At 63.1% G+C, this 57,671-nt stretch carries 53 protein-coding genes and 1 pseudogene (1 of these 54 running past the window's edge); 31 read left to right on the forward strand and 23 right to left on the reverse strand.

From position 1 onward, the window contains the following. From IEY31_RS14760 to IEY31_RS14775, 4 genes are all read right to left on the reverse strand, one after another. On the reverse strand, positions 1-235 hold a 235-nt coding region (locus IEY31_RS14760; RefSeq protein ID WP_308424335.1), incomplete at its 3' end, for a response regulator transcription factor. After that, positions 189-746, reverse strand: coding sequence for a DUF305 domain-containing protein (locus IEY31_RS14765; RefSeq protein WP_188973328.1), 558 nt, complete (start codon positions 744-746; stop codon positions 189-191). The genes IEY31_RS14765 and IEY31_RS14760, both read right to left, overlap by 47 nt. 98 nt (positions 747-844) lie before the next feature. Further along, the gene (locus IEY31_RS14770) at positions 845-2,245 is read right to left on the reverse strand and encodes a replication initiator protein A (protein WP_188973330.1); all 1,401 of its coding nucleotides are present in this window, start codon (positions 2,243-2,245) and stop codon (positions 845-847) included. Between the two features lie 622 nt (positions 2,246-2,867). After that, entirely contained in the window at positions 2,868-3,830 is a 963-nt protein-coding gene (locus IEY31_RS14775; protein WP_188973444.1) for an IS4 family transposase, read from the reverse strand. A gap of 344 nt (positions 3,831-4,174) precedes the next feature. Between IEY31_RS14775 and IEY31_RS14780 the strand changes: the two genes are divergently transcribed. Further along, positions 4,175-5,764, forward strand: a complete 1,590-nt coding sequence (locus IEY31_RS14780; protein ID WP_188973332.1) for an HD domain-containing phosphohydrolase — start codon at positions 4,175-4,177, stop codon at positions 5,762-5,764. After that, positions 5,754-7,397: a GGDEF domain-containing protein gene (locus IEY31_RS14785; protein WP_188973334.1), complete on the forward strand. Its 1,644-nt coding sequence runs from the start codon at positions 5,754-5,756 to the stop codon at positions 7,395-7,397. The genes IEY31_RS14780 and IEY31_RS14785 overlap by 11 nt, the downstream gene beginning before the upstream one ends. 48 nt (positions 7,398-7,445) lie before the next feature. Here the strand turns inward: IEY31_RS14785 and IEY31_RS14790 are convergent, their stop codons facing one another. Beyond that, a complete protein-coding gene (locus IEY31_RS14790; RefSeq protein ID WP_188973336.1) occupies positions 7,446-8,567 on the reverse strand; it encodes a hypothetical protein in 1,122 nt (373 codons plus the stop codon). Between the two features lie 34 nt (positions 8,568-8,601). Beyond that, positions 8,602-8,811: a zinc ribbon domain-containing protein gene (locus IEY31_RS14795; protein WP_188973338.1), complete on the reverse strand. Its 210-nt coding sequence runs from the start codon at positions 8,809-8,811 to the stop codon at positions 8,602-8,604. A gap of 747 nt (positions 8,812-9,558) precedes the next feature. Between IEY31_RS14795 and IEY31_RS14800 the strand changes: the two genes are divergently transcribed. The 4 genes from IEY31_RS14800 to IEY31_RS14815 are packed head-to-tail and all read left to right on the forward strand — an operon-like array spanning position 9,559 to position 13,943. Next, positions 9,559-10,449, forward strand: a complete 891-nt coding sequence (locus tag IEY31_RS14800; RefSeq protein ID WP_188973340.1) for an ABC transporter permease — start codon at positions 9,559-9,561, stop codon at positions 10,447-10,449. Then, a complete protein-coding gene (locus tag IEY31_RS14805) occupies positions 10,449-11,369 on the forward strand; it encodes an ABC transporter permease (protein WP_188973342.1) in 921 nt (306 codons plus the stop codon). Before IEY31_RS14800 ends, IEY31_RS14805 begins: the two co-directional genes overlap by 1 nt. 23 nt (positions 11,370-11,392) lie before the next feature. Further along, positions 11,393-13,000 carry an ABC transporter substrate-binding protein gene (locus IEY31_RS14810; RefSeq protein WP_188973344.1) on the forward strand — a complete coding sequence of 536 codons (1,608 nt, stop codon included), beginning with the start codon at positions 11,393-11,395 and terminating at the stop codon, positions 12,998-13,000. Positions 13,001-13,013: 13 nt separating this feature from the next. Next, positions 13,014-13,943 carry an acetamidase/formamidase family protein gene (locus tag IEY31_RS14815; protein ID WP_188973346.1) on the forward strand — a complete coding sequence of 310 codons (930 nt, stop codon included), beginning with the start codon at positions 13,014-13,016 and terminating at the stop codon, positions 13,941-13,943. Positions 13,944-13,960: 17 nt separating this feature from the next. On the opposite strand, the gene IEY31_RS14820 is transcribed toward IEY31_RS14815, so the two are convergent. From IEY31_RS14820 to IEY31_RS14845, 6 genes are all read right to left on the reverse strand, one after another. Further along, positions 13,961-14,485: a transposase gene (locus IEY31_RS14820; RefSeq protein WP_229723657.1), complete on the reverse strand. Its 525-nt coding sequence runs from the start codon at positions 14,483-14,485 to the stop codon at positions 13,961-13,963. Positions 14,486-14,538: 53 nt separating this feature from the next. Then, entirely contained in the window at positions 14,539-14,886 is a 348-nt protein-coding gene (locus tag IEY31_RS14825; protein ID WP_188973350.1) for a winged helix-turn-helix domain-containing protein, read from the reverse strand. A gap of 270 nt (positions 14,887-15,156) precedes the next feature. Further along, positions 15,157-17,322, reverse strand: a complete 2,166-nt coding sequence (locus tag IEY31_RS14830) for a PAS domain-containing sensor histidine kinase (RefSeq protein ID WP_188973352.1) — start codon at positions 17,320-17,322, stop codon at positions 15,157-15,159. 46 nt (positions 17,323-17,368) lie between these two features. Then, positions 17,369-18,589, reverse strand: a complete 1,221-nt coding sequence (locus IEY31_RS14835; RefSeq protein WP_229723658.1) for an alpha/beta hydrolase — start codon at positions 18,587-18,589, stop codon at positions 17,369-17,371. Positions 18,590-18,979: 390 nt separating this feature from the next. Beyond that, the gene (locus IEY31_RS14840) at positions 18,980-19,129 is read right to left on the reverse strand and encodes a hypothetical protein (RefSeq protein WP_188973354.1); all 150 of its coding nucleotides are present in this window, start codon (positions 19,127-19,129) and stop codon (positions 18,980-18,982) included. A 143-nt stretch (positions 19,130-19,272) separates the two neighbouring features. Beyond that, positions 19,273-20,262, reverse strand: a complete 990-nt coding sequence (locus tag IEY31_RS14845; protein WP_229723660.1) for an excalibur calcium-binding domain-containing protein — start codon at positions 20,260-20,262, stop codon at positions 19,273-19,275. 141 nt (positions 20,263-20,403) lie between these two features. On the opposite strand from IEY31_RS14845, the gene IEY31_RS14850 reads away from it, so the two are divergent. The 5 genes from IEY31_RS14850 (at position 20,404) to IEY31_RS14870 (ending at position 23,771) form a co-directional block, all read left to right on the forward strand. Further along, on the forward strand, positions 20,404-20,904 hold the full coding sequence (locus tag IEY31_RS14850) for a protease inhibitor I42 family protein (protein WP_188973356.1): 501 nt from the start codon (positions 20,404-20,406) through the stop codon (positions 20,902-20,904). A 616-nt stretch (positions 20,905-21,520) separates the two neighbouring features. Beyond that, the gene (locus IEY31_RS14855) at positions 21,521-21,727 is read left to right on the forward strand and encodes a transposase (protein WP_229723661.1); all 207 of its coding nucleotides are present in this window, start codon (positions 21,521-21,523) and stop codon (positions 21,725-21,727) included. Between the two features lie 138 nt (positions 21,728-21,865). Further along, positions 21,866-22,729, forward strand: coding sequence for a coiled-coil domain-containing protein (locus IEY31_RS14860; RefSeq protein ID WP_188973358.1), 864 nt, complete (start codon positions 21,866-21,868; stop codon positions 22,727-22,729). A gap of 546 nt (positions 22,730-23,275) precedes the next feature. Next, on the forward strand, positions 23,276-23,521 hold the full coding sequence (locus IEY31_RS14865; protein ID WP_188973360.1) for a site-specific integrase: 246 nt from the start codon (positions 23,276-23,278) through the stop codon (positions 23,519-23,521). Next, positions 23,514-23,771: a hypothetical protein gene (locus IEY31_RS14870; RefSeq protein WP_188973363.1), complete on the forward strand. Its 258-nt coding sequence runs from the start codon at positions 23,514-23,516 to the stop codon at positions 23,769-23,771. Before IEY31_RS14865 ends, IEY31_RS14870 begins: the two co-directional genes overlap by 8 nt. A gap of 404 nt (positions 23,772-24,175) precedes the next feature. Here the strand turns inward: IEY31_RS14870 and IEY31_RS14875 are convergent, their stop codons facing one another. After that, the gene (locus tag IEY31_RS14875; protein WP_229723662.1) at positions 24,176-24,568 is read right to left on the reverse strand and encodes a hypothetical protein; all 393 of its coding nucleotides are present in this window, start codon (positions 24,566-24,568) and stop codon (positions 24,176-24,178) included. 208 nt (positions 24,569-24,776) lie between these two features. On the opposite strand from IEY31_RS14875, the gene IEY31_RS14880 reads away from it, so the two are divergent. Next, positions 24,777-25,619, forward strand: a complete 843-nt coding sequence (locus tag IEY31_RS14880; RefSeq protein ID WP_188973367.1) for a hypothetical protein — start codon at positions 24,777-24,779, stop codon at positions 25,617-25,619. A 22-nt stretch (positions 25,620-25,641) separates the two neighbouring features. On the opposite strand, the gene IEY31_RS14885 is transcribed toward IEY31_RS14880, so the two are convergent. Beyond that, positions 25,642-26,385, reverse strand: a complete 744-nt coding sequence (locus IEY31_RS14885) for a hypothetical protein (protein ID WP_188973369.1) — start codon at positions 26,383-26,385, stop codon at positions 25,642-25,644. A 104-nt stretch (positions 26,386-26,489) separates the two neighbouring features. On the opposite strand from IEY31_RS14885, the gene IEY31_RS14890 reads away from it, so the two are divergent. Beyond that, positions 26,490-27,860: an RNA-guided endonuclease InsQ/TnpB family protein gene (locus IEY31_RS14890; protein ID WP_188973371.1), complete on the forward strand. Its 1,371-nt coding sequence runs from the start codon at positions 26,490-26,492 to the stop codon at positions 27,858-27,860. 341 nt (positions 27,861-28,201) lie between these two features. On the opposite strand, the pseudogene IEY31_RS18775 reads toward IEY31_RS14890, so the two are convergent. Then, positions 28,202-28,906, reverse strand: a pseudogene (locus IEY31_RS18775) (IS3 family transposase); the annotation flags it as partial. Positions 28,907-29,678: 772 nt separating this feature from the next. On the opposite strand from IEY31_RS18775, the gene IEY31_RS14905 reads away from it, so the two are divergent. From IEY31_RS14905 to IEY31_RS14915, 3 genes are all read left to right on the forward strand, one after another. Then, positions 29,679-31,097 carry a hypothetical protein gene (locus IEY31_RS14905; RefSeq protein ID WP_188973374.1) on the forward strand — a complete coding sequence of 473 codons (1,419 nt, stop codon included), beginning with the start codon at positions 29,679-29,681 and terminating at the stop codon, positions 31,095-31,097. 211 nt (positions 31,098-31,308) lie between these two features. After that, complete coding sequence (locus IEY31_RS14910; RefSeq protein WP_188973376.1) at positions 31,309-31,536, forward strand: hypothetical protein; 228 nt, start codon at positions 31,309-31,311, stop codon at positions 31,534-31,536. Next, complete coding sequence (locus IEY31_RS14915) at positions 31,530-31,946, forward strand: hypothetical protein (protein ID WP_229723663.1); 417 nt, start codon at positions 31,530-31,532, stop codon at positions 31,944-31,946. The genes IEY31_RS14910 and IEY31_RS14915 overlap by 7 nt, the downstream gene beginning before the upstream one ends. Here IEY31_RS14915 and IEY31_RS19095 read toward each other — a convergent pair. Both IEY31_RS19095 and IEY31_RS14925 read right to left on the reverse strand, forming a co-directional pair. Then, positions 31,936-32,103, reverse strand: coding sequence for a recombinase family protein (locus IEY31_RS19095; RefSeq protein ID WP_188973380.1), 168 nt, complete (start codon positions 32,101-32,103; stop codon positions 31,936-31,938). The two genes, IEY31_RS14915 and IEY31_RS19095, sit on opposite strands and share 11 nt — an antisense overlap. A gap of 199 nt (positions 32,104-32,302) precedes the next feature. After that, positions 32,303-32,557, reverse strand: a complete 255-nt coding sequence (locus IEY31_RS14925; protein ID WP_229723665.1) for a hypothetical protein — start codon at positions 32,555-32,557, stop codon at positions 32,303-32,305. A 153-nt stretch (positions 32,558-32,710) separates the two neighbouring features. Between IEY31_RS14925 and IEY31_RS14930 the strand changes: the two genes are divergently transcribed. From IEY31_RS14930 to IEY31_RS14940, 3 genes are all read left to right on the forward strand, one after another. Continuing rightward, positions 32,711-35,281 (forward strand): PD-(D/E)XK nuclease family protein, encoded by a 2,571-nt coding sequence (locus tag IEY31_RS14930; protein WP_188973384.1) that lies wholly within the window; start codon positions 32,711-32,713, stop codon positions 35,279-35,281. Continuing rightward, positions 35,278-38,160, forward strand: a complete 2,883-nt coding sequence (locus IEY31_RS14935) for a UvrD-helicase domain-containing protein (protein WP_188973386.1) — start codon at positions 35,278-35,280, stop codon at positions 38,158-38,160. Before IEY31_RS14930 ends, IEY31_RS14935 begins: the two co-directional genes overlap by 4 nt. Before the next feature lie 704 nt (positions 38,161-38,864). Further along, positions 38,865-39,068 carry a zinc ribbon domain-containing protein gene (locus tag IEY31_RS14940; protein WP_188973388.1) on the forward strand — a complete coding sequence of 68 codons (204 nt, stop codon included), beginning with the start codon at positions 38,865-38,867 and terminating at the stop codon, positions 39,066-39,068. Between the two features lie 69 nt (positions 39,069-39,137). Here IEY31_RS14940 and IEY31_RS14945 read toward each other — a convergent pair whose 3' ends face one another. The 6 genes from IEY31_RS14945 to IEY31_RS14970 form a co-directional block, all read right to left on the reverse strand. Continuing rightward, positions 39,138-40,442 (reverse strand): replication initiator protein A, encoded by a 1,305-nt coding sequence (locus tag IEY31_RS14945; RefSeq protein WP_188973390.1) that lies wholly within the window; start codon positions 40,440-40,442, stop codon positions 39,138-39,140. Positions 40,443-40,918: 476 nt separating this feature from the next. Beyond that, entirely contained in the window at positions 40,919-41,668 is a 750-nt protein-coding gene (locus IEY31_RS14950) for an SDR family oxidoreductase (RefSeq protein ID WP_188973392.1), read from the reverse strand. Beyond that, positions 41,665-42,231, reverse strand: a complete 567-nt coding sequence (locus IEY31_RS14955) for a dTDP-4-dehydrorhamnose 3,5-epimerase family protein (protein ID WP_188973394.1) — start codon at positions 42,229-42,231, stop codon at positions 41,665-41,667. Before IEY31_RS14955 ends, IEY31_RS14950 begins: the two co-directional genes overlap by 4 nt. Further along, positions 42,228-43,130: a glucose-1-phosphate thymidylyltransferase RfbA gene (gene rfbA / locus IEY31_RS14960; protein WP_188973396.1), complete on the reverse strand. Its 903-nt coding sequence runs from the start codon at positions 43,128-43,130 to the stop codon at positions 42,228-42,230. Before rfbA ends, IEY31_RS14955 begins: the two co-directional genes overlap by 4 nt. Further along, positions 43,127-44,164, reverse strand: coding sequence for a dTDP-glucose 4,6-dehydratase (rfbB, locus tag IEY31_RS14965; protein WP_188973398.1), 1,038 nt, complete (start codon positions 44,162-44,164; stop codon positions 43,127-43,129). Before rfbB ends, rfbA begins: the two co-directional genes overlap by 4 nt. Positions 44,165-44,553: 389 nt before the next feature. Beyond that, entirely contained in the window at positions 44,554-45,003 is a 450-nt protein-coding gene (locus IEY31_RS14970; protein ID WP_188973400.1) for a hypothetical protein, read from the reverse strand. Positions 45,004-45,250: 247 nt separating this feature from the next. On the opposite strand from IEY31_RS14970, the gene IEY31_RS19100 reads away from it, so the two are divergent. The 12 genes from IEY31_RS19100 to IEY31_RS15030 form a co-directional block, all read left to right on the forward strand. Continuing rightward, complete coding sequence (locus IEY31_RS19100; RefSeq protein WP_188973402.1) at positions 45,251-45,643, forward strand: IS3 family transposase; 393 nt, start codon at positions 45,251-45,253, stop codon at positions 45,641-45,643. A gap of 111 nt (positions 45,644-45,754) precedes the next feature. Next, entirely contained in the window at positions 45,755-46,030 is a 276-nt protein-coding gene (locus tag IEY31_RS19105; protein ID WP_188973404.1) for an integrase core domain-containing protein, read from the forward strand. Positions 46,031-46,125: 95 nt separating this feature from the next. Continuing rightward, positions 46,126-47,243 (forward strand): IS3 family transposase gene (locus IEY31_RS14985; protein ID WP_188973406.1). Its coding sequence is split into 2 segments (ribosomal slippage): positions 46,126-46,378 and positions 46,378-47,243, totalling 1,119 coding nucleotides; the frame shifts between segments, so codons are not numbered across the junction. A 372-nt stretch (positions 47,244-47,615) separates the two neighbouring features. Then, positions 47,616-48,893 carry a sugar transferase gene (locus IEY31_RS14990; RefSeq protein WP_188973407.1) on the forward strand — a complete coding sequence of 426 codons (1,278 nt, stop codon included), beginning with the start codon at positions 47,616-47,618 and terminating at the stop codon, positions 48,891-48,893. 21 nt (positions 48,894-48,914) lie between these two features. Beyond that, entirely contained in the window at positions 48,915-50,240 is a 1,326-nt protein-coding gene (locus IEY31_RS14995; RefSeq protein ID WP_188973409.1) for a nucleotide sugar dehydrogenase, read from the forward strand. Next, entirely contained in the window at positions 50,237-51,199 is a 963-nt protein-coding gene (locus IEY31_RS15000) for a Gfo/Idh/MocA family protein (RefSeq protein ID WP_188973411.1), read from the forward strand. The genes IEY31_RS14995 and IEY31_RS15000 overlap by 4 nt, the downstream gene beginning before the upstream one ends. A 1-nt stretch (position 51,200) precedes the next feature. Then, entirely contained in the window at positions 51,201-51,779 is a 579-nt protein-coding gene (locus IEY31_RS15005; protein WP_188973413.1) for an acyltransferase, read from the forward strand. After that, positions 51,776-52,936 (forward strand): DegT/DnrJ/EryC1/StrS family aminotransferase, encoded by a 1,161-nt coding sequence (locus IEY31_RS15010; protein WP_188973415.1) that lies wholly within the window; start codon positions 51,776-51,778, stop codon positions 52,934-52,936. The genes IEY31_RS15005 and IEY31_RS15010 overlap by 4 nt, the downstream gene beginning before the upstream one ends. 176 nt (positions 52,937-53,112) lie before the next feature. Next, positions 53,113-54,222 (forward strand): glycosyltransferase, encoded by a 1,110-nt coding sequence (locus IEY31_RS15015; protein WP_268238962.1) that lies wholly within the window; start codon positions 53,113-53,115, stop codon positions 54,220-54,222. A gap of 34 nt (positions 54,223-54,256) precedes the next feature. Beyond that, entirely contained in the window at positions 54,257-55,471 is a 1,215-nt protein-coding gene (locus IEY31_RS15020; protein WP_188973419.1) for an O-antigen ligase family protein, read from the forward strand. After that, the gene (locus IEY31_RS15025) at positions 55,468-56,742 is read left to right on the forward strand and encodes a lipopolysaccharide biosynthesis protein (RefSeq protein ID WP_188973421.1); all 1,275 of its coding nucleotides are present in this window, start codon (positions 55,468-55,470) and stop codon (positions 56,740-56,742) included. The genes IEY31_RS15020 and IEY31_RS15025 overlap by 4 nt, the downstream gene beginning before the upstream one ends. Next, positions 56,705-57,671, forward strand: the 5' portion of a protein-coding gene (locus IEY31_RS15030) for a glycosyltransferase family 4 protein (protein ID WP_188973423.1). The gene runs 167 nt beyond the window's last position; the window shows 967 of its 1,134 coding nt (coding positions 1-967); it begins with the start codon at positions 56,705-56,707; its stop codon lies beyond the right edge, outside the window. The genes IEY31_RS15025 and IEY31_RS15030 overlap by 38 nt, the downstream gene beginning before the upstream one ends.

The raw sequence follows: 57,671 nt of genomic DNA on the forward strand, positions 1-57,671 counted from the left end.
CGGGCAACATCCAGTCCAGAATGGCCAGATCGGCGCGTGACATCAGCTCACGGGCGTGATGGCCGTCGGATGCCTGCCAGACCTCGTACCCCTCGCCGCTCAGGTACGCGTCCAGGATCTCGAGGATGGCCGGGTCGTCGTCCACGATCAGAATGCGGGCCATGGCTCCTCCCCGTCCCGCCCGGGCTTTACAATCCGCGTTTGAGCAACCACTGGCGGTAGGCGTACATCTCATCGGCCTGGGTACGGATGATGTCGCGGGCCAGACCCAGCACCCGCGTGTCGGTGCTTCTTTGCAACGCCACGTTCGCCATCCCGATGGCGCTGGCGTGGTGTGGCAACATTCCCTCCACCAGGCCACGGTCACTGTTCTTGCTGCTCTTCAGTGCCGTCAGCATGGCCTTCATCTCTGTGTTCAAACTCGTTTGTGCGCCCTTGTCCACGCTGCCGAGAGTCTTCAGCCAGGTGTTCATCTGGCCGATTTCCTTTTGCTGCGTGCCGATGACGTCTGCCGTCCACTTTTTGACCTGGGCGTCTTTAACGTTGTTGAGCACCGTCTTGCTCATGTCCACCGCCCCCTGGTGGTCGACGATCATCATGGACAGGAAGGCACGGTCAAAGGCCTCGCCCTTCAGGGTCTCCAGGCCACCGGACGAGGCGGCGCCGGGATTCATGCCCGGCATGTTCATATGGGCGTACGCGGGGGTCATCAGGCTGAGCGCGAGCAGCAGTGCGGAGCGTGTCATGGCTCCAGCCTGGAACAGCGGTGTTAAGGGGCTGTAAAGCGCCCGGACCCTGCGCCTCTCTACGTGTCCAGCCCCAGACGCGTGCTGCCGGGCGCAGGTCACGGCTGAAGCTTTGCCGGCAGGGCGGCGGTGACCGGGTCCGCCTCCTCGACGCGCAGTCGGTCCTTGAGATCGTCGACGAACCCCTGGGCGTCCAGGGCCGCCAGCCGGCGGTGGGCCTCCTCGATCAGCTGGGCCGGATCCACCCGCCCGCGCAGCACCAGATCCCGCAGCGTGTCCAGTTCGGACAGGGCGAATTTCCGAGCGTACAGCAGGGAGACGCGTTTGGCCGTAAACGCCGCCGCCTCGTCCGGCGACATGCGCGCGAGCTCCTCGGACCAGCCGGGCTGGGCGGGTTCCTCGCCAGCCGCCGGTTTGGGGCGGGATGGGGTCAGGGTGATGACCTTGCTGGCCGACTGGTCGGGATACTGATCGGTATTCTTGATCAGATGCACCAGCGCATGGGCCGGGGTCTTGCGCACGGTCAGCTGTCCGGACTTTACCAGCCGCTCGAACAGCTCGATGCGGCCGGAGAGGACCGAGGTGGTGTACTGGCGGGCGAGCTGGCGCGACACGCCGTCGGTTACGCCGTGCATGCGCAGGCGGTGCAGCACCGCTGGATTGACCGGCGTGAACTCCGGGGAAAATTCGTAGTGAATACGCTGATCGCGCCCCCGGCCCTCAATGACCACCTGCCGCAGGTAGCCCCGGCGCAGCAGCTCCTCGTGGGGCCCCTGCAGGGCGCGGCGCACTGCGTCCGGCCGGGTGTTGGGCAGCTTGCACTGCTCGGCCAGCTCAATCAGGCCCACGTCGTACTCGTCGATCAGCTCGTCAGGGGTCTCCGGGTGGTAGCGCATGGCATCAAGCAGCCGAAAAATGATCCGGGTGCGCGGCCTGGACAGCGACTGCATGAACTCGATGTTCAGCGGCTTGGTGTAGCCGCTGCGCAAAGAGGCCACCAGCGGCTCGGCCAGCCGGATACGCAACATGCTGCGTTCGTCGAATTTGCCGGATTCGCCCTGGTGGGTGTATTCGAGCAGTTCGATAAAGTGGAACTTGGCGGTGGTCCAGCGCCGGTTCGGATGGTCCCGCCAGCCTCCGGCAATCTCGTACGACGTGGTGTGCAGGCGGTCCAGGCTGACCGAGAGCATCTCCCGGTATTTTCCGTTCCGGTGAAATCCCGCCAACTGCATCAGCTCTGAAATCGCCAGCGTCATCATGCCGTCGTCGGGCAAGCCGATACTCATGTAGTTGTCGATCAGGGCGCTGCTGACGTCGTTGTCGATGCCATGGGGGACGCCCAGTTCAGGCAGGGCGCGGCAGGAAATCCGGACCACACGTTCACCGTGCTGGTAGGTCACCTTCCAGGAGTTCTGCTCGACCGACTGATCCTGCGCGGAAACCAGATTCAACCGGCCCCAGTTCAGATCGTCGAAGCTGGTTCGCTGTGGGTCTGCCACTTTCCCTCCTGATGTTGACAAGATACCCTTTTAATGGAAAAGATTTTGATACTAATATGGTGAAAAACACCACCAAGCAAACGGGGCAAAAGCCGTCCTGTACGCGTCAAAAGAGGCAAACCCCACAGGTATGTCTCAGTAAACCCCACAGGTATGTCTCAGTAAACCCCACAGGTATGTCTCAGGGCGGCTCCAGAACGCCACAGGTATGTCTCAGCAGATGCCACAGGTATGTCTCAGAACGGTCCTGGGACATACCTGTGGCAAAAATGCTCAACGCCACAGGTATGTCTCAGGGCGGAGGCGAAAAACGCCTCAAGTGTATCTCAGTGAAAACTGGACAATGCCTCAGGTGTGTCTCAGTAGATGCCTCAGGTGTGTCCCAGTGGTTTGCAGGAGCTGGCAGGCGGCTGGAGCCTCTGCGCCGGCCCGTCTCGCAACGACCGAGGTGGCGCCGCCTACAATCTGCGGGACCAGTCTGCCCCTGACGATACCCTGGAGTCTATTCACTGCGAGGGTCCATCGGCTCGCCAGTTTCAAGGTCCGTTCCCCGCTTTCGTTCCCATGTAGGTGATCGTGAAGTTCCATATGCTTTAGGCACTCTGTACCGGACAACTTGCTCTCAGGCTGCGCCTGGCGCGTGAAACGGTGTGCCCAATAGCCTGACCAACCCTGGCAACTCAGGCAGATCCCACCGCAGCGCATTGCACAGCTGTTCTGCGCCGTATCGCACGAGGCTCATGGCCGAACGGCCATGGGCCTTCACCTTGATCGGCACCTGTGCGTGGAGCCATACGCCCACCCTCAGGCAACTGATCCACGCCAGGATGACCAGCCCGAACAGGCGTTCCAGCCGAGTGGCTTGAGTGATGCCGGTGCGCTCCAGATCAAAGCCACGGACTTTAAGACTGGCGAAGGTACACTCCACGGTCCAGCGCGCCCGGTACAGAACCCATGTGTCCCACACACTGAAATCCGTAGCAATCGCCACCAGATCCCCCGCGGGGGATCTGGTGGCCACGACCTGCATCACCTCGCCATACACGTAGGCCTTCTCGGCGAGGCACCGCACCTCCCCAACCTGCAGATCGCCGAACCACGTATCAATCCGCAGTTCGTCCACCACAGCATTTTTCCGGATACGGATGGCCCGTTTAATGCCTTTACGCCTCAGGAACCGGAACCACTCGCCGCCGATGAACTCCCGGTCGGCGACCAGGCCCTTACTGCGGCGCGCTGGAAGGGCCTTGAGGAGCCTGGAGATCAGCTGTATCCGCCCCACCGTGCCGCTGTTCCCATCGTGATCGAGGGCGGTCCAGACGAGCGGCACGGTGAAACCGTGGAGGGCGACGCCGAGGACCAAGAGGTTCAGGGGGGATTCCCCACGTTCCCAGGTGGTGCGGTCCAGGCTTAACAGCAGCTTCCCTGGGGGCAGCAGAGCCAGGAGAAACGCCAGGAAGACGGGCTCGGTGAGCTGAGGATCCCGGCAACCTCGTTCCACTCGGCGCTTTTTCGCTTCGATGGAACTCGCCCCGGGCAGGTGGGCGCACAGGTCACTCTGGTTCACACTCCTGGCCGTGATCATGGCGAAGACGATGTCCACGACACGCTGCAGCGTGTCGTGGCGCAGGAATGGCACGCAGGCTTTGAAGTGGCGGGTCAGTTCGGTAGGCTGGAGGTCGGCGGGTTTTGGTGTCGTCACACACCCAAAACACCGCCGTTTATCCTGCCGATTCGCAACCTGTCACACGTTCAGAGATTTCCCGTCCAGCACAGCCTCAACTCGAAGATGTCCGGTACAGAGCTTTAGGCATCAAGTCGCTCGCCTGAATTTCCTGTTTTTGTTTGATTTCGGAGAGAATCAGGGTGGTATGGTCGCAGGTATGATTGCTCGCGTACCAGGCGCGGGACATGGGTGCATTGAAACGGATGATTGAAGTTCACCTCGCCCCGCCCACTGGCCACAAGCCCGAACTCGACCTGCAGACTGTGGTGCTGCTGGCCCAGTCGGCGGACGACGCCTTTGAACGCTGCGTGACGCTGGCCCTGCAAAAGACCCGGGCCAGCACTGTGATGATCATGCTGCGCCGGGCCGAATCCGATGAGCTTGAGGTGGTGGCAGCCGCCGGGCGACGCTCTGAGGTGGCAGTGGGCCGCCGCCTATCACGCGGGCAGGGCCTGGGATGGCACGTGATCTCCACGGCGAAGCCTTATCTGGTCAAGGATGTTCACATCCGCCAGGACGCGCATTTCCTGGCGGGCCAACCCAAACCGGGGATGTACCTGGGGGTTCCGTTGCTGGCTCCAGATGGCGCTCTGCTGGGCGTCCTGTCGGCCGACACCACAGACAGCCCCGAGATTTTGGGAGAGGCCGACGCTCAGCTGCTGTTGCTGCTGGGACAGGCGGCGGGTGTGGCCTACAGCCGCTGGAAGGCGCTGGACGACGCCCGGCGCAGTGCGTGGCAATATCAGCAACTCGCGCATCTGTCGGCCCAGCTTGAAACGCTGTCGGATCCGGACGATATTGCGCGTGAGGCGCTCGAGATGCTGCTGGCCTTGAGTGGATTTACCGCAGGTACCGTCATGACGCTGCGTGCGGACGGCCTGACCCACCTGGCCATGGTGAGGGGCACGCCGGAAGCATCGGACATCGTCAAAGCTGTGCTCTCCGAACCGCACAAACCAAGCGGTCTGGTGGCTGACGTGATGGCGTCTGACTGTAGCGTCGCGGTGCCCGACTACATGGCCTACCCGGGCGCGCGCCCGGGCGTCACGCGGTTGTATTCGGCACTGGCGGCCCCGCTCCGCTGTGACGGGAAGGTGGTGGGCACCATCGGCCTGTTGCAGCTGGACTCGCCGCGCGAGATTCCGGCAGAACTCGTCGCGCTGCTGGACATGGTGGCGGCGCGCGTCGACCGGGCCCAGGAGCGGGTGGGCAATTTCAGGCAGATGCGCCGGATGCGGGAGGCCGCGCTGCGTGCGGTGGGCCGCATGATCGAGGGCCGTGACGGCGAGACGTTTGGACACACCGACCGGGTCACCACCCTGTCGCTGCGGCTCGGCGAGGCCCTGGGACTGGAGGGCGAGGCCCTGCAGCACCTGCGCTGGGGCGCGTACCTGCACGACATCGGCAAGGTGACCCTGGGAGACGACATCCTGCGCAAGCCCGGACCGCTGACCCCAGACGAGCGCCAGAACATGCAAAAGCACGTGATCGTCGGAGATCACCTGCTGCGCGATGAAATCTTTGTCCCGCGCGAGGTGCGGGAGGTGGTGCGCTTCCACCATGAACGCTGGGACGGCGCGGGCTACCCCGATGGCCTGTGTGAGCGCCGCATTCCCCTACTAGCCCGGATCTTCAGTGTGGTTGACGTCTATGACGCCCTGGTCAGTGAGCGTCCCTACAAGCCGGCGTGGTCCCACGAGCGCGCCATGGCCGAGCTGCGCCGCGGCGCCGGAAGCCAGTTCGACCCTCAGGCCCTCGCCGCTTTTGAGGAGCTGTTTGACCATGACGTCTGAGTCGGCCATTTCCCTGCACCGCACCATCGATCTCACCGAGCTGCTGCCCATCACCGTGAGCCCGCAGCGGGGAGCCGGGACAGCGGACCTGCGGGCGGACCTGCGGGCCGTGCAGGCCCAGGCCGCCGATCTGACCCTCGGCGCAGGGGAACGGTTCCGGTACCACCGCGAAGCAGCGTACCACGCGCTCGACCTGCACGACATCACGGTGGCCATGGAACACGCGCTGAAATGCTTGCAGCTCGCGCGGGCCAGCGGCGACGGCCCGTCGCAGGTCAAGGCGCACGTCACGCTGGCCCTGGCGATGATGGAGGCCTACGACGATGTGGGCGCGCAGCGGGAATTCCTGGCGGCCCGCACGCTGGCCGCGCGGATTGACGACCACCGTGGGATGGCGCTGGTGGCCGTGAACGCCTCACATCTGGAGCTGGAACGCCGCAAGTATCCCCAGGCGGCCCGGCACCTCCTTGATCTGCTGGTGTCCCCACACATGCGCGGCCTGATGGAAGCCGACGCGCGGCAACTATGGAGGACCTTCCACGTCAACTTTGTCACGGGGGTCTCGGAGACCCTGATGGCGGGCGGCGACCTGCATCTGCAGGAGACCAGTGAGCAGCAGCTGGCCCGTTCGTTTGAAATTCTGGTTTCCCTTCCGGGCCGCAACGGCGACATGCCCCTGCTCGAAGTTGCGGGCGTGCTGGACGCCCTGATCCGTTACGCGCTGTGGCAGGGGGAACTCGCGGCGGCGCGGGCCCTGGCCGACGAGTACATTCGCATCGCGCGTGACGCGGATTTCCCGCTGCTGTACGGCCGCGCGCTGCTCGACCGCAGCCGCGTGCATTCCCGCATCGGGGACCGGGACCGCGCCATCGCCGACGCCGAGGAGGCCGTCGCGTACTTTGGTGCGGGCGCTTCGGAACTGTGGGAGGTCCGGTCCCGTGAGCTGCTGGCCGCAGCCTACGCGGCCGCGGGCCGTCACCGCGAGGCTTTTGAGATTCAGCTGGCGGTGACCCGTGGAGTGGAGAACCTGTTTCGCGATTACCACCAGCAGCGCGCCCTGGTCGGTCAGGTCGAGCAGCAGGCCCGCGAGTCGGAGGTGCGGGCCAAGGCGTTTGCGGAAGCGGCGCTGCGCGATCCCCTGACCGGCGCTCCCAACCGCACGCGGGCCATGCAGGTGCTGGACGAACTGCACGCGCATGCCCAGGCCGGCACGCCCAGCGCGATCGCCCTGCTTGACCTCGATTTTTTTAAACGCGTGAACGACACCTTTGGTCATCTGGTCGGGGACGCCGTGCTGATGAAAGTGACCCAGGTGCTGGGCGGCGAACTGCGCAAGCAGGATCTGCTGGCCCGGCTGGGTGGGGAGGAATTCATCGTGATTCTTCCCAGCGTGACGCTGGAACAGGCAACCGCCATCTGCGCCCGGCTGCGTGACGCCCTGCAGGGGGCCGAGTGGGACATGCTGACGCCGGGGATGAACATCTCGGGCAGCTTCGGAGTGGCGGTGCTGGACGGCGAAAAGGACGTGACAGGCGCGCTCAAAGCTGCGGACCGCGCCCTGTACGCGGCCAAGACGGCGGGCCGGAACACCGTGATCACGGCAGTGGGCGTGGGTCCGGACTGGCGCACCTAGCCGCGGCGTGCGGAGTGGCCTTTGAGTGCGTAACCCAGGCCCCGCGCCTCAGAGGTTCATGCCGCACGACCAGTCGTTGGCATACGCCCAGTGAATGTCGATTTGCGCCGTCTTCTGATGCCTGATCCAGCTGGTGCGCTCCGGCGTGGGATTGGTGAAATACCCAGCGGTGAAGGTGACCACGCCGCTGGCTGCGTTGTAGCGGAAGGTGCCGGACTTTCCCATGTAGGTGTACGTGCCGTTCGTCCTGAGCGTGAGCGTGCCCCTGGGCACGTCGCTGCGTGTTCCATTCGGGCCAGGGCGTTCCAGCCAGCAGGAATAGTCGCCGGGCACCAGGGTCCCTCCTGGCCCCGCGGCGGGCGTGGGAACGGCGGGTGGGGCCGCCTTCGGGAGCTGATACGCCTGCAGAAACTGACTGACAGGTCTGAGCGGCACGGCATACGCGCCCTGGCTGATGCCTTCCAGAAGCTTCGTCAGCTCCGGGCGCTGGCCGAGTTGGGCCGCCGCGACGGCGTCGAGAAGATTCAGAAAGGCAAGGTCCACGGCACGTGTCCCTGACTGGGACAGGGCGGTCCGTGCCGCGTTGGTCTGGATTCTGACTCCCGCCGGACTGCCGCTGCGCAGGGTATAGATGATGTTCTCAACGTGCCAGTTGGCGCTGAACATGCCCGTTGGTGGCTGGGTGCTGTCCCACAGGCGCTGAATATGGTCAAGCGCCGAGTTCATGGTGGTGGGCCGGCTGGTGCTGGTCGGCGTGGCAGCAGGGGCGGCGGTCTGGGCCACTTTCAGCAGGCACCAGCCCAGCAGGGTGGTGCCGTCGCTGTCGGCCCAGAGGCCCACCAGGGTGCTGCCCGGTTTACTCGCCTTGAAGGACTCGAAGTAACCACCTTCCCGGTCGGTGACCAGCGGTGTGTAGGTGTATCCCAGGGTCTTGAGGCCGCGCTGAAACTGGGCGTCCATGCCGGTCTGCGAGTCCCAGATGAGGTACTCGCTTTTGGCGCAGTTGCCGTTTTCAGCGGCGGCCACCTCACGCAGGGCAGCAGCAAAATCGGCCAGTTCCGGCGCGCCGCTCACGACCTCGGCCCCGTCGATGAAGGCCGCGTCGACCAGGGTGGACTGCGGGCCAGCGGCCAGCGCAGAAGACAGCAGCAGGGTCAGAAGTGTGGGCATCCGGCGCATAACGTCCTCCAGGGGTGGATGAGGGTCAAACCAGAGGGGAGACAGGAGAGGGTTCGCCATGGAGCCGCCCACAGGACGCACAAAAGCGCGTGTACGGCGAATTGATGGGCTGCCCGCAGCCCGCGCAGGCCAGCAGCAGCGGCGCGCCGTCGTTGACGCAGTAACGCTCGCCCAGGTGCAGGGGAACGGCTCGCCCGCAACGGGGGCACAGGGCGTACACAGGTCTGTGCTTCATGGGATCCTCCAGCCGCAGTGTACGTCCATGACGCTTACGTCAGACTCACGTTTCGCGGTGGGTCCAGGGGCAGGGTGGCGAGACTGCCCTTCAGCCGGTAAAGCCTCACCCACCTTGGCATGGTGCCGTTTGACGGCTCGCAGCAGGGCCTGCGGCGGCCGTGCAGATTTTAGGCACGGTGACGTACCGCGATGGGTAACCTGTCCGCCAGAGTTCTGACCAGCCGCTTCAGCAGCAGTACCTCGCGAAGATGGGGCTAAGTGACAGGTGCTGGTGGACTGAGGGCGCAGCTCTGCATGGCACACCCAGGCGGCGGTGCGCCGACGAGGTGCCGGATGCGGTACGTGGCACTCGAGACGGTTTTTGCCCTGTCAGCCGCACTTCCGTCGATTGGCCGACTGAGACGCACCAGAACAACAGCCGGCAGCGCGGCAAGATGTGTCAAAACGGCTGGCCGGCTCCCTGAGACACACCTGAGTGATTCGCCTGTTGCTGCCGGTGCAGAGAAGAGTATTCTGCCGGGGTGTACCCCAGCACAATTCCTAATCTGGACCCAACCCCACACCTCGTCGGTTGGTCTGGTGTGTGGGTTTGCCTCCGTAGGTCAGTCAGGGCGATCCGGTCATGCCCTGCGCGGGTGGCCGCCTGCACCGCATCTAGCACCTTTTCACGGAACCCTGGCCGCAAGCACCATCAGTCGGCCGGTGCAGGGGACAGCTCCAGGTTTGTGAGTCCCGCAGGACGAGTTTGACCGCGCTGCCTACGCCACCACGGGTGCTGACGCCGAAGCCGCGCTCTGTGGCGTGGCGGCGCTTCTCGCGTGACAGGGCGGCCCTGCTGGGGCTCCTGCTGTGCGCCGCGATCGTCCTGGCCGCGTTGCTGGCCCCGTGGACCGCGCCGCACGATCCCAACTTTCAGTTTCCGGAGGGCCTCTCGCTGGAAGGTGCGCCCCAGCCGCCGGGATCCGAATTCCTGCTCGGCACCGATCTGCTGGGCCGTGACCTGCTCTCAAGGCTGCTGTGGGGCGCACGGGCCTCGCTCCTGGTGGGTGTCGTCGCCAACGGCATCGCCGTTGTGATCGGTGTGGTACTGGGCGCGCTGGGCGGCATGGGCCGTGGCCTGACCGGCACGCTGATCATGCGCTTCACCGACGTGATGATGGCCTTTCCGGTGCTGCTGCTGGCCATCGCCCTGACCGCCGTCCTGAGGCCCAGCCTGTGGATCGTGACGCTGGTGATCGCGCTGCTCAACTGGGTGGCGGTGGCGCGGGTGACCTACGCCCAGGTCACGTCGCTGCGCGAGCGTGAGTTTGTGGAGGCGGCCCAGGCCGTCGGGGCCTCGGGCACCCACATCCTGCGCCGGCACATTGCGCCTCACCTGCTGCCCACCGCGCTGGTCTGGGGTTCGCTGGGCATCGGGACCACTGTGCTGCTGGAAGCCACGCTGTCTTTTCTGGGTGTGGGCGTGCAGCCGCCGACCCCCAGCTGGGGCGGCATCATCAACGAGTCTCAAAGCTACCTGACCACCGCGCCGTGGCTGGTGCTGTTTCCGGGCGCGGCCATCCTGCTCACCTCGCTGGGCTTCAACCTGCTGGGTGAAGGCCTGCGTGACGCGCTTGATCCGCACGGGGCCAGCTGATGCTGAGCTTCGCGGTGTCACGGGCGCTGCAGAGTCTCGGCGTCCTGCTGATCGCCTCGGTCTTCACGTTCAGCCTGATTTTCATGCTGCCCGCCGATCCGGCGAGGCTGGTGGCCGGGCCCAGCGCCAGCGTCCAGACGGTCAACAGCATCCGGCGGGAACTGGGCCTGGACCGCCCCTTCGCCGCGCAGTACGCCCTGTACCTGACCAATCTGCTGCGGGGCGACCTGGGCCGCTCCTACAAGCAGCAGACGGCGGTGCGTTCCCTGATCGCCTCACGGATCTGGCCCACCTTTCAGTTGATGCTGGGGGCTGTAGCCCTGGAACTGCTGCTGGGGTTGCCGCTGGGCATCTGGGCCGCCCTGAGGCGCGGGCGCTGGCCGGACCGACTGGTGATGGGGTTCGCCTTTCTGGGGGCCGCCGCGCCGCAGTTCTGGCTGGGCCTGAGTCTGGTCTACCTGCTGGCCTACGGCCTGAATCTGTTTCCGCTGGGCGGCTACGGCGGCCTCTCGCACTTGTTCCTGCCGGCGCTGACGCTGGGTCTGGGCGGGGCAGGCTGGTACGCCCGGGTGATCCGCTCCAGCCTGCTGGAGGTGCTGTCCCGCGACTACGTGCGCACCGCCCGCGCCAAGGGGCTGTCACCACGCCGCGTGGTCGTGCGCCACGCGCTGCGCAACGCGGCCCCGCCCATCATCAGCATGATCGGCCTGGACATCGGCGTCTTCATGGGCGGTGTGGTTGTGGTGGAGAGCGTCTTCGGCTGGCCGGGGCTGGGCCGGCTGGTCTGGGACGCCATCCGCGTGGTGGATATTCCCGTCATCGTCGGCGTGGTGATCTTCAGCGCTGTGGTGATCACGCTCGCCAATCTGCTGGCTGACCTGGTGCAACTCGTCCTTGATCCCCGCATCCGCTACGCGTAATTCCCCATCTGGAAAGGAGAGCCATGAATAGATTGACCGGACAGACACTGCTTGGCCTGACGCTGCTTCTCGGAACCGCCCACGCCGCGCCGCAACAGGGCGGCAGCATCACCGTGTCGTACAAGGACGACGTGACCACCCTGGATCCGGCCATCGGCTACGACTACCAGAACTGGCCGATGGAGAAGATGGTCTTTGACGCCCTGCTCGACTACATCCCGGGCGGCACCACCCTGTCGCCGCGCTTGGCCGCCAAGATGCCCGACGTGTCCAGGGACGGCCAGACCTATACCTTTACCCTGCGCAAGGGCGTGAAATTCCATAACGGCCGGACCATGACAGCGGACGACGTGAAATACAGCCTGGAACGCGTGCTCGATCCGAAGACCAAGAGTCCGGGCCAGAGCTTCTACACCGATATTGCCGGGGCGCAGGCCTTCGTGGACGGCAAGGCAAAGTCTGTCTCGGGCATTGCGGTGCTGGCCCCCGACAAGGTCAAAATTACGCTGAATGCGCCCAACGCGGCCTTCCTCAACATCATGGCGATGAATTTCGCCTTTATCGTGCCCAAGGAGGCCGTCGCCAAAGCCGGCGCCGATTTCGGACACCAGCCGGTGGGCACTGGGCCGTTCAGACTCAAATCCTGGGTCAGCGGCCAGCAGCTCCAGTTCGAGCGCAACCCGAACTACTTCATGGCGGGCCTGCCCTACCTCGATGGGGTCACCGTCAAGGTGGGTCTGGATCCCAGCGTCGCGTACCTGAGCCTCCAGCGCGGTGAGGTCGACCTGCTTGGCGACGGTATTCCGCCCGCCCAGTTCCTGCAGGTGACCCGTGACCCCAAGCTCAAAGCCAACGTGTTTTCCAGGACGTCGGTCAACACGACGTTTCTGAGTTTGAACACCGGCGTGGGGCCCCTCAAGGACGTGCGGGTGCGTCAGGCTATCAATATGGCCATCGACAAGACCAAGATCTTGCGCATCATTAACGGCCGGGGTGTGGTTGCCCGGGGCGTTCTGCCGCCGCTGATGCCGGGGTACGATAAGGCCGAGGCGGGTTACGCCTATGATCCGGCCAAGGCCAGGGCGCTGCTCGCGGCAGCCGGACTGAAGGGCGGCTTCGAAACCACCCTCTATACCACCTCTACCGATCCCAACCCGCGCATCGCCCAGAGCATTCAGCAGGACCTGGCCCAGATCGGCGTGAAGGTGCAGCTCAAGAGCCTGGCCCAGAGCAGTGTCATTGACGCGGCCAGCACGCCGAAAACTGCGGCGATGGTGTGGTCTGGGGGGCTGGCCTGGACGCAGGACTATCCCGACCCGAGCGACTTTTACTGGCCGATCCTGTCGTGCCGCAGCGCGGTGCAGGGCGGCTGGAACTGGCCGTTCGTGTGTGACAAGGCGCTCGACGCCCGCGCCGAGAAGGCCGACCGGATGGTGGCCCCTGCCCAGCAGGCCGCGCGGCTCAAGGAGTACGCCAGCCTCTTTGCGGCCCTGAACAAGCAGGCCGTGTGGGTGCCGGTGTTCCATGAGGTGCGGTACACCATGAAGTCCGACCGGCTGGTGGGCGACGTGGACAACCTGCTGGACCCGACGCATTTCATCAACTACGAACGGCTCTCGGTAAAAAAATAATGGGAGGACAGCCATGACCGCCAGACCCAAATGCACCATCCACGACCACCATTACGGGTGGGACAACAGCCTGCCGCCCGCGCTGGAAGTCGAGAGCGGCGAGACCATCGAATTTGAGGTGATCGATTCCGGCGGCGGCCAGTTCACGCCGGCCTCCACCCACGCCGACGTGGCGACCCTGGATTTCTCGAAGATCAACGCGGTGACCGGGCCGGTGTACGTGCACGGCGCGGAGCCGGGCGACGCGCTGACCGTCGACATTCTGGAGTTCAGGCCCTCGGGCTTCGGCTGGACCGCCATTATTCCCGGCTTCGGCCTGCTGGCCGATGAATTCTCCGATCCGTACCTCAAGCTGTGGCAGTACAGCGACATCACGGCGGAATTCCTGCCGGGCATTCAGCTGCCGGTGCGGCCCTTTCCCGGCACCATCGGCAATGCGCCGGCCGAAGCGGGCCACCACTCGGTGGTGCCGCCAAGGGCCGTGGGCGGCAACATGGACATCCGTGACCTGACGGCGGGCTCGACGCTGCATCTGCCGGTGGCTGTGCCCGGTGCCCTGTTCTCGGTAGGCGACACCCACGCGGCCCAGGGGGACGGGGAGGTGTGCGGCACCGCCATCGAATCGGCCATGCACGTGACGCTGCGCTTTACCCTGAACAAGGGCGCGCACCTGAAGACTCCCCGCTTCTCGACGCCTGGTCCCGTCACGGGTCACATCGATCAGGCGGGGTATCACGTCACCACGGGCATCGGGCCGGACCTCTACGCCGCCGCGCAGGACGCCACACGCGCCATGATCGATTTCATGTCCGGGGAGTACGGCCTGTCGCCGCAGGAGGCCTACCTGCTGTGTAGCGTGGCGGCGGACCTGCGCATCAGCGAGATCGTAGACGTGCCCAACTGGCTGGTCGGCCTGTACCTGCCCAGGAGCATTTTCAGGTAGCTGCGGGCGAGTGGGGTTCATACGGACTCCGATAAATTCGTACAGAGGGGCCACCAATGGAACAGGGTGTGCTGCGTGATGAGATCGGGTTGAGTTTCCAGCCAGGCGCAGCGTTCTCCAAGCGCGTCTTGAAGTTCAGCGAGTGATTCGAAGCAGCGGTTGGCCAGCGGCTCATCCGTCAGGTTCCAGGCGCGTTCCACCGGCTGCAATTCTGGCGAATAGGGGGGCAGCGTCATCGTCTCCAAGCCACGGGGATGTCCCTCCACCGGAGGGACATGGAATCCCGCGCCATTTTCAACGAGCAAAATATGATGGTCTGGCCCCGCTCCGAGACTGGCCGCGAACGCGGCCACGACGAGTTGATAGGCGCGTTTGGTGACCTCGGGGACCAGCCAGAACTGGCTGGCTCCGCTTTCAGGACATACGAAGGCATACAGGTACAGCCAGTCGTAACGTGGCTGGACAGGGCGGGTTGCCGGGTGACCCGTGGGCGTCCAGACGGGCCGCGTGATGGGTTGGAGGCCAAGGCGATGTTCATCCATGGCCCACAACGAGACGTGAGGGTGGAGCCGCTCCGCTGCGCGAAGCCGATCCACTAAAATTTTGATTTGAACTCGTCCTGAGCAGTTATGTCGCCCCCGACATGTCGGGGGCGTGGCCGCTGGGGTGAAAACCCGGCCAGGCGCATGAACTCATAGGTGCGGCTCAGGTACACCGTTTTGCCAAAGTGCGCCTGAACCCAGTCCTGAACCATTTTGCCGCTCCAGAAGATGCCCTGGTCAAAATCCTCGCGCAGACGGGCGGCGAACTGTTGCTGCTCCGCCTGGGTCAAGACCGTGGGTGCGCCCCGGTTGTCGGCCCGTCCATCTCCCAGACCGTCCAGTCCCAGGGTGTGATACCGACGCAAGACCTTGCGCGCACCCGAGATCGAATATTGAGTCAACGCCAACAGCTCGTGTTCACTTTTGCCTTCGGCAAGAAGCGCGAAAAACTGTGCTCTGCGCCGTTAGGCGGCGCAGGTGCTGGCCCGGAAGATGCTCCAAAACGCCGCAGCAGAATGCTGCAGTTTGACGGAAGAGGAGAAGTATTTGATGCTTAGATTCTGCACTTTTTAATCGGAGTCCGTATGACGTAATCCCTGGGGGAACTCTTGGAACCAGCGCCACGTTCCGCTGTGGTCTGGAGCGACGGACCGCAGGATAGGGCTTCTGTCTTACGCGGCGGGCTTCGGCAGGGTCAGGCCGAAGGTGGCCCCCGCGCCCACGCTGCCCTCCGCAAATACCCGGCCTCCGTGCTTGAGCACGATGCGCCGCACCGTCGCCAGGCCCACCCCAATCCCCGGAAAGGCGTCTTGCGTGTGCAGCCGCTGGAAGATCCCGAACAGTTTCCCGCCGTACCTGGGATCAAAGCCCACTCCATTGTCCTGCACGGTGATCGTCCACTCGGTCCCCGTCTCACTGACCTGCACCACGACGTCCGAAACGTCCCGTGTGGTGGAGTACTTCACCGCGTTGCTGATCAGGTTCGTCAGCACCTGCTGCAGCAGCCGCGCGTCCCCCCAGACGCTGACGGCGGCCCGCAACTTCACGTCGATCACCTGTTCCGGAAACTCAAGCTGAGCGTCATGCTGCGCCTGCAAGATCAGTGGTTCCAGGGAGACCATCTGGGCCTGCAGGTCATGCCGGCCGGCCCGGGACAGCAGCAGCATCCCGTCAATCAGCCCATTCATGCGGGTGGCCCCCTGCTGAATGATGTCCAGGTTGCGGCTGACCTTGTCGGGTTGGTTGTTGACGAGCGCGGTGCGGGCCAGACCGGCAAAGCTCATCACGTGCCGGACTGGCGTGCGCAGGTCATGCGAGGCCGAGTACGTGAACGCATCCAGTTCTTCGTTGGCCAGCAGGAGTTCCCGGGTGCGGGCCGTCAGAGCGTCCCGCTGCAGGGTCAGCTCCCGGGTCTGCGCCGTGCGTTCCAGCGCCAGGGTCAGGCTGCGGCCCACCGCGCTGAAGACCGCTTCCTCACGGGGCGTCCAGTCCCCCGCACGCGGCGTGCCCATGGACAGCAGACCGTGCGGCGACTCGCCCACGAAGCACGGGTAGAACGCCCCGGCCCCGAATGCCTCGGTCCTGGCCACGCCCTGGCTGTCGGCACACCAGCCCGGCACGAACACCGACGCCCTGGTCTGGACCGCCTCGGCGTAACTGGGGGCGTTCACAGAAATGCCTGCCGTCAGGACAGCCACGACCTCCGGGGTAAGATTCTCGGACCACACCCGCGCTTTCCACAGGTCCCCGTCCAGCTCGTAGTACGCGACGCTGACCACCCGCAGGGTGGTTTCCAGCACCTCCACGGCCTGACGGGCCAGCGCGAGAATGTCCGTCGTCGCGCTGGACGACTCACTGAACGCAACGAAGGCGTCCAGTCCAGCAGTACGCTCTTGAAGCTGCTGGGTCTGCACCTCCCGGTCCAGCGCCAGCCCCAGGCCACGCCCGACCGACTCGATGACCTCCTGCTCCTGCGCCGTCCACTCGGGGCGCGGGGTCCCGGCCGCGAACAGGGCGTAGGGCTGCTCCCCCTGGTGGTAGGCCGTGACACTCAGCGCACTGGCGTAGCCCACCGACTGCCGTCGCCCATCCTCACTGCCCACAAACGATGTGCCGCGCCGTGCCAGGGCGCTGGCCACCAGCGGCGCGCTCAGCGCGATTCCGGCACGTCGGGCAGCCATGACCTCTGGGGGCGTGTTGCTGGAGAACATCACCGGATAGGCCATTTTGCCCTTGACCAGAAAAAAGCCGCTGATGGCGCCGCCGACCGCGTCGCGGAGGGTATCGCTGGCCGCGGTGGCGATGTCGTGCAGCTCGGTGCTGCTGGCCACCTGGGTGGTGAAGCGGACCAAGGCAGCGAGGGCCCGCTCACGCTGTTCCACGCGGACCTCGAGAACCTGGGCGTGGTTCCTGAGCTGATGCTGAGCCGCCTCGAGCTGCTGCTCCGTCTGCTTGCGCGCGGTGATGTCCCGGCTGCTGGCCAGCAGCCGGGTGACGGTGCCGTCTGCGGCGCGCAGCGGCGACACCCGCACCTCCCACCACTTTGGAGTGCCGGCAAACGTTCTGGCGGGGCCTTCAAAGGTGGTGGTGTGTCCGGCGCGCGCGGCGTCCAGCGCCTGCTGGACCTGGGCGCGAGCCTCGCCTTCCCAGAATGTGGGCCACAGGAGGCCCTGGCAGACGCTGAAGTCCGTGATCTCCATGGTCTGCCTGCCGCCGATATTCATGGACAGCACGCGGGCGTCCAGATCCAGCACCTTGATGCAGTCGGCGCTGCTGTCGATGATGGCCTGCAGATCAACGGCATCCAGGGAGGGGTCCGGGGTGGGAGGGGAAGTCATGACGTGCTGCACAGTCTGACAGCCTTTTGCCGAATTCGCTCACCCCTCAGCATTCATTTGCCAGCACCCGGCGTAGAAACCGGTTCAGCGTCGCCTCGTACCATTCCGGGTTCATGTTCCAACTCCGAATGTGTTCAGCCCCCTCCACCCGGTGATACTCCACGATGTCCGGTCTGGCGTGCGCAAAACGTTCCACCTGCGCCACCGGCACCGTCCGGTCCGCGCTGCCGTGAAACAGCAGCGTCGGTGTCTGAAACTGATGCATCACGCTCAGGTGATCGACGGCGTCAAAGTCCTGCCCGCTCTTCATGACCGTCAGGGACTCCACCAGACGCGCAAACGGCCGCACGTAATACCGCCGGGCAAAGTGACGGATCAGCGATCTCCACTCCAGCGGCGGGGAATCCAGCACCACGCCTGCGATCCGGGAGGCCAGCGCGCTGTAGCGCAGGAACGCCAGCGTGATGCCGCCCCCCATGCTGAAGCCCATCAGCACGATCTGCCGGGCCCCATGGGCCTGGGCAAACTGCACGGCGGCCTCCAAGTCCTCCCATTCCTCGGCACTGAGCCGGTAGACCCCCTGCGGGGTGCGGGGCGCGCCGTGGGCGTTGCGGTATGTGATGGTCAGGCTGGTCAGGCCCAGTCCGGCGAAGGTGGGCAGCACGCGCAGGGCGTCCTGCCGTAGGCCCCGGTACCCGTGGGTCACGATCACCCAGTCGGTATCCGCCGCGCCACTTGGGCCGCCAGGCACCAGCCACGCGGGCATGGAACCGTGGGGAGCAGGGACCAGGACCTCCTGGTAGGCCAGGCCACGCGACGCCGGGGTGCCCAGCCCAACGGTGGTGGGGCGCACCGCCTGGCCCACCGTCAGGGCAGCCTCCTGCCACCGGACGGCGCGGGTCACAGTGCGGCGGGTCTGCATTAGAACTGGCCCGAGCTGGGCAAAGCGCGGCACGCCGTCCGGGTCCTCCCATTCCAATCCCAGCACGCCAGCATGGGTGGTGGCCGGGTTGCGGGTCAGGGTCACTTGTGAAAAGGATGAGCTCCGGGCAGCGGGTGTGGGCCGTCCAGACCCAGAGGCCAGCTGCGGCAGGCCCTGGACGCCCAGGATGCGGGTGGTGGGAATGCGCCGGCGGACCGGAGAGGCCCACACCAGCGCGTCGGCAAAGTACCAGCCCACGGTCACGGTGGCCGTGCCAATCAGGCCGAGGCTCAGCAGGACCAGAACCAGGGGACGTGGTCTTGACAGGCGTCTGGATGGCTTCACGCTGAAAATCGTGCCACTGCCGGGGTGCCGCAGACCATGACCTTTCCCCCGTTGCACAGCACCAGCCTGACGGCAACCTCAGCTGTGCTTCAGCCGAACCCAGCCCGCCTGATGCCCTGCTACCCCCAGGCTCCTGTGTCCCCGGTCCTCTCCCCCACCCCAAACAGCACCCTGTCCAGGGCAGCAGTACGGCCGCGTCTAGATCCTTGACCAAGTGGCCCCAGGCCGAGCGTCTGCGCTGCCAGAACCAGGTGCGTGTGGCTGCTCAGCACCACCACGGGCACCCCGGCCACCAGTGCGCGGCCCAGCAACTCCCGGACCCACCAGGCGTTGCAGCTCCACCCATGGTTTAGCGTTCGTGTCCGCATCATGACTTCTGGCGGCAGCTCCTCAGCGTATCGCCAGAAGCGTGGCGTCCCTGGTGCCCGGCCCACCGCCTTCTCCCCCGCCCTGCCGCGCAGCCAGCACCGCTGCGTCCACCGCGTCATGTATCTCGTCCTCTCCGAGCACCCCCAGCACCACGAACTCGTCCCCGCCCACCCGGCCTCTACCACAGCAGTGCCTCGCGTAGCACGCTCGAGTCTCAAGCCTTTACCGCCGTACCTGAATGGCAACTCCTGCGGCGCTGCCCCAGTCCCGCTGAGCTTCAGGGGCCAGAACCCTCACCACACGGGCGGTCCCCATCATCGTCCAGATTCACAGGCCAGGCCGTCTCCGTCCCCATCCAGCCCTGTCCGGTAACCTGCCTGACCGCGCCGGATCGGAAGCGGGACGCCGGCGGCGTGGGCGGCTGCACAGGTGGCGAACCCTCCTTGCGGCACCTTGACCGGCGCGCCCGCCCGGGCCGCAGCTGCGTCGCGCTTGGCCTGAGCGGCGCAGCTGCCCTGCGGCAACTTGAACCGTTCGGCCCCAGCCCGGTTGACCCGGTACCCCAGATCTTCCAGCGCGCCCAGCGTCAACAGACTGACCGGATTGACCTGTCCCGTGAAATCGCTGGCGCTCCCGGACAGAATCTCGGCACACACGGCCTGACCGGACCAGTGCCCGGCGTCCGGGTCCAGAGGCACGCCCTGCTTCTGTCCGCCCAGCGCCCGGTAAGCGGCCAGGGCACGCGGACCCGTGTAGTACAGAACTCCACCAACACGCCGCACGAAGGTTCGTCCGTCGGTATCGCCACTGACAGACACCCGGTACTCCGGTTCCCACAGCGTGCCGACGCCCAGCACGTGGAGGAGCTCATGAATCATCGTGTCCAGCAGATCTTCGCGCGGCAATTCGGAGAGCCCCACGGAGTTCAGATCAATCACGCCGTACACCGGCAGGTACGAACCATCGCGCAGATCGCACGGCATGCCGGTGGCATACACGTCGTCGCCGAGTTGCTTGACCACCACAAACACCAGCAACTGCTTCAGGGTGCCCTGCACCCTGGGCAGTCCCCGGTCACATTCATTGGCGGCAATATCCACCCGCACCGGCGCAAACGGCGATGTGATCAACGCCGAAACCCGTGTCGCCGCCTCCCGTACGGTGGCCTGCTGCTGGGCGGTCAGGGGGCGGCCCAGCAGCCGCGTCTCAATGCCAAAGGTTGCCGCACCCGCACTGCCAAGCAGAGTCCAGGACAGCGCCAGACACCACAACCCGCGCCACAAGCGCCTCACGGAAGAATGCACTTCCGTACTGTACGGCCTCCAGCCGCCAAAAGCTCCGGTGCGCTACAGTAACCAGGCAAATCCCACCCCTCTCCCCGCACATCTCATTGACTGACCATTCTGGGCCGTGCCCAGGCTTCATGGTCTGCTTTCTGGAGGACCATGACCAAAGTCGCGCACCACGCCCACTCCCGCGCATCCTCCCGGCCCATCTCGGTCCGTTGGGCCCTGACGCCCCTACTGCTGACCACGCTTCTGCTGGCCGCACCTGCGGCGCAGGCGCAGGGCACCCCCCGGACTATTGAGGTGGCAGTGTCGGCATCCACCACCGGCCAGGAAGTGCCGGTGCGTGAGGGCGACATTCTGCGCTTCACGCTCAGTGGTGCGGGCGGCACCGGCTACAGCTGGCAGGCCATGGACGTGGACCCAGCGTACCTGACCCTGATTGACCGACAGACCGTGGCCGCACCCACGGCCAGTGGACAGGTGCCCCAGGTGGGCGGCCCCGGTCCCTCCACAGTGTACCGCTACGTTGTGCGCGCTCCCCTGCGCCGTGCGGGCGTGAGCTTCAGCGTGCCGGTGGTGTTCGCCCACCTTCCTCCCGGCCGCACCGGCCGCGTACAGATCACCCTGATTCGCTACACCCTGGTTTCCGGCCAGTAGATGGAGACAAAGGTTCTGGCCCCTTAAGCTCAGCGGGGATGGAGCAGCGCAACAGGGGTTGTCATTCGGATAGGGCGCTAAGGGTTCGAGACTCGAGCCTGTAGCGCGAGGCCTTGCGGTGGTGGTCCAGCTGCTGGGCCGAGGGAGCGCGACGCCCGGACACTGCGCTTGTGGGGGCGCGCTGGGGCGGCCACTGGGTCCGCGCGGCGTCGGCGGCCTCATAGAACTGCGGATGTCCCGCACAGTGTCAGGCCGCACCTCTCCGGCATAACAGCCCATCAGATACGGGTATTCCGGGGTCAGGCGGTAAGCGTAATCGTAGGTGCGTCCATCGACATGGACCGTTTCAGCGCGCCCATGGCAGGCATCAAGCGCTGCATTCATCAGCAACATGCCCCCGGCGTCACGCATCCCCAGGCTGGGGAGACCCGTCGAGGGCCCAGCCCACCACGCTATTGCTGTCGGCCCCCGGCAGACAGGGCGAGCTGCTGTGATAGTGGTACTGTCCTGTCCCTTGCCTTGCCCCTGGACCTCAGACGGACGCCCTTACCCTGGCGACGCTGAGAGGAAGGGGGGGATCCAGAGCTGAACCCCCCTTCGGCCATGCTTTTTCTTCGTGGACGGTTTCAAAGCGCTTTACACTTCGCAGGCGTGCAACCAATGCGGCCACACCTGCCGGGAGAACCGGGCCAGTCAATCGCGGTTTCGGTGTGTTGCCTGCGGTCATCAGGAGAATGCGGACCTGAACGCAGCGCGGAACATCCTGGGGCGGGCCGTCCCATCAGGCATCAACGTAGCGGTAGTAAACGCAAGCGTTGCCTGAGAAGCCAACGGATTTATCCGTTGGTAGGTCACATAAATGAATGCAGAAGCTGCTTCGCCGTTGGCTGGCCCCTCGCCCGGCCGGCGGTTCCACGGCCGGTGCGGAGGCTCAGGAATGGGGTCCCTGTACAGTAGGCGAATGAGTGATGTCCGAGAAGGCGGAGACCTTCCTGAGCTTGACGGAGAAAAGCAGCGGCGCTCGATGATCTCGGCGCGTCGTCACGTGGGGGCGGCGGGGTTTGCCCAGAGTGAGGCGCTTGAACAGATCGTGAGCGCGGGCCGGGAACAGATTACCGTGGCCCAGGCCCTCCGGCGGGTCGTGGCCACCACCCAGACCCAGTTGCAGGCCCAGTTGCGAGACGGTGCCGTGACCGCAGACCTCCAGGCCGCACAGGTCCAGGTGGCCAGGCTGGAGCAGATGATTGCTTCCGGCCAGGCCCAGATTGACGCGGCACACATCCTTCAGCAGGCCATCCAGGACGCCCTGGTCAACGTGCGGGGGACCCCACTGGAGAACATCAGCGCCGGGTTGCTGACCACCCTGGGCGCTGAGGTGCAGCGGCAGGCAAAGGCGCTGGAGGCGCTGATTGCCATGGCCATCAGCGCCGCGGCAAGCACCGAACAGATCATGACGCTGGAGCAGGTCAGTGCCGACGTGGCCGAGCAGTCCGAGTCTGCAGAACACGAGCGCACGGAGCGGGAACTCGCCCATCTGGACGACATGCACCAGCAAACGTTGCGCCGGATTCGTCAGCTGGAACGGGAGGGGCAGGCCCACGCGGCGCAGAAAGTGCAGCTGGAGGACGAGGCCGAGAGTGCACAGCGTGACATAGAGGTGCTGGAAGCGGCCGAGGCCCGTAACCTGGAGCAGATCGCCAACCTCGAAGGGCGGCAACAGGCCTCGGAGCAGCGCCGCACCGGGCTGGAGGCCACCGCCGCGCAGCGTCAGGCCCGGATTGAGGAGTTGGGTGGCCAGCCCGCAGACCAGAAGCCCGTCGGGTAAAAGTCCCCGGTGAAGCGCGTGCCGCCTGCTGGGCGACTGGGCATGGACTGTGTCATGGTGTTGGCGGCCGAGCAGTTGCGATCAAGAGTTGGGGCGTCAGGGGTTGGAGTCTGCACAAATATTGTCGGATCTTTCAGTCCATAGGGCGAGATCACAGACACTTCGATTTTTTCGGCTTAAGGCTTTGTACCTGAGATCATGTAGTTTGCGCTCATGGCCGCGAAACGCTGTCCAGGACAGTTCTAATGCTTGCCCTCTCCACGTCGAGCTTAGCAAGACGCACCAAAGCGCAGCAGTGAAGCCGAACTCGACTCGCGAGTTCGCCCCAAGCTGACCAAGGAGAAGTACGAAGGCCTGCTTCCACATCCTCCAAATCCTGAACAGGACAGAGCAGGAAACTCAGTACAAACAGCAGTAGCGCCTTCAAGGGAGCGAGAGAGGCCAACCCATGCCTGAAGTCACGGGGACGCGCCCCTCTTTTCTCAATGGACTGGTGGGCGCAAGACCCTGCGTGAGCTGGAGTTCGTCCAGACGGCCGGGGTCCAGTTGCTGCGTCCGCGGCCCAACCATGGCGCGGCCTACGCCAGCTGGAAGGTCATCCTGCTCGGCGCGCCTGCCGGGCTGCGGGTCAGCGAGCTCGCGGGCCTGCGCAGGGCCGACATCCACCTGCAGGGCGAGCATCTGCAGCTGATGGTGACGGGAAAACGGCAGAAACGGCAAGGTTGTTCCCCTGAGCCGGTCACTGCAGCAGGTCCTCCAGGCCTGGCTGGCGAGGACACCGCAATTGCTTAGCTACGTCATCGGCGGACAGGGCAGCGGCTCCGTGCAGGGCCGGGTCAAAGCGGTTTGCGGGCGCAGCGGTGTCCCCTCCTCGCGCCGCCAGGTTCACGGGCTGCGCCACAGTGCGGGCACCCGCATCTACGCTGACACAGGTGACCTGCTGGCCGTGCGTGACCATCTGCGTCACGCTGACATCATCAGTTTCGAGATCCACGTCGAGTACGCCAGGAAGATGAAAGACCGTCCAGTCAAAGGCTGGTGAAGGCAAAGGCCGGGCCAGGAAGTCACTAAGAGTGGAGCACGCGATGTCTACTGAGGCGCACAAGCAAGCGCTCGCGCGAGAACCTGGGTTGTGACGTTAAAAGTCTTTCACGCGATTTAAACCGAGTTTCGGCCTTCACCAGGTTAAGCCCTGGATCGTGAATGTGACCCGCTCCGTTCAAGCCCTTTGTCCGCTGGCACAGTGAAGTGGCGGCTGTAAAGATGTCAATCTGGAGAAGCTGCCGCCCTGTGTCTGCTGGGACCGAAAGACAGCGGACAAGTATCGTGACGGCCCGGCACTGCAGCCCTGCAGGCGGACCGCCCGCCAGACCCAGCGCACCGCGGAACTCCTGAGCGCAGCGCCTCAACCGCAGGGTGTGGCGTCAGGAAAGCGGCACGCGCGCGTCACTCGGAATCGAATTTATCCTCGCTGACAACACCATCACACCCACTTTGTTTGTCCAGTCGGTCGAGTAGGAGCTTAAAGTGCTTGGCTATGTTGTTCAGCCGCTTTTCTGTGCGCACCTGACTGTCACAAATGTCTTCCAATGACTGTTTGATCTCCGTCACGACCGCCGCTGGAACCGGCGCGTCGCTCAGGCCCAACACCTGCTTGAGCGCTTGTGGGTAGTTTTTTACTGTGCGGCTCGTGACCAGAGCATGTGCCGCGTAGAAATCATCGATAGCCTGCGGATCCAACCGTCCAGGCCTGTCACGGTCTTGCAGTCGGTAGTACAACCGCACCTGCCTTGACATGTTTCCCACATCCATCTGGAGTTCATCGGCCAGTTCACTCATCAGCATGTATCCATACTAAAGATTTCCTCTTTCTTATTTCTGACACCGCTTACCAAATCGCACCCTAGGCTGAAAAGAGCATATACGGGGGCATGCCTTCATTATTTATGGTTTTGTGCCAAAGTAATCCTGCAAAACCCTAAACTATACCAAGAAACCTGAGTCCGCCCGAGGTTTCAGATCAAATCTTTCTGGTTTTGGAGGAAAAATGTTGAACAGAGATGTGGAGGCGCTGTCGGTCCAGGAACGGTCAGATGTCCTGCTGGACCTGTTGAAAGTCAACCGAATGGTCACGTCGGGGCAGTTGGAGCGCTGGGGCCTGGCGGAGGCAGCGGGCCGCCTGGGGTTGCCCTCACGGCTGCAGTCGGTGCGCACGCAGGTCACGCAGCCGTCGAGTTTGCGTAACCTCAGGTTTGTGGGGACGGACGAGCGGCTGTTGCGGAGGCCGGAGCGGGAATTGAAACACTGGGCGGCGCTGAGTGAGGTGTGGTGGACCATGTGGCTGGGCAAGCACGGGGTATGGGAGGTCCTGGACGGCCGGGGGCGTGAGGGGCGGCGGATGCCGGATGCCCGGGTGTCTGGCTTGTGGTGGGAGCCGTGGGCCATCGAGATTGACTGTGGCTACGATAAGCCGCAGATACAGCGCAAGTTGCTGGGCATCGCGGAGGCCGGATACCGGCGGGTGGTGTGGGCCACCACCGTGCATGACCGGGTGCGCCGGGTGGGGTGGTTGATCGATGACCTGTGGCGCGACGGGAAATTGACCGGGCTTGAGGAGTACGAGATTCGTTTTTGTAATTTCTGGATCAGTCAAGATCCATACCAGAACCGCCCGCGATGTTACAAACGCAATGATTTTTTTGGGCAGCGGCAGGTGATCCTGGAACTCGCGTACGGTGACGTGGGGGAAGATGACGGTGGCTGGCAGGAGGAGGATGAGGTCAGCGAGGATGACCTGCAGGATGGTCACGCCTGGGAGGGTGAGGACGCGTACGAAGATAAACGCGTCTGGCAAGACCACGAGGACTGGAGCGACGGCGAACTGGAGTGACCCGGCGGAGACTTCGCTTGCGTCACCGGAGCCCAGAGTGGAACGGCTCGATCCTGGGCTGTGGCACAGGCAGGGTGATGAGCCGGAGCGTGGGGTGATGCGCAATGCCGCCAACTTTGTGCTGGCGGGCGAGCAGAGATTCGAATGGGGCAGGGTTTGGGACCACGAGCAGGAGCGGGGTCTGCCACGAGGTGATGTGGTGCTTGTGGCGTTTAAGATAGGTCTCACCCTGCTTGGGGGTGATGCCGCCGTTGGCGATACTGGCGTAGAGGCGAGGTTGGCCTGGGCGCGTGTAGGGGTTGTACAGGACGCTGTGAGATCCCCTCGAGGGCCGGTATGAAACGTTGGCGTAGGCGTTGTCCGGGATCCGGACCGTGCAACTGATGATCTCGTCGGTGTGCGTGCGCCCGGTTGGGGAGTGCGGGTACCGCCGGGAGGTCGGGGGATCGTCACTGGGTTTGTAGCCCTGGCGGTACAGCAATTCCAGGGCGTCGTTCAGGTAGGCGCGGTTGGCCACACTTGCTGGAGCATTCAAAAATGGGACGGAGGGCAGCGTGATGCGCGCGTAGGCACGGCCCTGGTCCGTAAGACCGACGACGGGGCCATAGCTTGACTGGTAGATGCGCACGAGGCCAGCAATGTTGAGGCCATACCAGTAGGTATCGAGTTCGTAATTGTTGAAGGACCGGTCAAGGTGTTCGGCGCTCAGGGCCCCCCTGGCGGCGAGGTACCAGAAAGCGGCGGCCTCCGTGTCGGTCAGGTTCATGCTTGTGCTTCCCGGACACCCGTGACTTCAGTCATGGGAGGAGGGGAGCCAGCCGCGTTGCGGCTGGCTTGGTTTTCACCCAGTGTCATCATATCGTCCTCCATGTGAAGGTTGTCCGCACCGCCAAACTGAAGCTGATCTGCTCTCCTGAGCAGAAAGCGGCGCTTGACGTGGTGACGTTCGCCTTCCGTGACGCTCAAAATACCTGCTCGAAATGGGCTTTTGAGAACGCCAAGACCGCGTCCAATAAAAAGATCCACGACGCGTGTTACGCCACGCTGCGCACTCAGCACGGACTGAGTTCTCAACTGGCCTGTTCGGCCGAGCGTCTTGTGGCTTCGACGTACAAGGGTCTGTGGACACGGACCATAGACGCCGCCAAGCGCCGCCGGGAGGCTGTGGCCCGCAAAGCCAGCGGGCAAAAGATTCGTATTCCGTCCCTGTATAAAGGTCTGGATTCGGCTCCGCTGTTCAAGGCCCGCACGCTGGAATACCAGCTGGGCCGGGATTACAGCTTCAAGAAAGACCAGCACGTGTCTTTGATGACGTTGGAAGGTCGTCTGTCGTTGCCGTATGTCGGCTGGAACCGCCATGTGGCTGAGCTTGGGCTGGCAGACACGGTGATCGGCGCGGCCAAGCTGTGGTATCAGAAATCCAGAAAGCAGTGGTATCTGCTGGTCAGCTTTACGGTTGAACTGCCTGAACCCAAATCCAGCGATTTTAAGCAGGTGGTTGGGGTTGATGTGGGGCAGCGCTTCCATGCGGTGACCAAAGTGAACGACCCGTCCCGGGTCGTTCACGCGGTGCTGCATTCGGGTGCGGAGCACGACCGCCGCAAGCGCACGTATGAACGGAACAGAAGCAATTTGCAGGCCAAAGGCACCCGGTCCTCGAAGAAGCGTCTCGCTTCCCTGAGTGGCCAGGAGAGACGGTTCACAGCCTGCACGAATCATCAACTCGCCTCCAGGATTATTCAGGCCCACCCCCATGCATTGATCGGTATGGAAGATCTCGTTCACCTGCGCGACCGGGTGGAGCGCCGTTCCTCGAACAAAGCCTCTAAAAAGCGCAAAGCGGCCAACCGACGTTCTTCGCAGTGGAGTTATGCCGAGCTGCGCCGTTATGTTGGGTATAAAGCGCAGCTTACCGGTAGTCTGGTGGTGGCGGTGGACGCGTACATGACCAGTCAGACGTGTCCGCCTTGCGGACACGTCAGCCGGGAGAACCGGCCAGGAAATGGAGTCAGGTTCGTGTGTCAGAGCTGCGGCTTTGAGGAACATGCGGACGTGGTGGGCGCCATGAATATCGGGATGCGGGCGAGTTTTCTCAAGCAACAGTGGTCTTTTACGGGGTGCCTGTCAGCCACCCCCGTCCTCTCTGGGGACGTAGATGTTCCGCGTGATGAAGTCGAAGCCAGGAGGGCGGCGCGAGCCATCTTTCTGGAGTTGAGATGGAGCGTAGGGACAAGCCCGTGACTTCAGTCATGGGTCGTTGACGCGGTGATCGTACGTGGAAACTGGCGGTGCGGCGCGTGGTGCGTGGTACTGCTGCAGACAGGCTGTTCTGACGACTTCGGGGGCGTGTGCGGGCCGTGGATGGGCCTGCAACGATCTCTGAAGGGGAAATCATTGGGGATTTTTGGGGGTTCGGTGACCCTGTTCAGTTGTCTAGAAGAAATACATTTAAGATAAAGAGCCGCCCCAGAAGGGTCTGCTTAGCACCTTCCGTACCGGACAATTCCACATTGAGACCGTAATGGACAGCAAATCCCCGAACGTGTGGTTGGTTGCGCACAGTGGGCTGGCCCCAAAAGTTGGACGTCGAACTGACGGTCCAAGAGATTCGGGCGGACCGCAAAGGGATGGGCACTGTCCGTTGCGCGTACCCAGCGTCGTTCGCCTCTGGCCCGCAGACCCCCAGTACGCATCGGGCGGGCGACACGCTTCCTGGAGATACGAATCCCCTCTGCCCACACCTCTGCGCATTCACGCAGAGCTCCGGAGCGCCTTTTGCGGAGTTGATAAATCTCCCGGATGCGCTGCTCCAGCAGCGCATCTCATTGCTATTGGTTGGAGACAGGCCTTCTTTGCCAACTGTGGTCCCCGCTCACGGAGACCTCCAGCACGCGACACCTCACATCCAGACGGTATTGCGTACGGTGCTCGGAGGTGAAGCGGTACCTCAGCGTGTGGTTTCTCTGGCAAAGAAACGGGCAAGCGTCCTCATGGGCGTCTGTTCTGCCCAGGACAGGCGGCGATTTTTTTTGGATTTCCCGCTCATACCGCAGAATTTCGTTTTCTTTACGGAGCCGTCTGATCTCCTGTTGCTCCGGGGGCAGATTTTGCTTTGTCTGGCCAGGGAAAGCGGCTTCACCCTGTTCTTATTCGGGCGTCAGCCACTTGCGAAGCAGTGAGGAACGCTCGTCTGGCTCGCGCGCGGTGCGGGTAAGTTCGCCGCCCGTTCGGGCGAGCTGAACAGCATCTCGCTTGAATTCGGCGGAATGGATTCTGCAGTGGGTCATGGTGGTGCCTCCTCTTGTCGAGGTTTATCTCCATCTGCACAAAACCGGGTCACCCTCAACTTCATTCTGATCAAAGTACCCCCACTGGGGGCTTCAGCTTGCGGGTGAACCCATCTGCAGATACAATGCACGCTAGTGCGTGTTTTTTAGCACGGTGCCCTCATTGCGCCACGCGAGATTGTTAATAAGAAAATCGCTTCATTCGCTGAGACGTCGGCCAGTTACCGTTGTTAGGTAATTTTGAACGACTGTTATCTACCACAACACGCCGCTGGAATCGATCAGTTCGGGTGATGCTCGTCTCACTTTGTCGTGCATCAGAAGTGAATGTACTTCGTAACGGTGCCGGCGCCTGCCTTACCAACAGGCGCGGTTCAGGCAGGCGCCGGCAGGGTCGATCCAAGGACTAAGGCTGTGAAGAGCAGTTGGTTTCAGGCCGCCATTGCCAATCAATCGCGTTATGCTGTAAACGTCCCGGAGGTCAACGCGTAATTGACCAAAGGGAAAACCCCCCGTGGGAGCTGGCCGGCTCGTAATCCACAGAGGGTATCCACCCAAGTTAAGTTGCCGCCTGATGCGGTGGCTTTCGCCTACCCATAGGATACGCGCCCTATGGGGTTCGGTCAACAGAGGCCGAATGGCTCTCCAGAACGGGAGCGAGGAGACGCGCCGGAGAACAAGTGATCACCTACCAACCGCCATACGGCGAGACTGCGCGATTCAGGAACAACGGCCCCTGCCCCCACCACAACCATCAATCTGGCGGCGAGGCATGAGCGGCGCAGTTGTCACCAGCAGCGGGGACCACCACCGTGGATTTCACCAGTGCCCTAACGTCCTGCGCGACAAATACGCCGGTAAGATCGGCGTGGACGGTTACGGATACATCAACTACCTGATGAGCTGGGCCAATACGCATGCCACGCTGTCTGTGCGCCGGATGATGGGCGACCTGGGCGTGAGCCAGAGCAAACTCTTGCGCATTCAGGCCAGCGTGCTGCAGCACTGTGGCCACTTCATCGCCATGACCCCGGGCAGCCGGGTGAACGCCAACCGCTGGCACCTGGACATGGAACGGCTCTGGGCAGAAAACGCCCTCCACTTGTCCCAATCCTACGCCGAACGCATGGCCGCCAAGGGTGTACCGGCAATCAATACACCCCCCAAAAAGGCCCGGAGGGATGTAGCGAAAATCAATACACCCGGTGTATCGCAAATCAATATAGGGGGTGTATTGATTTGCGATACGTATAAAGACAGTGTTTTAAATACACCAGAAAAGACAGGTGTAAATAACGTAACCAAAAACGCGCGCGAAGAAACTCCGCCCGTCGCGCCAGTGGCCGAGCCCAGCCCAGTGCCTCACACCACTTCTGAAGCTTCGCTTTCAAAAGATCTGGAGGCAGTGCGCGAACCAGCTGCAAGGGTGGCCGTGTTGCCGCCTGACGGCGGGGCCGCTGACGCGGCCATCACGGACTCCGAACTGGAACTCCTGTTTGGGACTGACGTAGCAAGCTCCCAGAAGACGGAACAGGCCGAATCTGGGGCAAAGGTTCCGGGTGGCGGCGCGGCGGCCCGGCTGGCCCCGGCCCCGGGCCGTGGAAACGCCCTGCGCCCGGTGGATCGCGAGGACCTGCTGGAACGCCCGCTGGCGGTGCCCTCGGACACGGTGTACCGCCTGGTCAAGGGTCTGATCGGGGGCAACAAGGCGATCGACGACGGGATCCTCGATACCCTGACGCCCGCAGGTGCCCTGCCCCGGCGTGACTGGCTGCGCCTGAGCGAGGAGGAATTAACCGACGTCCGCCGGATTGCTCAGGCCAAGGCGCAGGTAGAGAAACTCAATTTTTACAGCTGCGCGATTTTGGCTCTGGACGTGTTGATCGGTGCTCCAGTCGGTCAAACCGGCCAGCGGAGGGCATCTGCGAACGCCGTGATAGCCAACGCGGGCTGCCTCGCCCCGGCCCAGCACTTTGAAATCGTAGACCGGAGCGAGGATATGGGCAAGTTCCAGGCAGGGGCATGCTGGGTGCGGAAAGTGGATGACGTGGCCGTGATCATCGAGCGAGCCGAGCTGGTCAAGCGGCGCAGCACCGAGGGCCTGATTTACCACCTCAGTGACGGCGAGACCAGCAACGCCCTGAAGCTGATCACCGGGTATGAATTTCGCGGAACAGAAGGGGAAGCGTGACCAGGCGTGAAGAGTTCGATCGATTTCTGGACCAGAGAGGCAAGCTTGTGCGACGGACGGAGAGTGAAATCGAGCGCGCGCTGCGCTACAGCGTTGAGAACCATCTGGCACCGGGTGACCATCCGTTGTTGCCAGAGGAGCCGTCTGACACCTCTACGGCGCCCCGCTCTTGCCGCAGGTAGAGCTCAGGACGCGCTGCGGCACCTATCGAATGGACGCCGTGCTGCACTCGAAAGGCCCAAATACTCTGATCGTGCCGGACGGGCAGGTGTTTCACGGCGATCCGTTTGATGATGAGCTGTGCAGTACCCTGATCCTGCAGACCGGGCTAATCGAGCAAGTTACCCGGTTCGATGGCGCTATGCCCCGGACGACGGAGCGTTCTTCACCCGGCGTGTTCATCCAGCAGCGTTTGCCTCCAAAGCTAAGGCAGTGGTGAATATTAAGCCCACTCCAAAAGCAAGTGAGGCGGCGCCGCAGGCCGCCGGCGAGACATTCAAGATCTGGTATGACGCCAGAGTTCATACCGATGAGCTGGCACTGGATGATGACGGGGACATCCTCATCCGACCTGCGCGGTTCCGCCTACGCTCCCACCACCGCGATTTTTCGGACGGACGGATCACAGAAATGCTCGGGGTGCTGGCTGCCAGCGGTCCCCACATGGTTCAGGAGTTGGACGGTCTTTACTGGGCCATCCACCAGACACGCAGACCCAGCCTGGCGCATTGGGTGTGGAGCAATGTGCGACGTCAGCGCGATTTCGAAGGAGGACTGCGGCGAGCCGCCGAAGTGCATCAAGCCGTCGGTACGACTTCTCCCCCTGAGTCGACGTTGCCTAAGGGTTAGGCCAGTAGAGACTGGGAAACGGCAGGTCCTCCACTGCGAAGTACTTCAGCACGCGGGCGACCTGGGTGTGGTTCCAGGCCTGCCCATTCCGGGACCGGTGGTTCTCAGCATTGAACCGGGCGGCGATTTCGCGCAGGGACAGGCCAGTCTGCCGCATCAATCAGATGGAGCCATTCAGGGACACGTAGGCCAGGCGTGCTTTGCGGGCGGTGGTGGTGGCCGACTTCCCGGCACGTTCCAGGCATGGGGTGCGGACTGCACACTTTTGGCGCCGCGTGCCTTAGCCGCCGCCAGGGCGTCGCGGGTCCGGGTGCCAAAAGTGTGCAAGAGACACGAAATCATGGCAAGACCATGGGCTACTGCGGAACGCCGCGCTCGAACGCGAAAATCTCGTTCAGTTGAACGCTGCGGCCCGTCAGGTCAGACAGGCTTTCCAACAGTGAATTCACGGCCACGAGATCTATTTTTTCGATGCGTTCCTTGGCCATCATGCGGTACAGGGTGTTCTGGCCCAGCGGAAGACCGAGCTTTTCCCGGGCCGTCACCTCAACCTGCAGGACTTTCAGCTCGTTCACTTCGAGAAATGTTTTGAGGGTCAACCGGATGGCCACAGGCTCACGCTACGACACTGCAGCAGATTTGGAACGAACACTAGCGTTATCGCTTGATAAGTACTAGCGATAACGCTAGTATTGCATGCAAGACGAAGTCGGACACCCGTGCGCCAAGTCCGTCCTAAATCCACATTGCACAGGAGGTATGTCGTGACGACACACAAGACGCTGCTCCTTGGTCCGCTCCCTGGTCCACTCCTCACCGCGCTGGCCGCCCGACTCACGCCAGACATGACCCTGATCGTGCCTAACGTGCAGGCCGGCACCAGTGTGGCCCGGTACCTGGCCCTCCGCCCACGCATCCTCACCCTCACCCAGCTGGCCCGGAGCGCGCTGCGCCGGGACGGCTGGAGCCTTCTGCGGCCTGGCGAGCGCGACCGAATGATGCAGGCGCTGCTCGACGAACTGCAGCTGGAATATCTCGACGGTCTCCGGCGGCGTCCCGGAACGCTCAGTGTCGTGGCAGGGCTCATCGGAGAATTTCAGCGGGCGAACGTGACCCCGGCCGCACTGCAGGCGGTGGCGGGCTCCCCACGTGAGCGGGACGTGGCGCGTCTCTACGGGGCCTACCACTCCAAATGCCAGGCGGACAGGCGGTACGACGCGGCGGGCGCGGAACATCTCGCCGCATCATTGTCCGATTTGCCGGGCGTCCACGCCGTCGCGCACGGCTTCGCGTACCTGGACGCGGCGCAGCAGGCATTGATCAGCCGCGTGCTCCTCCCGGGGTCGGCCATGACCCTCCCGGCCGGTCCTGGCGCAGCGTCACGCACCCTGGACACCGCCGCCGCCCTGGTTTCGGCGGGCTGGGCTCCGGTTCAGGTCAATGGTGCGCCGTCTACCGTGGGTGACCGGGTCATGGCTGCAGGCCAGGGGGAGGTTGCGGTAGTGGGCCTGCGCCGCGCGGAGTACGCCGATCTCACCGCGGAGGTGCGCGGCGTTTTGCAGGTCGTCCGGGACAGACTCGAGGAGGGGGTGCCGCCGGAAGAGATCGCCGTGATTGTTCGGACCGAGGCGCGGTACGTGGAGACGCTGGCCGACGTTGCGGCCGAGTACCGGATCCCGCTTCTGAGTGGTCTGCAGCGTTCCCTGCTGGATACGGGGCTGGGGCGACTCGTGCAGGCGTGGTTGACGGCCCACACGTCGGGGTGGTCGTACGCCGCGGTGCGGGCCCTCCTCACTGATCCGCTGCTGGAGTGGCCGCCGGGCCTGGAGCGCGCCCGGCAGTTGCGGACACGCCGTCCTGCGGGCCTGAGCGCGTGGGATGATGACCTGCTGTGGCTGGCCGTGCCCGACCCCACCACGCGGGCTCAGGCCGCAGGTGTGGTGCGCCGGCTCCTGACCTGGGGCGGCGTGCCCATACGTTGCCGGGTGGATCCGGAACTCAACCGGCTGGTGGCCACCCTGCTGCGGCATTTGCCGCAAGGTGCCGCACCCTGCGAGCAGGGCGCGGCGCTGGGAAGCGTCGCGGCGGCGCTGCGCGCCGTGACCCTTCCGGCGCTGCTCACGCCCTCTGGGGTGCGGGTGCTCAATCCGCTGGGAGCGCTTGGACGGCAGTTTCGCGTTGTCGCGGTACTGGGCCTGTCGAGCGGGATTTTTCCCGCACGCCGCTCGGACCACCCACTCGTCGACGCGACGACGCGGGCGAGGTGGGCCGCCCAGGAGGTGATTGTGCCCGACGTCACCGCCCTTGCGGGCGTGGAGCACGCGTTGTTTCGGGGGTGTGTCGCCGCAGCCAGAGACGAGCTGATTGTCACCAGGCCACGCCGGGACGTCGCCGGCGCGCCGCTCCTGCCCAGCCCGTTCTGGGAGCAGTTGGCCCGGGGGACGCCCCTGGACCGCTGCCGCCTGGGGTCAGCGCTGGAGCGGGAAGTGGAGTGCCCAGGGCTCCGGGGACAGGTGGGCGCGGCCCTGGACGCCGCGCGCTCAAGGCGGGTCCTGACGCTGCACAGCGGAATGCTGCCCGGCGGATTTGATGTGGCCACCCGCACGTGGACGCTGCAGGAACTGCAGCTCGCGTCCATCTGCCGCTACCGGTGGTACGCGGAGTCTCTGCTGGGCCTGACAGACCCAGAGCGGGTGTGGGCCGACTTGCAGCGCACGGCGGTGGGTGCGGCGCTGTGCACAGGTGACGGACAGGCCCAGGCCATGGGCGCGGCTGACAGCGCACTGGAGCGGCGGGCCCACACGCTGGCCCGCACGCGGCACTGGCGTCCGGGCCGGCTGTGGGCCGCGCGCCGCCTGGAACTGCTCGGGGGCGTCCGCATGGTGTACGAGCGGCTGAGCGCCCAGGGCAGGCAGTTCGGGAACGCACGCAGCCTGCCAGCACGCTGGGCGGTCGGGGGGCGGATGCTCACGGTGCGCGCCCGCGTCGACCTCGTGGAGCTTCATGGGCGTCGTCAAGTCCCCACCGTGCTGCTGCGGGGCGAGACCGTGCCGGGGGCCCGGCTCACCCCGGGCCACGTGCTCGCGCTCAGCGTGCAGGCGGCGCGGGCCTCAGCGGGCCAGAGCGTGTCCGTGGTGAACGGCGACACCCTTCACACCCTGAATATCGTGGGCCCGCAGAAAAAGGTCCTAGCCGAAGCCCAGGAGCAACTCGCCGCCGTCGTCGAGGCCATTGCGTCCGGCGACGTGCGGCCGTCCCCCGTCCAGCCGCGCGTGTGCGGGTCTTGCCCGGTGCGCGCCGTGTGCCGTGTGGGACAACTGGCGGTGAGCGCGTGAGCGGGCCGGTGTTCACGGCCGTGCAGGTGGCCGCCATCACCACGCCGCTCAGCGTGGCAGTTAACGCGGGGGCCGGCAGCGGCAAGACCCGGGTCCTGACCGAACGGATCATCTCCTCCCTGGAACGTGGCGTGCCCCCAGGACAGATCATCGCCGTCACCTTCACAGATCAGGCGGCCGCGGAACTGCGCGGGCGCGTGCGCCGCCGGGTAGAGGAGTGCGCCGCCGCGGAACCGGAAGTCTGGCGCTCCCGGCACGCCGCCCTCGCCGGTCTTCGCATCGGCACCATCCACGGCCTCTGCGGCCAGATTGCGCGTGCCCACCCGGCCGAAAGTGGGGCGGGAATGGCGTTCGAGATCCTGGACGCCAATGATGAGCAGCTGTGGCGGCGCACCCACCTGTCCACCGTGCTCGCGTCGCTGCCGCCAGACGTGGTGGCGGCCGTACCCGGACCGCTCCGGGGGCCCGGACTTGACGCCTTGTTCCAGGACCCGGCACGCGCCCATGACGCTCTGAAACGCGCCCTAGACACTGCTCCAGACGGTGATCTCAGCCGCGCCCTGCACCCCATCTACCGCCATGTGCAAGCGGAGTTCGAAATGCTCCGCACGGCGCAGGGTGTGGCGTCGTTCGCGGATCTGGAAACCTGGGCGGCGCGGGCGCTGCAGCACCAGGAGGTTCGGGCCTACGAATGGGCGCGCTGCGCGCACCTGCTGCTTGACGAGGCGCAGGACACCAGCCGCGCGCAGTGGGCGGACATCTTGCAGCCGTTGGTGGCCGGGGGCGCGACGTTGACGGTCGTCGGAGACGTCCAGCAGTCGATCTACGCCTTTCGGGGAGCTGATTTCGCGGTGTTCGGCGACGCGGTGGCGGCGGTCCGTGCCCGGGGCGGTCTGGTGCTGGACATGGCCGAGTCGTTCCGGAGCGCCCCCGCCGTGGTGGCCGCGATCAACACGGCGAGCGCCCACCTGATGCCCGGCCCGGGACCCCGCCGCCCAAGCGCCACTGCCAGTCGGCCGCTGCGGGCCGGCCGGACCGACGCGGCGGTGGAAGCGCCCGTCGAGGTACACGTGGTGCGGGGCGAGGAGCGTCAGGCGCGGGAGACGGCGGCCGCGCGGGTGATCGCCGCGCAGTTGCAGGCGCAGCTGGGGCGGCCCGTTCACGACCGCGTGCTGGGCGGCGTGCGGCCCGCACGCTATGCAGATATGGCGGTGTTGCTGCGCGCGCGAACCCACCTGGACGACCTTGAGCGGGCGCTGCACGAGGCCGGGGTGCCGTATGCCGTGCACGGTGGCCGGGGCCTGTATCAGCGTCCGGAGGTGGTGGACGCGATGATGCTGCTGTGCGCTGTGGCGGACCCGACCGACGATGTGGCCCTGGCAGCCACGCTGCGCGGTCCGTGCGGGCAGTGGACAGACGCTGCCCTGCTCGGTCTCGCCGCCCTCAGGCAGCCAGGTCAGAGCTTGTGGCACGCGTTGTGCGGCAGCGCCGACGCGGCCCACCGCCGGGCCGTGCGGAGGCTGCGGTACTGGCGGCGAGCGGCGGGGCTGCACGGCGCGGCGCGCGTCTTGTGGCTGGCCGACCGGGCGACTGGCATGAGCGCCCAGCACGCCGCTCAGCCGGATGGAGCGCGCCGAACGGCAAATCTCCGGCGCTTCTCCGGGCTGCTGCGCGAATGGGCGCAGGCGGGACGGCGCGATCTGCGGCAGGTGGCAGAGTACCTTTGCAACCTGACCGACATGGCGGCGGCCGCCGGGGAAGCTGCCAGTCCTGTGGCGGACGCGGTGCAGGTCATGACCGTTCATGCCGCCAAAGGACGGGAGTTTCCGGTCGTCGTGGTGACCGGGCTGCTGCCCACGGCCATGCCAGACGTCCCCGTGCGGTTTGACCCGCAGTTCGGCCTGCTGCTGCGGCCTCCGCAGGGGGCCACGCCCCGCTGGACGGCGGCCCTGCTCGGCGCCCGGGAACGGGAGCAGAGCGAGCACGAACGCACCATCTACGTGGCGCTGACCCGCGCGGAAGAGCGCGTGATTGTGGTGCTTGCGCCCCGGACGGGCAAGGACGCTGCGCGGGGCCTGCAGAATGTGTTGGACGCTTTCCCGAACACATGCCCGCAGGAGTATGCGGCACAGCTTGTCCCACCAGGAACACCGCTGCCGCTCTCCGGGCAAGGCGGCCGACTGGTGCTGCCCGTCCGCCCAGGACCGGGCGCCGCACTGCCCGGCCGTCTGCCGGTCACGGCGCTTGCGGAGTATGCCCGCTGCCCGCTGGCGTTCCGCTTTCACCGTCTGGAGGGGTACTTGCCGCTCGCATGGAATGACCACCCGGCCACGCCGCGCGGGCAGACGGGCGGACGGACGGTGGGCAGCGCCGTGCACCGCGCACTCGAAGCGGGATACAGCGCCGACACTTTACCGGCGCGCTTCGGCAAGCTCACGGCCGCCGACCGGCTGGACGTACAGGACTTGTTGCGGCAGTTGGACGCCCCAGCCATCCGTCAACTTCGTGAGGGCACCTGGGCCCGTGAGGTGCCGTTCGCGCTGCCGCTGGGCCGGGTCACGCTCGACGGCATTGTCGACGCCGTTGACCCGGCGGCGGGCACGGTGATCGACTATAAGACCGATCAAAACGTCCAGCCGGAGCAGCATCTGCTGCAGTTGGCCGTGTACGCCGCTCAGTTCCATTCGCGTCAGGCTGGGTTGGTATACCTCAGGCATGGTCAGGTGCACTGGTTTGGCGCTGATGAGCTGCAGGCGGGCATGCAGCAGGTGCAGGCCTTGGTCCACCGCATGGTTGCCCTTGATCTGGCCCCAACGCCCTCCCCTGCGGTATGCGGCCACTGCGTCTACCGGGGCGTGTGCCCCTCTACGACTGAGTAACAAACATTGCGACTCTTAAGGGTGGACCCGGCGCGCGCCGGGTCCAGTCGTGCCGCGCTGAGTCTGTATTCGGTGACCCCCGTCATCCGCTTTGCAAATATAGACGGCACATCAAAACCGGGCCGACCTGACCAATTGCTCTCCCCCACCCGGCCCGGGTGCGCTCAGCGAGGATCTGGACCGCAGGAATTTCCGGATCCTGTCCCCCTTGCCGTTTAAGGTGGCCGTTCCCCACAAGGCCGCGTCCTCGGTCCCGGGGGGCAGAACATTGACGGGTCGGCTGGCAGCGTGTGTCAGCCAGCGCTCCAGCCCAAGCCTGTATGCCAGACCCCAGCCCGCCGGGTGCGGTGCACCTGCGTCAAAGTGCGGCCCGCGAAGCCGTGGAGCGTGCTGATCGCGGACCGTGAGTTCAGCCTGCAGGTGTGGTGCGGATTCCTGCGTTGGAAACGGATTTGGAGCTGTCGACGCACCCGGGACATGACCTGTATTAGTGATGAACTCGTCCGTGACCTGTTCACAAGCCTGAACCCGGGTGCGGTGCGGACGCTGTTCTGGCGGCCATCGGTCGCTGGCGGTGAGATGACCATGACCTGCTGGACCATGCCTGTGCCATTCACGCCGAGCGTCTTGACCGCAAGTGGCGCAACGGAACCTTCGTCTCGCTGAGCCGCAAACGCGCCACGTACGATCACCACCACGCGTGGTTGAGCGAACTGCTGCGGGTGGCCAGGATTCCCCTGTCGCGGATTCCCGCGGCCCTGACCAGCCAGCGGCGCAGCCGCTGCGAGGAGATCGGGGTGCGCAGGTTGAACGTTTTTGTCTGCCCGAAGTGCGGTCACACCGAAGACGCTGATCACAACGCGGCCCGGAACATCCTGAACTCGAATTGGACGGCGGAAGCTCGGTGACGCCCCGGTGCACCCACAGGCAGCACTGGCGGAGACGCTGCCCCCGCCCCCCCCCTCGTTCGGGCGACCCTACGGGGCTTCACCTGTGGCGTCGTGGACCGCTTTGATCAGGTCTTCCTTGCCCGTCGCGGCCGCGGCCAGGCGCTCGACGGCCTCGGCCGGCAACGCGGCAAGCTTGGCCAGGACGGTGGGCTGGGGTGCGCGGCCCAGTTTCACCTTGAGAATGTTGGCGACCATGCCCAGTGATTCGGCCGGTGACAGCGGCAACAACACGGGTTGCGGTTCGGGTGTTCTCCTGATCTTGGCGTGTGAGGGACCGGGACCCGGCGGGGACGTCGGCGGTGAGGCAACGTACTTGTCTGGATTCCGAACGGCGTCCACCAGTGTCGCCCCCAGCGAACGCGGCTTAAAGCCCTCGGCCAGCCGCATGCCCACCGCTTTGACCACCTCACGGATGCGGTCCGGGTGTTCGGCCACCAGGGCCTCGGCCACTGGACGCGTCACCTTCATGTCCGTCAGCAGCTTGACCAGTTCAGGATCCACCTCACCTGCAAACTCGTAGGTGATGCGGGTGTCTTCACCGGAACCCTTGTAGTTGACGTCGCGCAGGTACTTCGCCGCGATCAGATGGGCGTGGGCGCCGTCCAGGGTCCGTTTGACGTTGTTGGACCGTTGACCACTCAGGCCCGTGGCCTCCCGCCAGGCTGCCATGATCACCGGCAGTTCGCGGGCCAGTGAGCCGTCGTCACCCACCCGGTGGGCCTGCAACACCCGGTAGAGACTCCGCGCGGTCGGTTGCTTGAGGTCCCCCAGCAACTCGGCGTCAAGAATCTGGTAGAACCCCTCACGAATCGACTGCGCAAAATGGCGGGAAAACGTGACCCGGAGCGGCGCGCCCGCCTCGATGGTGCCGCCTTCCCCACTGGCACTCAGGCTGGTGTCCCGAACTGAAATACGGTCGATCAAGCGGTTGGTTTCGGTGGTGCCCCGGAATTTCCCCCCGGACTGCCGTGAAACGCGCGTCAACCAACTGACGCCCTCCAACCGCAGGAGGCTGTCCCGCAGCCTGCTGTAGGCGTTCCCACGGGTGCCCATGGGGGTGAGTTTGAGGAGGGCGTACGCCGTACACTCCACCGTGTCGTCATCGGGACACCCCGCGTCAAAGAACAGCGTCTGCAGGGCGAGCAGGACATCTGGGTCAACGCCGTGCGGCCGTCCACGGGCGGCCACGCCCTGGACATAAAAATCCCGGTCGCCGATGCTGAAGGTGGTTTCCCAGCTCTGATCGTCTCCGCTTTCACGGTTGAGGATGCTGAAGACCCCGGAACGCGCCAGGGTGAGTTCGTTGATCAACGGTTCGTTGCCCTGATGCATGATCTGATGATTATAGTGATTTTAAAAGATCTATAAAAGATTGATTGCATCATCAAGGAAAAACCAGGGACCGCGCCTGGTCGGTCTTTTTGCTGCCCCGTGACTCAAAGGTAGCGTGGCATTCCAGGGCTAAAAACTCAAAGGTAGCGATAGCTGGTCAGCCCCTGTGACTCAAAGGTAGCGTGCCTGAATGGCCCAGTTTTTCCCTGTTTGACTCAAAGGTAGCGTGGCCCAGTGCAGACCGTCTGCGCCGACAAATACAGCGTTTCGACTCAAAGGTAGCGTGCCCCATGACTCAAAGGTAGCGACAGGTCCGGCAGCGAGGTCTGAACGGCTCGGGACCCAGTGGGAGCGGCTTGAGCGATTGGCCGCATGGTGGGGGAGCGTTCAGAGGGATGGGCAACGTCTCCGGTGCGGCGCCGTGCTGGGGGCGGTGGTCGATTGGGCTGCGGAGTACGTTCGAATGTTGACACCGGTCAGGTCCGCACGGGTGCGGCGGGCATCTGGCGGCGCAGGCGCTCCCAGCACTCAGTGTTCAGGCTCACGTCTCCCGGCAGGGAGACCCCTGCCTCAGTGCGCGTGCCTTCCTGCACGTCAGGCCGGCGCCGCCGCGCCAGTTCGTAGACGCTCTTGCGCTCAGTGACGACATGCAGCACTTCATCCTCGATTTCTGCGGCATGCGCCACCGCCAGAGCAATCTGCGGCGCGATGACGTCCACGTAATCCTGTCCGGTAAACATGTCGCTATAGGCCACCGGATACTGGAACTCGCGTGGGCGAAAGCTGGTGCGGAGGATCAGGTGCCTCTCGGCGGCGCGGGCGGCTTCCTCAGCCACCAATTTGCTCAGGGCGTAGAAATTGACCACGGGGCCGGGCGTGTCGTCTTCGCGGTAGTTCCCGGTTTCACCACTGAACACATAGTCGGTGCTGATCTGAACCAGCTTCGCGCACACCACATTGGCCGCCTGCGCCATGTGACGGGTGCCCGCCACGTTGACCGCCCAGCAGCGCTCCCGGTTGCGCTCTGCGCCGCCCACGTCGGTGTAGGCCGCCGCGTGGACGATCACCTCAGGGCGTGCGCGGCAGACCACGGCCATGACCTGCGCGACGTCGGTGACGTCCAGTTCCGCCGAGGTGGGGGCAACGACGTCTATTCCCAGATCCGGCAGCAGGGCGCGCAGCTCGGTGCCCAGCCGTCCCCCGCCCCCGGTCAGCAGCACTTTCATCCCCGGTTCTCAGCCCACAGTTCAGCGCCGAAGTGGTTCCAGGGCAGGCGGCCCTCGTTGGGATCGGCCAGATCAAACTGGGCGTCCATGCTGTACAGCAGGGTGGCCCCTTCTGGTCCCGCCTGATAGCCGTGGGCCACCCCGCTGGGGATGTGGACCAGCATGGGCTGCTCGCCGCTGAGGACCAGTTTGCGTTGGACCCTCTGGGTAGGACTGTCCGCCCGGCAGTCCACCAGCCAGACCAGCAGTTGGCCGGTCAACACACACCAGAGTTCATTCTGTTCCTGTTTGACGTGGATATGAAAGGCGTTGATCCGTCCGGCAGCGGCCCACGACACGCTGATCTGGCGCGGGGTCAGGGTGCCGGGCAGGTTCTGCACGCCGGAACCGTCCAGGCGCAGGTATTCCATGAACGCGCCGTTCTCGCTGCGGTTCTTCTGGAGGGCGTGAATCCACACCCCACCGATCTGCGGCGGGGCAGGATAGGTTTCGAAGGTCAGCGCTTCCAGAGCAGGCGCGGCCAGCGGAATCGGCAGCTCGGGGCGGTTGGGTGAAGAGGTCATGCGCGGCTCCGTGTGTCCTGGGCGAGATAGATGAGGTACTGACCATACGGGTTCCTGGCAAGCCTGTGACCCAGCTCCAGCAACTGCGCAGTGTCGATCCAGCCGCTCCGCCACGCAATCTCTTCGGGCGAGGCCACCTTGAGGCCCTGGCGTTGTTCAATGGTCCGAATAAACAGGCTGGCCTCCAGCATGCTCTCGTGCGTCCCGGTGTCCAGCCAGGCCAGGCCCCGGCGCATCACCCGGACGTCCAGCAGGCCCTCTTGCAAGTAGATGTTGTTGAGCTCGGTGATTTCTAGTTCGCCCCGCGCCGAGGGCCGGATGCGCCGAGCCAGTTCCGTGACCCGCGCGTCGTAGAAATACAGCCCGGTCACGGCAAAGTCGGATTTGGGCCGGGCGGGCTTTTCCTCGATCGACAGGGCTCGCCCTGTCTCATCAAAATCCACCACACCGTAGCGCCCGGGGTCACTCACCTGGTAGGCAAACACCGTAGCGCCCTGGGTCTTGCGGCCCGCCGAGCGCATTAGGTCCGACAGGTCATTGCCGTAAAAGATGTTGTCGCCCAGGATCAGCGCGCTGTCACGGCCCCGCACGAAATCCTTGCCGATTAAAAACGCCTGGGCCAGTCCACCGGGTTCGGGTTGCACGGCGTAGTCCAGCTGCAGCCCCCACTGCAAGCCGTCGCCCAGCAGCTGCTGGAACCGCGGGGTGTCCTCGGGCGTGCTGATGATCAGGATTTCGCGGATGCCGCCCAGCATCAGGGTGGTCAGTGGGTAATAGATCATCGGTTTGTCGTAGATGGGCAGCAGTTGCTTGCTGACCGCCAGCGTGGCTGGGTACAGCCGCGTGCCACTGCCGCCAGCCAGAATAATGCCCCGCCGGTCTGAGGGCGGCGCGGTCACGACGGCGTTCCGGCCAGCCGCTCGGCGTACTGACGCTCGTAGTACTCGCGAAACTCGCCGCTACGGATCGGCTCCCACCACGTGCGGTTGTCGGCGTACCATTTCGCCGCTTCAGCGACAGCCTCTCTCGGCTCATATCTGGGTTGCCAGCCCAACGCCTTGAGCTTGTCCACGTTCATGCTGTAGCGCCGATCATGACCGGCGCGGTCGGTGACATGCCGGACCAGAGCGGGCGATTTGCCCAGGGTGTCCAGCACAATGTCGACCATCTCCAGATTGGTCATCTCGTGCCCGGTGCCGACGTTGTAGACCTCGCCAATCAGACCGTGCAGCAGCACGGTCTCGATGCCGGTGCAGTGGTCATGCACATGGGCGTAATCCCTCATCTGGAGGCCGTCGCTGTACACCGGAATCGGCTCGCCCAGAATGGCGTTGGTGGAAAACAGCGGCACGGCCTTTTCGGGGTACTGGTACGGCCCCACGTTGTTGGCCCCGCGCGTGATGGTCACTGGCAGACCGTAGGTGATGTGGTACGCCTGCACCAGTTGATCGGCGGCCGCTTTGCTGGCGGCGTACGGGCTGCGCGGCGCGAGTTTGTCGGTCTCCACGCTCTGGTGCTCGTCCCGGATGTGGCCGTAAACCTCGTCGGTGCTGATGTGGTGCAGACGAAGGCCCAGTTCGCGGGCCACTTCCAGCAGGACGTGGGTGCTGCGCACGTTGGTGTCCGTGAACACCAGCGGCCCTAGGATGCTCTGGTCCACATGGGTCTCGGCGGCAAAGTTGACGATCAGGTCTATCTGGTGGTCTTGGCAGGCCCGGCGCACGGCGTCTATATCACCGATATCGGCCACCACCAGTTTTAATCGGGGGTCTGCCCACAGATCAGCGAGGTTTTCCTTGCGGCCTGCGTAGGTGAGCTTGTCGTACACCACGATCTTGCTCTGGGGGTACCGCGCCAGCCAATAGCGCACGAAGTTGCTGCCGATAAAGCCGCAGCCGCCGGTCACGAGGAGATGTTGAGAAGTGTCGGTCATGTTGACTTCCATGGTAGAGACATCATGGCCCTCTCCGGGTCCTGCCACGCCGTCTCGCCTTCTCGGCCGTTGGGATGACACTGAGCTGAGCCAGGCAATGTTTGATCGGAGGGTCTCGGCCTGACCGTGGATAACGGCGGTTCCGAAGGGCTCCATCTCTTCCTGGGAGAGGCCAATGGCGCGGGTCAGGCTTTCAATTTTCTGCAGACCGGAGAAGACGCCAGTCCGTCCAGTCCCACCGTTTCCCGGCAGCCGCCCTTGCCCGAGACGAGAGCCTGGCAGGCGGTGCCGCACGATTTCTCCCCTTGGCAAACAATCCATTACGTCGATGCGTTCAGCCTCCCTGAAAGTTTCAGCGCCCCAAGCTATGGGTTTTACCGGTAAGACTGCTATTTCAGGATGGTAGGCATCTTGGCCAGCCACTGGTCTATCCCCTTACGCTCGTCGGGCTTCAGACCGCCCAGAAACCGGCAGCTACTCAGCTTGCGGGCCACCGTGGCGGCCGCACTGGGCTCGCTGGTCTGCTGCTCCACGCGCTGGACTTCGGCCTGCAGCCCGCTGCGGGAGACGCCCTGCTGTGCCAGCCCGATCAAACGGGCGTGGTGTTCTTCCGGTGCACTGACGATCACCGAGGCCAGCGTCAGGGCCAAGCCGCCGCGCAGCGCCTCGACCACCCCGTCGGGCCAGCCCAGGATCCGCAACTTGTTCTTGGCGAAAGACGTCCAGCTTTCGCCCAGCGGACCGAACAGGGCTTCCAGGGTGGCGGCGTCCTCGCCCGGTTCCTCCCTGGTGAGCCGGATCAGCCGGCTGCGTGCGTTGCCGCGGGAAAGACCCAGCAAAGTCTGTTGAGGACCTGTGCCTGTGCCGCGACTTCGGGTGCAGCACCGCGTCGTCCTCCGCCTGGAAGAAGAAATACGGTGAGACAAACGCCGACGAAGCCAAGCGGCGTCTTGGCCAGAACAGCACCTGTATGGGGCTTGGCCGCTTCGTCGGCTCGGGAAAAGGAAAACGCCCGACTCCTGCGTATTGCCCTGCAGCAGCGCCTCGAGATTGATGCCATGTCAGAGGGGATGGGGAAAAGCGCTAATGCCCACCGAGAAACGCGCCGTGGTCAGGCAGCTGGTCGCGGCGCACATCAAGCCCTTTTGGGCTTGTGTTCTGGTGGGCTTGCCCAAATCTTCCTGGCATGACCGCCCACAACCACGCCAGGACAGCGAACTCCGACAACAGATCCATGATCTGGCGCGCCGGTTTCCCCGCCGGGGCTACCGTTTCATCCACGCCCTGCTCGCAAGGGGGGGGGTCATCATCAACAAAAAGCGCGTTCGGCGCGTCTGGCGCGAAGAGGGACTTGCCATCGAACCCAAAGCATCCCGAAAAATCCGCACTGGTGAACAATTCCGATGCAGGCGGAGTACGCGGGTCATGTCTGGACGTACGATTTCATCTTTGACCAGACCATGGAAGGGACCACCCTGATACTCCTGACCTTGACGGACGAATTCACCCGGCAGTCCCTGGCCCTGCAGGTGGCGACGTCCCTCACCTCCAAGGAGGTCAAGGACGTGCTCCGGGACGTCATTGCAGGGCGTGGGGCGCCGCGATAACGGTTCCGCGGAGAGCTTCCATGCCCGCCTGCGGCCCGAATGTCTCAATCAAGAAATCTTCTCTTCCGCCAAACACGCCCAGGTGCTGCTCGATGATTGGGGGCGTTCTACAACGCCCGCAGACCACACTCGCCACTCGGCTACCGGACCCCAGACGAGTTTGCCGAGCAGTCCAGGGGGCGGCCGGCCGCCCCCCCTTGCGGAGACAACACCGCAAATGTGCACGTCAGCCCGTCCCTGGGGGAGCCGGGAAAGCTGATGTTGTACCCTTGACCTTGACCTGAACCCGGAGAACCTGTCCACATGAGAATGGAGCCTCTGGCATCATCGGGGAAGTCCCCCAGGAGGCCCGCAATGCGTGGAAAACGGTTCACTGAAGAACAGATTGCTTTTGCTCTCAAACAAGCGGAAACAGGCGTTTCCGTGACCGAGGTATGCCGGAAGATGGGCATCGCAGAATCGACGTTTTTCAACTGGAAGAAGAAATTCAGCGGCCTAGGGGTCAGCGAGTTACGCCGTCTCAGACAGCTTGAAGAGGAGAACCGCAAGCTGAAACAGCTGGTGGCCGATCTGAGCCTGGACAAAATCATGCTGCAGGACGTGATTCAAAAAAAGCTCTGAGGCCGGCCCAGCGCCGCGTCCTGGTCGATCACCTGCGGACGGGCTACCGGGTGAGCGAACGGCGCGCCTGCGCCGTTCTGAACGAGTGGCGGACCATCTATCGCTATCAGGGCATCGCCCGCCCAGAGGAACAACTGATCCAGAAAAGGATGACTGAGATTGCCCACACGCGGGTGCGATACGGATATCGCAGAATTCACGTCCTGATGGCGCGGGAAGGGTGGCACATCAACCACAAGCGGTTTTTCAGGCTCTACCAGCTGGCCGGGCTGAACTTGCGAATCCAGCGCCCAAGGCGGCATGTCAGCGCTGCACGTCGTGCAGCGCAACCGGGGGCAGGGCAGCAGGGTGAGGTGTGGGCCATGGATTTCGTCTCGGACGCGCTTTTCAATGGGAAACGGTTTCGGGCGCTCACGCTGATCGACACCTGGACGCGGGAGTGTCTGGCCGTGCATGTGGACCTCAGCATCAAGGGAGAGCGGGTCGTCGAGGTGGTGCAGGAAGTGAGCAGGCACCGTGGGGTGCCTGCCCGGATCCAGGTGGACAATGGCAGTGAATTCATCAGTAAAGCACTTGATCTCTGGGCGTATCAGCAGGGGGTGACTCTGAACTTTTCGCGTCCTGGACGTCCGACAGACAATCCGTTCATCGAATCGTTCAATGGCAGTTTCCGGGATGAGTGCCTGAACACCCACTGGTTCCTGTCGCTGGACGACGCCGCAGAGAAGATTGAAAAATGGAGGATCGACTATAATGATTTCAGGCCGCATTCCTCGCTGGAAAACCTCGCGCCCAGCGCGTTCCGAGCCAGGATTGCACCGACCTTTCGCCCGTCAGAGCCTCCATCCTGACCCGGACAGGTTTCTGGGATCGGCTCAACCTGAGCCGAGTCTCTACTCGAAACCGTCCAACTTTTGGGGCCAGTCCAGCGGTTACCACAAAGATGAAGTTTTCGTGTGCGGAGAAATTAATCTTCCTTTAGAATCTGTCAATTGGTGAGAACCATTGATCTAAGCGTAAATCGGTAGCGCCTCAGGGATGACAATTCTTGCCAGGTAGGATTCCGATGCGCTGCCAACGCTGCGAATCGACGCACGGATCAGTAATCGGCTCGAGCCTGAGAGTCGATAACGTAGAATAGGCACCGATTTGCGTCCTGGCACCTCAGGTTGACTCTCTTTCACCGCTCCTGGCGACAGCCTGAGGCTTTTCAGAGTATGGACGTGCGGCAACCCGAGGTTTTTTTGATTAGTAGACTCCACCCCTCTCTACACACCCGCAAGCGACTGAACCTGATCGCGGCGCTGAACTTCATCGACCTGGGCTCCGCTACCCTGTTGAGCCTTGTGATCACCCTAAGCTTCACGCCCACCCTATTCTGGACCGTTTTCTCACTGTGCATCCTGGCTACCTGGACCGCTTGGTCCCTGACGCGGGAAAGGCGCCAGGCATTGGCGTTGGATCCCTACGCGCGTGCCGTGACCACGCCCCTACTGGCTGGTGGGCTGCTGCTCGGCTTCTCGCAGCTTCCGCAGGTGGATCTTCCGTCGGGAGCCACCGGAATCTTGGTGCTGCTCTGGGGCCTCAGCATGGGCTTGGCCCGCCTGATCCTACGGCGCAACATGCCTTCCGTGATGATCGGGGTGTATCCCAGATCTGGACAGGATCTTCCTTCCGACCCGCGTGTGCATTATGTGCTCCTAGCCCAGCCCCACGACGTGCAACTGTCGGAGTTGGACGCGCTGCTGCTCGACTCGACCCGGCCACCAGCCGCGAAATGGCTCGAGCTGCTGACACACGCTCATACGGCGGGCACGCCGATCTGGACGCCCGCCTCCCTCAGCGAGGAACTGCACGGACGCGTGGCCCTGGAGCACCTGCATACCGCCCGGCTGGACCGCGTTCACTTTCACGACACCTACGCTCTCTTCAAGCGGGGCTTCGATGTGGGGGCCGTTTTGCTGGCACTTCCGTTCCTGCTGCCCCTGCTGGTGATGGTGGCCCTGCTGGTCGCGCTGGATGCTGGACGCCCTGTCCTCTTCTGGCAGTGGCGGGTGGGGCAGCATGGCTGCCTCTTCCGCATCGCCAAGTTCCGCACGATGAAGTGCGACTCCGAGCAATTTGGTGCGAAGTTTGCGGCCACCGGAGATCTGCGCGTTACCCGACTGGGCAGCTGGCTGCGCAAGTTCCGCCTGGATGAACTGCCTCAGTTCTGGAACGTGCTGCGCGGGGACATGAGCATCATCGGCCCGCGTCCGGAGCAGGAGGCGTTCGCGGAGCAGTTCGAGCGGGAGATTCGCCTATACGCAGTTCGGCACTGGGTCAAGCCCGGCATCACCGGCTGGGCCCAGGTCAATCAGGGCTACGCCTCAGGCGCGGACGAGGCGTTGGAGAAACTGCGCTACGACATGTTCTACATCAAGAATTTCTCGTTCTGGCTGGACGCCCGCATCGTCACCAAGACGCTCTGGACCATTCTCTCGGGCTTCGGCGCCCGCTAATCTGCCGTGTCTGAGGTTGCTATGACAAATATTCTCGAAATCCATCCCGCCGCTGTCCTGATCGAAAGCATTGAGAAACGCACGGCCAGAATCGGTGTCGTCGGTCTGGGGTACGTCGGTCTGCCGTTCCTGGTCGAGAAGGCCAAGGTCGGCTTCCACGTCACGGGGATCGACCGCAACCCCAAACGGGCGGAAATGGTGGCGCGTGGCGAGAATTACATCGGTGACGTCCACGATGACGACTTGCGAGACATCGTGGCGCAGGGCTTGGTGACCACGACCACTGATTTTGATGCGGTGGCCGACCTCGACGTGATCGTGATCTGTGTCCCCACGCCCCTGGACCGCAACCTCAGTCCGGACCTCAGTTACGTCAGGAGCGTGACCGCCGAGATTGCGCGCCACCTCCGTCCTGGTCAACTCATCAGCCTGGAGAGCACGACCTACCCGGGCACGACCGAGGAGGTCATGAAGCCCATTCTGGAGGCCAGTGGCCTGCGGGCCGGAGTGGACTTCTTCCTGGCGCATTCCCCGGAGCGGGTCGACCCCGGCAACGCGCGCTACACCACCAAGAACACCAACAAGGTGGTGGGCGGCAACGACCCGCAGAGTCTTGAGGTGGCGCTCGCGTTCTACCGGCAGACCATCGAGCATGTCGTGGCCGTGAGCAGTGCCAAGGCTGCGGAAATGGTCAAGGTGTATGAAAACACCTTCCGTGCCGTGAACATCGCTCTGGCCAATGAGATCGCCTTGCTGTGTGACCGCATGGACATCAATGTCTGGGAAGTGCTCGACGCTGCATTTACCAAGCCCTTCGGCATCATGCCCTTCTATCCCGGCCCGGGCGTGGGCGGGCACTGCATTCCGCTCGACCCCCATTACCTGGAGTGGAAAGCACGCGAGTACAACTTCCAGACGCACTTTATTGCCCTGGCCGGGGAAACCAACCGCAAAATGCCGGAATTCGTGGTGGACAAGGCGGCCCGGGTGTTGAACCAGGCCCGCAAGCCGCTAAACGGTTCGGGGGTCTTGTTGCTCGGTATGGCTTACAAAAGTGATCTCGACGATTACCGTGAGTCGCCCGCGCTGGAGATCTACAGGTTGCTGGAACGTGCCGGAGCACGGGTCACGTTTCATGACTCATGGACCCCTGAAGTCAATGAACACGGCGTCCATGCACACGGCGTTGCCCTGAGCGACGAGGCCCTGGAAGCCGCTGACCTCGTGATTATCACGACCCGTCACAGCGACGTGGACTACGGGCGCGTCGTGGAAAAGGCCCAGCTTGTGCTTGATACCCGCTACGCAACGCGTGGTCTTGAAAGTGAAAAGGTAATCCTGCTGTGAAGCGCTTTGCCTTAATTGGTGCAGCCGGATATATCGCTCCCCGCCACCTGAAAGCCATCAAGGACACCGGCAACACCCTGGTGGCCGCCCTCGATCCCTTTGACTCGGTCGGTATCATGGACTCGCACTTCCCGGATGCCGAGTTCTTCACCCAGCCCGAGCAGTTCGAGAGCCATCTGCATGACCTCCGCCGGGCAGGCCAGGGTGTGGACATGGTCAGTATCTGCAGCCCCAACCACCTGCATGATTCGCATATCCGGCTGGCCCTGCGGGCCGGTGCGGACGCCCTGTGCGAAAAACCACTCGTGCTGTTTCCGCAGGACATCCACAACCTCAAAGCCATTGAGGCAGAAACGGGTCGGCGGGTTTGGACGATCCTCCAGTTGCGGACGCACACGGCCCTGCTCAAGCTCAAGAGGCAACTTGACGCACAGCCTGAGTCGGGAATTAAGGACGTGGACCTCACCTATGTGACGAGCCGCGGCGTGTGGTACCAGCGCAGTTGGAAAGGCCGTCTGGAGCAGAGCGGCGGTCTGGCCAGCAATATCGGCGTCCACTTCTTCGACATGCTGACCTGGCTGTTCGGCGACGTGCAGCATGCGGAGGTGCATGAGCGCAGTGACATGGTCACGGCCGGGTTCCTGCAGCTCGAACGCGCCCGTGTGCGCTGGTTCCTGTCGGTGAATGTGGCGGACGTGCCGCAGGAGCTGCGGGACAGAGGCCAGCGCACCTACCGGTCCATCACCATGGACGGTCAGGAGATTGAGTTCAGCGAGGGCTTCACCGATCTTCACAACACCGTGTATCAGCGCACGCTGGCAGGCAACGGCTTCAGCCTCGACGACACGCTCGGCGCCATTGAAACCGTCGCGCGGCTGCGGACCCTGCCGCTGGTTCCCCCGGAGGTCACCCGCCGTCACCCTTTCCTCTCCGACACTCGTCGTCTCGTGGACGTGTGATGTGAGCTGGTGGAAGCATGACAGCGCTGTCGTGGATGACGGCGCTCAGATCGGCAGCGGCACGAAGGTCTGGCACTTCAGCCATGTGATGCCGGGGGCGGTGATCGGCGAGGGCTGCTCGCTCGGTCAGAACGTTTTTGTGGCCAACCAGGTCACCATCGGCAACGGCGTCAAAATTCAGAACAACGTCAGTATCTACGAGGGTGTGATCCTGGAGGACTACGTCTTCTGCGGACCCAGCATGGTCTTCACCAATGTCCGCACGCCCCGGAGCGAGTTCCCCCGCAATACGAGTGCCGACTACGCCGTCACCCGCGTCAAGCGGGGGGCCAGCATCGGCGCCAATGCCACCGTCGTCTGCGGCGTGACCTTGCACGAGGGGGCTTTTGTGGCCGCTGGCGCGGTCGTGACGAAGGACGTTCCCGCCTATGCGATGGTTGCAGGCGTGCCTGCCCGGCAGATCGGCTGGATGAGTGCCAGCGGTGACCTGCTCGACTTCACGGGTGGGGACACGGTCATAGACCGCCTCCAGCACATGTACCAGAAGATCAGCGACACCGAGATCAGGAGAATCGTATGACCAGCAGCGACATCAAGCAAATTCCCATCCTCGATCTTTCCCCGGAGATTGACGAACTGTGGGACGACCTCAATGCCGCCATCCAGCGGGTGATGCGTTCGGGGCACTTCATCATGGGACCGGACGTCCTCGCCTTCGAGCAGGAGGTTGCTGCTTACCTGGGCGTGAAGCACGCCGTAGGAATGAACAGTGGTACGGACGCCCTGATCATCGGCCTGCGCTCTTTAGGCATTGGCCCTGGGGATGAGGTCATCACAACGCCGTTTACCTTTTTTGCCACGGCCGAGAGCATCAGCAGCGTGGGGGCCACACCGGTCTTCGCAGACATCGATCCGGCGACCTACAATATTGACCCCGCCCGTATTCGAGAGCAGATCACGCCCCGTACCCGAGCAATCATGCCCGTTCACCTCTATGGCAACCCCTGCGCGATGGACGAGATCATGGCGATCGCTGAGGAACACGGCCTGCTGGTCATCGAAGACTGCGCGCAGTCTTTCGGGGCGCGGTACGGGGGCAGGCAGACAGGCACCATCGGCCACGTCGGTGCCTACTCCTTCTTTCCCAGCAAGAACCTGGGGGCGTTCGGAGACGGTGGCCTGCTGGCGACGGATGATGACCGGGTGGCGGAACTGGCGCGGATGCTTCGTGCCCACGGCTCGCGGAAGAAATACCATAATGAGATGCTCGGGTACAACAGCCGACTCGATACCATTCAGGCAGCGATTCTGCGTGTAAAACTGCCACATATTGACCGCTGGAACGAGGGACGTCGCCGCGTGGCTGCCACATACAGCGAAGTGTTGAAAGACCTGGGTGGGGTCGCGATCCCCAAGGTGGGCGAGGGGCACGTGTTCCACCAGTACACCATCCGCCTGACAACAGCCGACCGGGATGGGGTGCAGCACCTGCTGGAGCAGCAAGGCGTTGGGACAATGGTGTATTACCCGGTGCCGCAGGACTGTCTACCTGTATATGCCGGAGAACAGAGGCCATGTCCTGTAAGCGTAACCCTCGCACAACAAGTTTTGAGTCTGCCCATTGGCTCTGTGCTACCTGAAACAGATCAAGTTCGCGTCTGCCAAACGCTTACGTATGCAATGTCGATGCACGTAAATTCAAGCGCTAAGCTTTCGGATAGCCCACGTTCTACATGACGAGATGGTCTGTTTCGGAAAGTAGGCTTCTCAACTTCTCTCGGTGCATATCCTAACGTCAAGTCATCTTTGCTGCACGTACGTTTACTTTGCGGTATACGGCAGCCGCTGGATAATTATAATGTCAACTAAAGCGAAAATGGAGATGGAAATATGCGAAGAATTTATGAATGTGTATGCGGATCTTACAAATAATTCCTGACCTAGCAATAGGAGGTGCAGAACGACTGGTGGTACAGCTCACCGTTGAGCAACAGATTCAGGGGCACGAGGTTCATTTGGCCACGCTCTACGGTCCACGCGACAATCATAATCAAACTTACCTTCAAGATCATAAGGTTCCGATAACACATCTTGAAAAAAACATTGGTCTAGATTTACGCCTCATCGTTAAGCTGCAGACGCTCATCACCAACCTGCGTCCAGATGTTATCCATACACATCAGTACTCAACTAAGTACGTCCTACCGGAAGTGTTGCGCGCCCAAAGAGCTATGCTCCATACAGTCCATAGCCTCCCTGAAAAGGAGCTCACAAGGCGCGATCGCGTAATTCAACGGTTGGCGTATAGGCGGGGAGTGATTCCAGTTGCCGTAGCGGATGAGGTAGCGCGAGGCATGCAGCGCTTGTACAATGTGCGGGCACCAGTGATTCCGAATGGCGTAAATGTAGATCGCCTTCATGCCGGTGGAGTTACCCGAGCAGAAACCCGGAGGCGAGAGGGCTGGGCGCATGATCACGTCGTAGTTCTTAGCGTTGCCAGACTCAGTGCTCCTAAAGACCATTCAACACTTCTTCGCGCATTCGCGTTAGCGCAAGCTTCACAACCGACCTTGCGTCTGTCGTTAGCAGGTGACGGCATCCTGCGGCCTGAACTCGAAGCTCTAGCCGCCGAACTGGGAATTCAACAATGGGTTCAGTTTCTTGGAGTGCGGTCCGACATTGAGCAACTTCTAGGCGGGGCGGACGCGAGTGTGCTTTCCTCTGATTATGAAGGCAGTCCGCTATCTGTAATGGAAGCTATGGCTGCAGGCAGAGCCGTGGTGGCGTCTAACGTAGGCGGAGTCGCTGAGCTAATTTGCCACAACGTCAACGGCCTGCTGTTTGAAGCTGGAAACGTCAGTATGCTGGCAGGGCAATTGGAGCGCCTCACACACGCCGAAGAGCGGCAGCGCCTGGGTACTGCGGCTCACCAAACGGCGCGCGCGAAGTTCAGTATCTCTGCGATGGCCCGAGCGTACTTAGAACTGTGCGGTCAAACGCATAAGCAAGGCTACAGTGCTTAATTTAGTTTTCATGGCTGCCCTAGGCGGCCTACTCATGGGGGTGCTGTTCTGGCGCTGGAGGCTAGGCGTATACGCCCTGATGGCGCTGCTGCCATTCGAAAATATTTTTGTGTTCGGAGCATTTCGTGGTGGTTTGAAGGTGCTGATCGGGACGACGGTCCTAGCAATGTTACTCGACGTTTATCTTCGTCCATCCAGTCGGCAACAATTTCAGGCTGTGTTAACCAACAAGACGTTTTTACTTACGGTCGCCTTTACGGCCTGGGCAGTTTTCTCAACAGTCTGGGCGGTTTTTCCCGACGCAGCGTTAAGCAAAAGCACTAGCTTCGTTGGCGTAACTACACTTGTTGTGTTGCTGGGAATGCTGGTGCCAACACAGCTAAAGACGGCATGGACATTGCTAATTATTGCGGGTATTATTTCTGTAATCCAAGGAGTCGCTCAAGGCAGTTTCAGTGACCTCAACGGACGTTTCATTGGTGCGGGTGAAGATCCAAATGAATACGCTGGATTGTTGTTGACCCTTGGGGCAGTCGTTGTGTATGGTAGGTCTAAATTAAAGGTGTGGATGTTCGTACCAGCCGTCATCCTCTTATTCGGTAGTCTTCTCACGCAATCACGCGCAGGGCTGGTGGCACTTCTCGCAACACCATTGGTCGCACTGATTATTTTAGTACTGCGACGAGCAGTTGGCCTAAAGACACTCAGTGCGACCTTCATAGTCTACATATTCGCTGGCATCTTAGTCATCAGCGCAACCGCACTTTGGCCCAACCTGCAGTCCACGTTATTCTCCCGGGCGTCGAGTCTGAATAACTATGCAGATCCAGACACGTGGGCAGGTCGCCTAGGTATCTGGGCAGGCGGATTTCGCATGTGGTCAGAACATAAATGGCTTGGTGTCGGCGCAGGTAACTTCGGGTTTCTATCACCAGATTACTCCTTGGAAGCTGCAGCCCTAGCTCGGGCGAAAGGAGTAGCCGTAGCGCACAACACGTATCTGTCGAATCTAGCCGAGTTGGGCGTGGTCGGGCTCGGTATTTTTGTCTGCCTAATGTGGACCCTAATCAGCAGAACCAGCCGTCTGGCTGCAAATATTCCCTTTGCGCGCGCTATTTTAGTTGGGTCCGTTGTGATACTTGTTATGGCAATTACACTTAGCTTAGAATACAGTAAGATTCTCTACGTTCTGGTGGGGTCTCAGATCGCCCTGATGATCAGCGCCGAGCAGTGTGAGATTGACGTGTGACGCACCTGCTCCGAAGTACCACAGGCCGCAACACCCTCTTGATAGGTGCTGGGCTCACCTTTAAGCTTGCCATGCAGGCATTGAGTTTTGCAATCATTGCACCTACCCTTGGGAGCGCTAACTTTGGGCTCTATGCCAGTTTCCTCGCTATAAGTAACGTGGTCGGCCCGTTCGTTGATATGGGCACCTACGGCCTTGTCGTTCGGGACATGAACCGTGGTATCAGTGCACGTCAAGCCATCAGCAGCAACGTCGTACTTACCGTACTACTGGCTCCAGCAGGTCTGCTAATTTTCGCCCTCATCGCATGGGTGACCATTCCTGATGTTCCCATTTGGTCTGGAATCACGATTGCTGCAGGTATGATGCTCGGCCTGAAAATGTATAACCTTGCCCGCGCTATCTTTATAGGCGCGGGAACCGTTTGGAAGGTATCTGTACTTGAGGTCAATCTGGCGCTGTTTCAGCTGGTAGCGGCGTTGGCCTTGAGATATCTGGCTGGAACTTTCAACATGTGGGCGACGCTGGTGTTCATTCAGAACGCCCTCATTGGGCTGGTCGCCGTAGTGTGGTTGACGCGCCTCTACGGCCTCCCGCACCCGCACTTAAGCGGAGTGCCAATTATTTCTCGTGTCAGGGAAGGCTTGCATTTTGCCGTGTCCGGCGCGGCGGGCACGTTAGGAAGCGAGGCTGACAAAATGCTTTTGCCGAGGCTTGCTGGCCTTGAATCAACCGGTTTGTATGGCGCTGCACAGCGCATCATCGCTGTCAGCGCTGTTCCCATTACTGCTCTTAGCACCTCCGTCTACAGCCGCTACTTCAGCGCGGCCGAGGCAGGTGGGGGGTATGCTGCATCACGTTGCGTTGCCAACCGGATTGCTCTGCCCATCCTTGCATATAGCGCCACTGTAGCCGCTGTACTGTGGCTCGTAGCGCCCTACGCGCTTCTGCTGTTTGGTCCGAGCTACAGCGGTATCGAGACAGCTATCCGACTGCTTGCCGTCCTGAGCATCATCCTTGCGCTTCAGCTTCCGTTCGGGGATGCGCTCACGGGTAGTGGGAACCAACATATCCGCACACGCTATCAAATCGGAGCGCTTGTGCTGAATTTGCTGTTAAATCTGCTGCTCGTCCCGTTGATCGGCTGGCTGGGTGCGGTATACGCCGCCCTTATCAGCCAAACATTATTTCTAGCAGCTCTGTTTTTCCATCATGATCGAAAGGAGGATGGCCATGGCAACCCCACGCCCCCGCGTTCTTCAGATCTGTGACTACCATGGACCTTACAAGGGAAACTTCCTGCCGTCTCTTGAAGCGGCGAGAGCCGAGCTAGAGGCGCTCGGAGGCGTCCAAGTCGTGGCTTTCACCGACGTGGCGCAACGTACCGGCTGGTTCGATGACTTCGCTAGAGAGAATACGGTTGCACTTATGCCGCAAGGAGCCTCATTACTCCAGCAAGTGAATGCCATCGCACGCCTCGTTGAGCAGCACCGCATTAACATCATCCACAGCCACTTCAGCAAGTATGACCTAGCCTGCGTCGCAGCCGCCCAACTGGCGCGCGTCCGCAGTCGTCAGGTCGAGGTGCTGTGGCACGTTCACAGTCCCAGTTCAAGGAAGGCCGGAATATCCGCAAGCCTTAAGGATCTGTTTCGGTGGCGCCTGCTGGGCAGGTACCCCCGCACTGTACATGTCTCACGTGGAGGTCAGCTCACCATGACTGAACGGGGGCTGCAACAGAGACGGTCGGTGGTACTTGAAAACGGTATTAACCCAGAGCGGTTTTCATCCGATGAACTTCTACCTTGGCCAGCCGATCAAGTCAGAAGTTTTTTGACGTTTGGTTGGGCCCCCCAAGTCAAAGGAATTGACGTAATATTGGACGCTGCCGAGCAACTTGCTGCGCGCCGAGATGATTTCGTAGTGAGACTGGTCGGGCGTGAGCCACTGAAACAGCTCACGTTAGTGAGGTATGGCCACACGCCACCTCGATGGCTGATAGTTCAAGAGCCACAAGAGAAGGTCGAAGACCTGTACCGCAGTTCCTACGCGTTCATTAGTGCGAGCCGCCAAGAAGGCTTTCCATACTCGGTCGCGGAAGCGATGGTCCTCGGTCTCCCAGTCTTGTCCAGCGATATTCGAGGCCTGGAGTGGGCGAAGGAGAGCCGTGGTGTTTCTTTCTTTACAAATGAAAAGTCAA

Origin of the sequence: Deinococcus aerolatus (assembly GCF_014647055.1) — a bacterium.
GTDB classification, from domain to species: Bacteria; Deinococcota; Deinococci; order Deinococcales; family Deinococcaceae; genus Deinococcus; species Deinococcus aerolatus.

Bases quoted from the DNA above. Each gene is read 5' to 3' on its own strand.
- IEY31_RS14765 (WP_188973328.1), bottom strand. From the start codon at position 746: ATGACACGCTCCGCACTGCTGCTCGCGCTCAGCCTGATGACCCCCGCG.
- IEY31_RS14775 (WP_188973444.1), bottom strand. From the start codon at position 3,830: ATGATCACGGCCAGGAGTGTGAACCAGAGTGACCTGTGCGCCCACCTG.
- IEY31_RS14780 (WP_188973332.1), top strand. From the start codon at position 4,175: ATGATTGAAGTTCACCTCGCCCCGCCCACTGGCCACAAGCCCGAACTC.
- IEY31_RS14785 (WP_188973334.1), top strand. From the start codon at position 5,754: ATGACGTCTGAGTCGGCCATTTCCCTGCACCGCACCATCGATCTCACC.
- IEY31_RS14790 (WP_188973336.1), bottom strand. From the start codon at position 8,567: ATGCCCACACTTCTGACCCTGCTGCTGTCTTCTGCGCTGGCCGCTGGC.
- IEY31_RS14795 (WP_188973338.1), bottom strand. From the start codon at position 8,811: ATGAAGCACAGACCTGTGTACGCCCTGTGCCCCCGTTGCGGGCGAGCC.
- IEY31_RS14805 (WP_188973342.1), top strand. From the start codon at position 10,449: ATGCTGAGCTTCGCGGTGTCACGGGCGCTGCAGAGTCTCGGCGTCCTG.
- IEY31_RS14810 (WP_188973344.1), top strand. From the start codon at position 11,393: ATGAATAGATTGACCGGACAGACACTGCTTGGCCTGACGCTGCTTCTC.
- IEY31_RS14815 (WP_188973346.1), top strand. From the start codon at position 13,014: ATGACCGCCAGACCCAAATGCACCATCCACGACCACCATTACGGGTGG.
- IEY31_RS14820 (WP_229723657.1), bottom strand. From the start codon at position 14,485: ATGGATGAACATCGCCTTGGCCTCCAACCCATCACGCGGCCCGTCTGG.
- IEY31_RS14830 (WP_188973352.1), bottom strand. From the start codon at position 17,322: ATGACTTCCCCTCCCACCCCGGACCCCTCCCTGGATGCCGTTGATCTG.
- IEY31_RS14850 (WP_188973356.1), top strand. From the start codon at position 20,404: ATGACCAAAGTCGCGCACCACGCCCACTCCCGCGCATCCTCCCGGCCC.
- IEY31_RS14860 (WP_188973358.1), top strand. From the start codon at position 21,866: ATGAGTGATGTCCGAGAAGGCGGAGACCTTCCTGAGCTTGACGGAGAA.
- IEY31_RS14875 (WP_229723662.1), bottom strand. From the start codon at position 24,568: ATGAGTGAACTGGCCGATGAACTCCAGATGGATGTGGGAAACATGTCA.
- IEY31_RS14880 (WP_188973367.1), top strand. From the start codon at position 24,777: ATGTTGAACAGAGATGTGGAGGCGCTGTCGGTCCAGGAACGGTCAGAT.
- IEY31_RS14885 (WP_188973369.1), bottom strand. From the start codon at position 26,385: ATGAACCTGACCGACACGGAGGCCGCCGCTTTCTGGTACCTCGCCGCC.
- IEY31_RS14905 (WP_188973374.1), top strand. From the start codon at position 29,679: ATGAGCGGCGCAGTTGTCACCAGCAGCGGGGACCACCACCGTGGATTT.
- IEY31_RS14910 (WP_188973376.1), top strand. From the start codon at position 31,309: ATGGACGCCGTGCTGCACTCGAAAGGCCCAAATACTCTGATCGTGCCG.
- IEY31_RS19095 (WP_188973380.1), bottom strand. From the start codon at position 32,103: ATGCGGCAGACTGGCCTGTCCCTGCGCGAAATCGCCGCCCGGTTCAAT.
- IEY31_RS14945 (WP_188973390.1), bottom strand. From the start codon at position 40,442: ATGCATCAGGGCAACGAACCGTTGATCAACGAACTCACCCTGGCGCGT.
- IEY31_RS14950 (WP_188973392.1), bottom strand. From the start codon at position 41,668: ATGAAAGTGCTGCTGACCGGGGGCGGGGGACGGCTGGGCACCGAGCTG.
- IEY31_RS14955 (WP_188973394.1), bottom strand. From the start codon at position 42,231: ATGACCTCTTCACCCAACCGCCCCGAGCTGCCGATTCCGCTGGCCGCG.
- rfbB (WP_188973398.1), bottom strand. From the start codon at position 44,164: ATGACCGACACTTCTCAACATCTCCTCGTGACCGGCGGCTGCGGCTTT.
- IEY31_RS19100 (WP_188973402.1), top strand. From the start codon at position 45,251: ATGCCCACCGAGAAACGCGCCGTGGTCAGGCAGCTGGTCGCGGCGCAC.
- IEY31_RS14995 (WP_188973409.1), top strand. From the start codon at position 48,915: ATGACAAATATTCTCGAAATCCATCCCGCCGCTGTCCTGATCGAAAGC.
- IEY31_RS15010 (WP_188973415.1), top strand. From the start codon at position 51,776: ATGACCAGCAGCGACATCAAGCAAATTCCCATCCTCGATCTTTCCCCG.
- IEY31_RS15015 (WP_268238962.1), top strand. From the start codon at position 53,113: ATGCGGATCTTACAAATAATTCCTGACCTAGCAATAGGAGGTGCAGAA.
- IEY31_RS15020 (WP_188973419.1), top strand. From the start codon at position 54,257: ATGGGGGTGCTGTTCTGGCGCTGGAGGCTAGGCGTATACGCCCTGATG.